Genomic DNA, 56,085 nt, shown 5'->3' with positions numbered 1-56,085 from the left:
GCTATCGTACCTTCGTGGAAGCCTCTGTAACACTCGACGAGTTGTCGTCAAGCAAGCCTGCCGTGCCTGAAGGGTGGAAGCTTGTGCCGATGGAGCCGACTAACGCGATGACTTTTGTCGGCCAGAAACACCGATACGAACCCGTCTGGAGTATCGGCGCAATCTATCGCGAGATGCTCGCCGCATCCCCTGTCTCGCCAGCGCAGTCGGGGAAGCCGGTGGCTATGCGTCGAATCTGCTGCAACATCCGTCGCACGAATCCGGATGAAGCCTGCGCAGATTGCCCGGCCGAAGCACCAGGAATGCCGCCGTGCATAGGAGGTCATCCATGAGCCGCATGCCGATTGATTCGGGGCGATACGTTCCTGTGATCGTCAACGGGCACCGTCAGTGGGCGCGTGACCAAGTTGCTTTGCAGGCAGAGATTCTGTCGCTGCTTGAGCGGGACGGCAGCCTGCCGAAGAAGCGAATCATTATGGCCCTGTCGACGGCACAGGCCGCGATTGAGACAGCGCTTAGCGCACTGCTCGATACCGGCAAGATCGAGCGCTATCGCGCAATGAGCGTGCGTCGACGGATGGATGAACACTGGTGCGTCGCGGGGCAGGCGTCGGCAACGAGCCGGGCCAACTTTCGAGCAATGGAAATTTTGGCAGCGTTTCAACAAGCTGCCGCGCGTCGAGCTGGGAGCATGAGCGCATGAAAACTTTTGATCTGATTGAGTGTGCCGAGTTTTTGAAGGTCGACCGCAACACGGCAATGAAACTCGCCGGCACAGGCGAGCTGCCCGGCGCCAAAATCGGCCGAGCTTGGGTGTTCCTCGAAGATGACGTCGTCGCCTTCCTCAGGAGGAAAGCGCAGGAGCAGTCGCTGCTGCGCTTGCAGGGGGCTCATGAGCCGGAGGCTGACGCTCAAGTAGCCCGAGCTATCGCAAAGCAGATCGGAACGCCAGATCGGCGTAGGCCCGGCCGGCGGGCGCGCACTTTGCCAACCCTGCCCGACCTACCACAGACGCACGGCCAGATCGCTGCCGCGTAGATTGGAGTAGCGCATGAGCACCTTCGTGTCCGAGTGTCCAGTGATCTTCGCGATCTGGACGTCGGACAGCGAAGTGCGCTCATAGAGCCGCGACGTGGCCTCATGCCGCAGATCGTGAAACTTCAGATCCCCACATCCCGCCGCATCAAAGATGCGCCCAAACTGGCCCGATAGCCGCACCGACACGCCCGCCAGCACCTTCTTATCGCGCGACCCGTCCCACCAGGGGAAAAGCAGGCCGCCGTCGAAGTTGAATCCGTCCATCTCCGCATCGCCACCCTTCACGAGCTCGACGTAGTCCTCGAACGCCCGCAATGCGACGGTCGTCAACGGCACCTGTCGCTTGCTGCCGTTCTTCGTCTTGTCGAGAAACACGGTCCTGCGGCCGACGTCGACCTGCGTGACATCGAGCGTGTACATTTCGCGCATCCGCATGGCCGACTCGATACCGAGCTCGAACAGGAACACCATCGCCGGCCGATATTTCAGCTCTGCGCGCCGTTGCCGGTTCTCAGCCTTCTCGCCGTCGAGGATCCGCCTGATCGCCTTTTCCTCATTTGCGGACGGCCGCCGATCGCGGTGCTCATCTTCTTTCGGCGTCTTGTCCTGCGCACGCACCGCCGCCGAATCTTCCTCGGTGTACGTCGCATAGCGCTTCGGCAACAGGCGCAATGGATTGGTCGCCAGTGACGGGGTGCCGGATCGCACGACCCAATCGAAGCAGCGTGCGAGCGCACCGACATAATGGCGTATGGTCGACGGCGCCATCACGTCTTTGCGCTTCATGCTTTTGACCCACCCTTCAGCCCATTGATAGTCGACGCCCGTCAACGCCTGCCCCGTCCATCGCCCAATCAACGCGTTGAGCAACGAGACATCTGAATCAGGCAACGACACCTTGGTCATGTAAGAGCGAATGCCATCGTCGACGGTCACCAGCTCGCTGCGGCGAGCAACGAGATCTTCGGGAAGTATGCCGGCGTCGAGCATCTGCTCCAGACGCCTGACGTATGCGTCGCCCTCCTCCTCTGTATCGAAGGTCAGGGAAAGTGGCTTTGGCAGAATGCCTTTGCGCCGAATGATGAATTCCCACGTCCCGGACGGACGCATTCTTTTAGTGGCCATAGCCCCGCTGCAAAACTCACGCAAACGGCCAATGAGCCGGTATGCGAGTGGTTTCGCGTTTTTTTCGAGTGGTTAGAGAGGGCTTTGTACCACTTTAGACAGCACATTTCCATACATGGAAAGATGCAAAATCATGAGCTGAAAAAGCGAAAAGCCCCGACTGGCGGGGCTTTTCAGTGCATCAACTACTGGAGGCGCGAGCCGGAGTCGAACCGGCCTAAACGGCTTTGCAGGCCGCTGCATAACCGCTTTGCTATCGCGCCGCAAGCGGACTGGAATCTAGCTGCAGATTCTCAGATTTGTCTGGCGGGCGACCGTAAGGACCGACCCACCAAACAAAAAGGGAAGCGTTGCTTCCCCTTATGTATGGAGCGGGAGACGAGGCTCGAACTCGCGACCTCAACCTTGGCAAGGTTGCGCTCTACCAACTGAGCTACTCCCGCATTGCCCTACTTCACAACGCCTTGCACTTTTACTTCGCCAAACAAAGCGTTGCTTCAAAATTTGGAGCGGGAGACGAGGCTCGAACTCGCGACCTCAACCTTGGCAAGGTTGCGCTCTACCAACTGAGCTACTCCCGCAATGTGCTGCTAACTGCTGCCTTATTACTGCAACTACTCTCTTACTGCTCCGCGCTTCAAACTGCGTGCATCGGAGAAACGAGATTATGGAGAAACGACTGAAACGTGTCAACCCCTTTTGCGAATGTCTTTAACTGAAAAGATTTCACTCACACCTGCCCGACGTTCGGACACGCTTCGCCCGCTCGGGCATCGTGCCCCGAACGTTTCCGATCAGGCGACGCCACCACGCTCGCGGATCTGGGGCCACGCGAGTTTCATGTAATAGAGCATCGACCAGATCGTCAGGAACGCGGCCAGATAGATCAGCCACAGGCCCCACACTCGCGTATCGACAGACACCCCGCCGCCGAACGGCAACGGCCCGTAGAACAGCAGCATCGGGATCGCGACCATCTGGCACACCGTCTTGAATTTGCCGAGCGAATTCACCGCGACACTCTTCGATGCGCCGATCTGCGCCATCCACTCACGCAGCGCCGAGATGGCGATCTCGCGCCCGACGATCACCAGCGCGATCGCCGAATCGATCCGTGCCAGTTGCACGAGCACCAGCAACGCTGCGGTCACCATCAGCTTGTCGGCGACGGGATCGAGAAACGCGCCGAACGCCGAGGTCTGATTCCATTTGCGGGCCAGAAAGCCGTCGAACCAGTCGGTGAGCGCCGCCAGAATGAAAATCGTCGCGGCGGCCAGATTGCGGTGCGCCGGGCTCATCATCATGTCAGGCAAATAGAACACGCCGACGACGAGCGGAATCAGGACGATCCGCAGCCAAGTCAGGAAAATCGGGAAATTAAACGGCATGGGCAGGCGCAGCGTCTGACAAGGGAGATGCAATTGTGCCGTGTCACAGGGCCTGCCACAAGCAAAGCGGCGCGCGGGGCCTGGCAGGCGCCGCGCCGGAGCACCGTTTGTCTGGCACGTATCACCCGCTTGCTAAGCGCTTCTGCGCCACCCATTGGCCGCACGTTGCCCTCCTCGGGCAGCGTGGCGTACCGCGATCAGTGCAACTGCCGGTAGATCTGCTCGGCAAGCGCCTGCGAAATTCCTTCGACGCTCGCCAGATCCTCGACGCTGGCCGCAACCACCCCGCGCAGACCGCCGAAGCGCGCCAACAGCCGCTGACGCCGCTTCGCGCCCACCCCTTCGAGTTCTTCGAGCCGCGAAGTCTGGCGAGTCTTGCCGCGTTTCGCGCGCATACCGGTAATGGCAAAGCGGTGCGCCTCGTCACGAATCTGCGCGACCAGCATCAGCGCCGCGCTTTCCTTGCCGAGTTCGAGCGCCGCGCGGCCGTCCGCGAAAATCAAGGTTTCGAGACCGACCTTGCGTCCCTCGCCCTTCGCGACACCGACCAGCATGCCGGTATCGAGACCCAGTTCGGTGAACACCTGGCGCGCGATTTCAACCTGACCCTTGCCGCCGTCGATCAACACGATGGTCGGCAGAATGCCGCCGGCCGCAGCCGGTTCCGCGGCATCCGCTGCGAGCGACGGGTCCGCGGCCGCGTCGCTTTGCAATTCGGCGGCTTCGTCCGCAGCGTTCGCGGCCGCCTGCGCGACCATCTTCTCGTAGCGGCGCGTCAACACCTGGCGCATCGCCGCGTAGTCGTCGCCGGGCGTAATGCCAGTGATGTTGTAGCGCCGGTATTCGGACGACTGCATCTTGTGATGGTGATACACCACGCACGACGCCTGCGTCGCCTCGCCCATCGTGTGGCTGATGTCGAAGCACTCGATACGCAGATGCGCGAGGTCATCGCACTCCATGCCGAGCGTGTCGGTGAGCGCGCGCGTGCGGGCCTGCTGCGAGCCTTGTTCCGAGAGCAGGCGTGCGAGCGCGAGCCGCGCGTTCTGCTCGGCCATCGCGAGCCATGCGCGCCGTTGACCTTGCGGCTGGCGCAGCACCGTCACCTTGTGGCCGGCCTGCTCGATCAGCACGTCGACCAGTTCGCGCGTGGACGGCGCGTGGCTGACCACGAGCACCGGCGGAACGCGATTGCCGATGTAGTGCTGCGCGATAAACGCCTCCAGCACCTCAGATTCGATGCCACCGACAGTCGCACGGCCTTTGCGCGGCGCCGAAGGCTCGACTTCGGACTCAACCGCATCACCCTCTTCGTCTTCGGCCTCGACAGCAGCATCTGCCTCGTCGTCATCCTCTTCGGCCGGCATCTCCCCGGCGATTGCGAGCGCGTCAGCTGCATCAGACGATTCGTTCACGCTGTCTGCAGCCTCATCAGGCACCAGGCCCGCATCGCTCGCGACATCGGCCAGTAGTTCATCGTCCTCGCCTTGTTCAAGCCCGCCCTCGCCGACCGTCAACGCGCTTTCCACGTGCGACGGAAAATAAGCCTTGTCGCCCAGATGCCGCCCGCCGCGCACCATCGCGAGATTCACGCACACGCGCCCACCGAGCGCGACCACCGCGAGAATATCGACGTCACTATCGCCGCCGACTTCGATCGCCTGCTGATGCAGCACAGTCGACAGCGAGCTCATCTGATTGCGCACCGCCGCGGCCTGCTCGAACTTCAGCTCGCTCGCGAACGCGTGCATCTTCTGCTCGAGCTCCTTCATCACCTCGCCCTGCCGGCCGAGCAGAAAGCGCGACGCATTGGCGACATCGCGCGCGTAATCTTCTTCGCTAATCGCCGCGACGCACGGCGCCGTGCAACGGCCGATCTGATGCAGCAGACACGGCCGCGTGCGGTTGTTGAACACGGAATCCTCGCACGTGCGCAACTGGAAGACGCGCTGCAGGATCTGGATGCTTTCGCGCACCGCCCATGCGCTTGGGAACGGCCCGAAGTACTGGTTCTTGCGATCCACCGAGCCGCGGTAATACGCCATGCGCGGAAACTTGTGGCCGGTCAGCTTGAGATAGGGATACGACTTGTCGTCGCGAAACAGAATGTTGTAACGCGGCGCCAGCGCCTTGATCAGGTTGTTTTCGAGCAGCAGCGCTTCGGCCTCGGAGCGCGTGACAGTCGTCTCGATGCGCGCAATGCGCGTCACCATCATCGCGATGCGCGGCGACAGTTGCGTCTTCGTGAAGTAGCTCGAGACGCGCTTCTTGAGATCGCGCGCCTTGCCCACGTAAAGCACCGTGCCCTGCGTATCGTAATAGCGATAGACGCCGGGCAGATGCGGCAATTGGGCGAGCACTTTTTTCGGCTCGAAAACGTCGGTTGCTTCGGGTTCGGTCATGCAGAATCGGTTGGCTGGGACAGTGTCGCGAAGCCTCTGCTCACGCGCTGCGCGCCGAGTGGTCACTGAGGCGCGGAACCGCGGGCGAGTGCTTTAGAATCGCCAGTTTAGAGCATTCCGCGTGCGTTCGAACCCTGCTGCATCGAATGGTGTGATGCTCCGGTAAAAGCCGGCAGCTGAAGCCGATTGCTTCACCCGTCTGCAAGACCCTGCCGAACCCGACCGCGCCACCTGTTCCACTCTGCGATCACGCCACCATGTCCTCCGCTTCCTCCGTTAGGCCCGTCTCCGAACAACCCGCGGCCGCACCCACAGGGATCGCCTGCGATATCTTCTGCGCGGTGATCGACAATTTCGGCGACATCGGCGTGTGCTGGCGTCTCGCGCGCCAGTTGGCAAGCGAGCACGGCTGGCAGGTGCGTGTGTTCGTCGACGATCTGCATGCCTTCCAGAAGCTGTGCCCGTCGCTGGCGCTGGATCGCGCGCGCCAGGCAGTCGGCGGCATCGTCGTCGAGCATTGGCACGAGCCGGCCCACGCGGGCGATACGCTCGAAGTGGCTGACGTCGTGATCGAGGCATTCGGCTGCGAGTTGCCGCCGATCTACGTCGCCGCAATGGCGCGGCGCGAGCGAGCGCCGGTCTGGTTCAACCTCGAATATCTGAGCGGCGAAGACTGGGTCGCGGATTTCCATCTGCGGCCGTCTCCGCATCCACGCTACCCACTGACCAAGACCTTCTTTTTCCCAGGACTCGGCCCCGGCACTGGCGGCGTACTGAAGGAACGATCTCTCGATGCCGCACGCGCAGCCTTCGAAGCCTCGCAACCGGAGCGCGAAGCGTGGTGGCTGAAGACCACCGGCCGTGCGCCGCCACCGCTCACGGCCACGGTCGTCTCGCTGTTCGCCTACGAAAACCCCGCCATCGACAGCCTGCTTGAACAATGGCGCGACAGCGCCGAACCGGTCGTACTGCTGGTGCCGGAAGGCCGCATTTCGGGCGCGGTCGCGCGCTTTTTCGGGTTGCCGGCATTCGCTGCCGGTTCGCACGCCGAGCGCGGCAGCCTCAGCGTTCACGCACTCGCCTTCATCGAGCAACCGGGTTACGACACGCTGCTGTGGGCGAGCGACGTCAATTTCGTGCGCGGCGAAGATTCGTTCGTGCGCGCCCAATGGGCCGCCAAACCCTTTGTCTGGCACATCTACCCCCAGGCCGACGACGCCCATCTGCCGAAGCTCGACGCTGCACTCGCCCACTACGCCCGCACCCTGCCCGCCGACGCGCGTGACGCCCTCGCACGCTTCTGGCACGCATGGAACGGCACGGGCCGGCCTGACTGGGCGGAATTCCAGCGCCACCGCCCGGCGCTGAAGCAGCGCGCGGCCGAATGGGCCGTCGAACTGGCTCAGGTAGGCGACCTCGCCGGAAATCTGGCCTTGTTCGCAAAAAGTCAGTTAAAATAAGCGGTTATCCAACGGCCGACGACGCAAGCGCGGCCTGATCGTGGCGAATGGTTTAGGTTTAGCAAGGTTTGGCCAACTCGTTTGACCAATTCACCTGGCAGACTCGTCTTGCAAATTCGTCTGGCAAATTCGCCCGGATAACGGGACCAGATTCAGGGACCAAACTCAGGGGCTAGCCCCACGGGCCAGACCAATTCGCAAGGCAAACCCGGCAGGCCAATCCGCTTGCGCCGTAGCCGTTGAGCAAAAGTTGAAGCTACTAATTTCGTACAGGACAGTTTTATGAAGACCGCACAGGAACTCCGCACCGGCAACGTAGTAATGATCGGCGCAGACGCGATGGTCGTGCAAAAGGCCGAATACAACAAGTCGGGCCGTAACTCCGCCGTCGTGAAGATGAAGTTCAAGAACCTGCTGACCGGCGCAGGCATGGAAAACGTGTACAAGGCAGACGACAAGTTCGACGTCGTCGTGCTGGAGCGCAAGGAAGTCACGTACTCGTACTTCGCTGACCCGATGTACGTGTTCATGGACGCCGACTACAACCAGTTCGAAGTCGAAGGCGAAATGATGGGCGACGCCCTTCACTACCTCGAAGACGGCATGGCTTGCGAAGTCGTGTTCTACAACGAGAAAGCCATCTCGGTCGAACTGCCGACCACGCTGGTCCGTGAAATCATCTACACGGAACCGGCAGTCAAGGGCGATACGTCGTCGGGCAAGGTGTTGAAGAACGCCAAGCTGACCACCGGTTTCGAACTGCAAGTGCCGCTCTTCTGCAACATCGGCGACAAGATCGAAATCGACACGCGTACCCACGAGTACCGCAGCCGCGCCTAAGCGCCTGCAGCCTGATTCCCGCGCTGGGGCCAAGTCCCGCGCGGCGAAAAATAAATGGCAATAAAAAGCGCCCGCTTTGGGCGCTTTTTCTTTTTTGCGCCGCCGTGTATGGTTGTGGAAATCTTTACCGGCCTTTTCTCAAAAATGCCTGTCCGTTGCGCTTTCCGTCCTGCCTTGCGTTGAACAAACCATTGATAAGCTTAAGTAATTGGCTGTGGCACAGTCCATGCTTCTCTCCAATTCAGGCCAGTAAGGCTTGATTCCCTCAACTCCGGAGATGCGACATGAATCACGACATCGCTGAAGGCAAGTGGAAGCAAATGCTCGGCAGGGCCAAGACAGCATGGGGTGAATTGACGGACGACGAACTTACCAGGGCAGAAGGCCGGGTCGACAAACTGGCCGGGCTGATCCAGGAACGCTACGGTAAGACCCGCCAGCAGGCGGAGCTTGAAGTACGGCGTTTCTTCGATAGCAATCGGGATTTCTGACCGGTCGAATGAAGAAAATACAGGTGCCCGTGCACGTGTCGCATCGCGTCAGGGCGGGCATCCACCGAAAAGCAAAGGACCAGAACTACGTGAGTCGAATCGCCCCAGATCCGCTTGCAGGCCGTATTCCACGACCTGCGCCGCGCCCATGCCAATTGGGCTGCGGCTATCCCGCCGCCGCGGCAGAGGCTGCCCATGCGGCCCGGCATTCGACCGGCAGTACCGGCCAGCCATTGCGCCCGTGTCGCGCGCCAGAGAACCGGCGCGGCGTATCGGGTATTCCGTCCATCCAAAAAAAGCGCTCGCCATGCCACACGCCCTGATTGTTGAAGACGATCCCAATAGCTTGTCAGGCCTGTCCGCCATCCTCGCCGCCGACGGCTTCTCCGTCGACACCGCGACTACCATCGCCGAGGCCCGGGCAGCATTGACGCGCTTCATCCCCGATGTCGTGCTGGTCGACCTGAATCTGCCGGACGGCAGCGGGCTCGACGTGCTGCAGCACCTGCCCGCGCATCCGCCGGGCGGCGCCCTGCCCGTGATCGTGATGACCGGCAACGCCACGGTCGAGAGCGCGATCGAGGGTCTGCGGCACGGGATCTGGGACTATCTGCTCAAACCGGTCAATATCCCGCGTCTGCGCAGCCTGCTCGCCCGGATTCCACGTCCGTACGAGCTGACCGAAGAAGTCCAGACGTTACGCGCGTCGCTGCGCCGGCTTGGTCGCTTCGGCTCGCTACTCGGCCGCAGCGGTGCGATCCAGCACGTCTACGACACGATCGAACATATCGCGCCGACCGAAGCTGCCGTGCTGATTTCCGGCGAAGCCGGCACCGGCAAGCAGCTTGCCGCGCGCACGCTGCACGACATGAGCCGGCGCCGCAAAGGCCCGTTCATCACATTCGACTGCCGGACCGCGGCCGGCGTCGCGGCGCACCGCTCGCTCGACAGCGTGCTGTTCGGCCACGAGCGCGGCGCGTTCAGCGGTGCCGAACAGCGCGAGCCAGGGCTGTTCGAGCAGGCCAGTGGCGGCACGCTGTTCATCGACGAAATCGCGGAACTGCCACGCGGCCAGCAGGAAGCGCTGCTGCGCGCACTCGATTCGCAGACCTTCATGCGAGTCGGCGGCACGAATCAGGTGGCGACCGACTTCCGGCTGATCGCCTCCACGCGCAAAAACCCGCGCGCGGCAGTCGCCGACGGCAGCTTGCTCGAAGATCTCGCGCTGCGTCTCGAAGCGGCCGCGATATCACTGCCGCCGTTGCGTGAGCGCGGCGACGATCCGACGCTGATCGCGCAAGCCGTCGTCGACGAGTTGAATCACGAAGCGATCACGCGCGGCACCTCGGAAACGGCCAAGCAGGTCGGACCGAACTTCCTGCGCGAGTGTCTTTCGTACGAGTGGCCGGGCAATGTGCGCGAGTTGCAGGATCGCGTGCGCCGCGCGTATCACGCATCGGGCGACGTCCTGGAATCGTTACGCGCTGATGAAGCCGGCTCGGCGAATGGGCGCGATCTGAACGGCAGCCGCGTGCAGGTCACCGTCGGCACGCCTCTCGCGGATGTCGAGGAAATGCTGATTCGCGCAACACTCGATGCGGTCGGCGGCACGCGCCATCGCGCGGCGTCGCTACTGGGGATCAGTCCGAAGACGCTGTACAACAAGCTGCAACGGATGCGCTTGAATTGACGGGATGAGGCCGGCTTTACGGCGGGCTTGGCTTGAATGGAAAACGGCGCCTGAAAGAGGCGCCGTTTTTTTGTTCGATGCAAACGCTTGAGTTGTCGATTCGCTCTCTACCGGTTGCTATTGGTTGCAAGCGGTTGCTACCGGGGGCTCAAGCAAACGCACTGCGCAACAAAGTTTGCGCTTGCAGATACTGCGGCTCGGCGACCAGTTTGCTCCACTTGAGCGCCTTGCCGCGCGGCCGCATGCGCTTGAGCCGCTGCTGCGATTCCTTCGACGGCGTGAAACGCAGCGCGTCCAGCACCTTCTCAGCTTCGTCCGGCTGATTGCAGATCAGCACCATGTCGCAGCCGGCCTGCAGCGCGGCGCTCGCGCCTTCGGTCAGCGTGCCGCCCTGGCGCGCGGCTTCCATCGAAAGATCGTCGCTGAAGACCGCGCCTTCGAAACGCAATTTCTTGCGCAGGATGTCCTGCAGCCAGACACGCGAAAAGCCTGCCGGCTTCGAATCGACCTGCGGATAAACCACATGGGCGGGCAGCACGGCCCCGAGTGACACGTCGAGCCAGTCGTACGGCGCCGCGTCCTCGCGCAGGATCTCGTCGAGCGAACGGTCGTCGATCGGCATCGCCACGTGGGAGTCCGCGTGCGCGAAGCCGTGTCCTGGAAAATGTTTGCCGCAATTGCTCATGCCGGCCAACGCAAGGCCGTGATTGAGGCTCTTCGCCAGCAAGGTCACGACGCGCGGATCGCGATGGAACGCGCGATCGCCGATCACTTGCGACTGTCCGTAATTCAGATCGAGTACGGGAGTAAAACTCATATCGATGCCGCACGCGCGCAACTCGGACGCGAGAATGTAGCCGACCGCAGTGGTCACCTTCGTGGCGTGCAGCACGTCGCTGTCCCACAGCGTGCCGAGCTTGCCCATGGCCGGCAGCACCGTGAAGCCGTCGGTACGAAAGCGCTGCACGCGGCCGCCTTCGTGGTCGACGGCAATCAGCAGATCGTCTCGAATCGCGCGGATCGAATCGGTCAGCGCGATCAATTGTGTGCGGCTCTCGTAATGCCGTGTGAACAGGATCACGCCGCCAGTCATCGGATGGGTAAGGCGGCGTTTGTCGTCGTCGTTCAGCGTTGTGCCGACCACGTCGAGCATTACCGGTCCGGGAGTGAGTTTCATCGAATTCCGCTAGAAAAAAGCTTGAGACAAAGAGAGACACGGCCGACGTGCGCCGCGTTCAGAATATTTTTATTCGTCGCTGGCGGGTGCGTGAGGAGCGTCCGGCACTCGCGCCACTTCCCAGGTTTCAGCAATCACAAACGACACCGCGTAATCGTGTTCGTCGCTGATCGTCACGCGCGCCGTGATGCCGCGCGCCGTGAGCCATTCAGCCAGTTCGCCCGACGCAACCACCATCGGCTCGCCACTCGGCTTGTTGAGCGTTTGCAGCGCACGCCAGGTCATCGGCCAACGCATGCCGAGGCCGATCGCTTTCGAGAAGGCTTCTTTGGCCGAGAACCGCGTAGCGAGAAACGCGAGTCCACGCACAGCCGAACGCGCATTGCGCGCGTGATAAATGCGCAGTTCGTCCGGACCGAGCACCTTCTCGGCGAAGCGGCCGTTGGTGCGTGTCATCACCGCGGCCACGCGGCTGACCTGAACGATATCCGTGCCGATGCCGTAGATCGTCATGTTCGGCGCCGCGGCGTTACGCGCTTGCGCCAAGACGAGCAGCGACCATGATCGCCTTCATCTCGCGCACCGCGTTTTCCCAGCCGGCGAAGATCGCATGCGCGACGATCGCGTGACCGATATTCAACTCGACGATGCCTTCGATCGCGGCAATCTGCTGAACGTTGGTGTAGTGCAGGCCATGACCCGCATTGACCTTGATGCCGAGCGTCGCGCCGAATTCGACGGCACGCACCACGCGTTCATATTCGCGCTGCTGTTCGGCGGGATCGTGCGCTTCGGCATAACGGCCCGTATGCAGCTCGATCACCGGCGCGCCGGCTTCATGCGCGGCGCGGATTTGCGTTTCGTCCGGATCGATAAAGAGCGATACGCGCGAGTTCGCTTCGGCGAGTTGCTTGCATGCGGCGCGCACGGCTTCGAACTGGCCGGCGACGTCGAGGCCGCCTTCAGTCGTCAGTTCCTGGCGCTTTTCCGGCACGAGGCAGACATCGTCCGGCTGCACTTCACAGGCGATGTCGAGCATCTCCTGCGTGACCGCGCATTCCAGATTCATGCGCGTTTTCAACAACGGCCGCAGCTTGCGCACGTCGGCGTCGACGATATGGCGGCGGTCTTCACGCAGATGCAGCGTGATCACATCGGCGCCTGCCTCTTCGGCCATCAACGCGGCGCGGATCGGATCGGGGTAAGACGTGCCGCGCGCGTTGCGCAGCGTGGCGACGTGATCGATGTTCACGCCCAGGTCAATCACATTCGGCGACGTAAGAAAGAAGCTCATAAGTTCTGCAAGTCGATCAGTATCTGGCGCGTCGCGAGCGGCGTGCCGCCAAGGTAAGTGTTGAGCAGAAAGCGCATCAGCGTTTTGCTTTGCGCCACCGTCTGCGCTCGATGGTAATCGTCCTTTTCCATATCGAGCAAGGTCTGTCCGGCGATCACCGGCCATTGCGCGGGCAGATCGTCCGATGCTTCGCGCACGCCGCGCTCCGGGTCGAACACGTAGCGGCCGTCGGCCTGCACCGCTTTGCGCGCGACGGTGCGATCGAGCGCCATCGCATAACCGGTTTCCCGCAGCAGCACGCGTTCGAACGACCGCAGCACCTGCACGGGCGGCTCGTCATGCGCGAGGCGCGTCATCGTGACGACGTAATGATGAAATAGTTGCGGATGCGGATCTTCGCGCGCGCAGAATTTGACCAGCAGTTCGTTGACATAGAAACCGCAGAGCAGCGCGTCGCCCGCCAAAGGCAACATGCCGCCGACCCATTCGGCGCCGGTCAGTGTGCGCACTTCGGATTTGCCGGTCCACGACAAAGCGAGCGGCTGGAACGTCTGCAGCACGCCGCGCAAAGCGGAGTGTGGACGTTTCGCGCCTTTTGCGACAAGCGCGAGACGGCCGTGATCGCGCGACAGCACGTCGATGATCAGGCTGGTCTCACGATACGGATAGCTGTGCAGGACAAAAGCAGGTTGCTCCGCGATCCGGTAATCGGACGCGGAGGTGCGAGGCGCTCGGCGCGCCGGCGTTTTACGCGGCTCACCTTCGGCGCCTTGAGCACCGCTTTGTGCGGCCTGAGCGCCTTTGGCGCTCGATGATGATTTTTTGGTACTGCGAGCCGGTTTGGACGGCTCGCGTGCCGGCGCTGCCGGCGCCGAGTTGTCCGGGTCAGCGTCGGAATTCAGCGTCATCCACGCGTCATTCGTACCCATACGCGCGGAGTCCGGCTTCGTTGTCAGCCCAGCCGCTCTTCACCTTGATGAAGGTTTCCAGATACACCGGACCGTCGAACAGTTTTTCCATGTCGAGGCGCGCTTCGGTGCTGATCTGCTTCAGCTTGGCGCCCTTCTGGCCGATGATCATCGCTTTTTGCGTGTCGCGCTCCACCAGAATGGTCGCGAAAATGCGGCGCAGTCGCCCTTCGGTTTCAAACTTGTCGATTAGCACAGTGCTCGTGTACGGCAGTTCGTCGCCGGTCCAGCGGAACACTTTTTCGCGCAGGATTTCGGCGGCCAGAAAACGCTCGCTACGATCGGTCAGGTCGTCTTCGCCGTAGATCGGCGCGCCTTCCGGCAGGAACGGCTTGATGGTCGCCAGCAAACGCTTGATGTCGTCCTCATTTTTCGCCGACAGCGGCACGATCTCGTTGAACTGGCGCAGTGCACTCACCTGCTGCATGAACGGATACAGCGAGTCCTTATCCGACACGCGATCGAGCTTGTTCGCGATCAGCAGCGTGGGCACCGACGGCGGAATGAGGTCGAGCACCTTCTGGTCGTCCGGGCCGAAGCGGCCGGCTTCGATCACAAACAGAATCGCGTCGACCGAACTCAGCGTGGACGTGACCGCGCGGTTGAGCGAACGGTTCAGCGCGCCGCTGTGTTTGGTCTGGAAACCCGGCGTGTCGACGAAGATGTACTGCGCGTCTTCAAACGTGTGAATGCCTGTGATGCGGTGGCGCGTGGTCTGCGCCTTGCGCGACGTGATACTGACTTTCTGGCCGACCAGCGCATTCATCAGCGTGGACTTGCCGACGTTCGGGCGGCCGACGATCGCGACCATGCCGCAGCGAAAACCAGTGGGAGTGGGAGCGTTCATATTCGGGCTACGGCAGGTTCAGATCGACGCGCGGGGAATGGCGCGCCGATGGCAATCAATGGCCCGCATCGGCGACGCGGGTTTGCACCGCGTCGGCTACGCCGGGTTCGTGTTCGATAGGTGCCGGCACGCCAGGCGTGGGCACGGCTGCGCCGGGTGTGGCTTCACGGCTGCGGTGTTTGTCGGCGCTGCGGACGACGGCTTCTGGCTTTGCATCTGCGGGCTTTACTTCGGCAGCCTTTGCGTCCGCGGGCTTCGCGGCTTCGGATCTGATTTCAGCGGATTTGGCGTCCGGCTTGTCGGCTGGCTTGTCCGTCGCTGCCTTGTCAGCAGACCTGTCAGCTCTCTCGACACGCTCCGACTTGTCCTGCCCGCTGTATTCCACGTGCGCGGCGCGAATCACAGCTAGCGGCGCGGACGTTGCGGTGAGGGTCGGCCGTTCAGGTGCGGACTCCGCCGCTGGCGCCGTGCGTGTTTCACCCCGCCCGGCTCCGCGTTCGCTCTTGCGATCCGGGCTGCGCAAATCGAGCGCGGCCTGTACGCCGGTCACGCCGGGCACGACTTCCTGCTCGGCATTTTTCGCGGCACGGGCGCCCTTTGAACGCTTTGGCTTGGCAACCACGGCGGGCGCGGCGGCCATGACTTCGTCGAGCGCCTTCTTGGCCGCAGCCTGCTCGGCCGCACGACGACTCGCGCCGGAGCCGGATACCTTGACGTCCAGCTTCGGCACCGTGCACTCGACTTCAAATTGCTGATTGTGCGCCGCACCATGTGTCGCGACGACCGTGTAGGTGGGCAGCGCGATCTTGTGACCCTGCAGATACTCCTGCAGCAGCGTCTTGGCGTCCTTGCCGAGCGTGCGCGGGTCGATGTGATCGAGAATCGGCACGTAAAGGCGCTTGATGACCGTCTGCGCGGCATCGAACCCACCGTCGAGGAACACCGCGCCCAGCACGGCTTCGAGCGTGTCAGCCAGGATCGACGGACGGCGGAAGCCACCGCTGCGCAGTTCGCCCTCACCGAGACGCAGCCCTTCGGAAATATTCAGGGCCTGAGCAATTTCATAAAGCGACTGCTGTTTGACCAGATTGGCACGGACGCGCGACAGGTCGCCTTCGTCCAATTTGCCGAAACGTTGGAACAAAAGCGCAGCCACCGCGCAATTTAGAACGGAGTCGCCGAGAAACTCGAGCCGTTCGTTGTGCGTGGAGCTATGACTGCGGTGCGTTAAAGCCTGGCGCAACAATTCCGCATTGCGAAATTCGTAGCGCAGACGGCTTTCCAACGGAGATAGGGGCATGGGCAGAGTATAACGCGGGCGCCTGCCCCGGCGAAAACGCGGGACGGCCAGCGGAAAAAGCGTGGTGAAGCGACGTTACCGCGGATTCTTAAAGTAGCGTGATAACACGCCGCGACTGATGTGACCTACGTGTGGGCCACCCGCGCGGCGTGTTGTGCGATCAAGCCATGCGTGCTCAGTGGAATGAGCCGATGCGTTTCAGATCGCTGAAGTTCATCCAGATGAAAAACGCGCGGCCGACAATATTTTTATCCGGCGCGAAACCCCAATAACGGCTGTCCGCGCTGTTATCGCGGTTGTCGCCCATCATGAAGTAATTGCCAGGCGGCACCTTGCAGATCACGCCGCGTGCGTTGTACGTGCAGTTATCGCGATACGGATAATCTTCCGCGCCAACGATGAACGGCGGCACAGCCGGGTTGTTCAGAATCGCGTTCTTGCGGCCGTCGAGATTTTCTTCGAATTGCTTCGCGTAGCCGAGACGCTCTTCGTCGAGGTAGTCAGGCAACGGCGTTTCCGGCACGGGCTTGCCGTTGATCGTCAGTTGCTTGTCCTGATACGCAACGGTGTCGCCCGGCAGGCCAATCACGCGCTTGATGTAGTCGACCGACTCGTCTTTCGGGTAGCGGAACACCACCACGTCACCGCGCTCGAGCGGACGGCCTTCGGTGATCTTCGTGTTGGTGATCGGCAGACGGATACCGTAGTCGAATTTATTGACGAGGATGAAGTCGCCCACCAGCAGCGTCGGCACCATCGAACCTGACGGAATCTTGAACGGCTCGACGACGAACGAGCGCACCACGAACACCACCAGAATCACCGGAAAAAAGCTCGCCGAATACTCGAGCCACCACGGTTGACGCAGCTTGTCGTCACGCAGACGCGCACGCGTTTGCGCCGCGTTTTCGTCGGCGAAACGCTCGCCGACGCGCGCCTGCTGGCGGTCGAACTCAGCGACCACGGCTTCCGCCGCGCGCCGCCGTTGCGGCATGAAAACCAGTTTGTCTGCGACCCATGCGACGCCCGTCAAAATGACGAGCACAAAAAGAATCAGCGCAAAATTCATAGGGTTCCGTTGTTCGTCTTATTTGTCTTCGACACGCAGAATCGCGAGGAAAGCCTCTTGCGGAATCTCGACGGACCCGACCTGCTTCATTCGCTTCTTGCCTGCCTTCTGTTTCTCGAGCAGTTTCTTTTTACGGGAAATATCGCCGCCGTAGCATTTTGCCAGCACGTTCTTACGCAAGGCTTTAATGTTTTCGCGCGCAATAATATTCGCGCCGATGGTGGCCTGAATCGCGACGTCATACATCTGGCGCGGAATCAGCTCACGCATTTTCGACGCCACTTCGCGGCCGCGATACTGGCTTTGCGAACGGTGCACGATCACCGACAACGCATCCACCTTGTCGCCGTTGATCAGCATGTCGACCTTCACGACGTCTGCCGCGCGATATTCCTTGAACTCGTAATCCATCGACGCGTAGCCGCGCGAGATCGACTTCAGACGATCGAAGAAATCGAGCACGACTTCGCCCATCGGAATTTCGTACGTCAGCTGGACCTGGCGGCCGTGATACTGCATGTTGATCTGGGTGCCGCGCTTTTGCGTACACAGCGTGATCACCGAGCCGACGTAGTCTTGCGGCATGTACAGATTCACGGTGACGATCGGCTCGCGCACTTCTTCGATCTTCGAAGGCTCCGGCATCTTGGCCGGGTTTTCGACCATGAGGATCGTGCCGTCGCGCTGCAGAACTTCGTACACCACGGTCGGCGCCGTGGTGATCAGGTCCATATCGAACTCGCGCTCAAGACGTTCCTGCACGATTTCCATGTGCAGCAGGCCGAGGAAGCCACAACGGAAACCGAAGCCGAGCGCCTGCGACACTTCTGGCTCATACATCAGCGAGGCGTCGTTCAGCTTCAGCTTTTCCAGCGAGTCGCGCAGTGCGTCGTACTGGTTTGCTTCGACCGGATAGAGACCGGCGAACACCTGCGGCTTCACTTCCTTGAAGCCCGGCAGCGGTTCGGCCGCAGGACGATTCACCAGCGTGACGGTGTCGCCCACCTTCGCGGCAGCCAGTTCCTTGATGCCGGCAATGATGAAGCCCACCTGCCCCGCGGACAGCGATTCGAGGTTCTTCGACTTCGGCGTGAACACGCCGATATGCTCGACCGGATACTGCGCGCCGGTCGCCATCATGCGGATCTTGTCTTTCGGGCGCAGCGTGCCGTTGACGATACGCACCAGCATCACGACGCCCACGTAGTTGTCGAACCACGAGTCGATGATCAGCGCCTGCAGCGGCGCTTCCGGATCACCCTTGGGCGGAGGCACTTTGGCGATCAGCGCTTCGAGCACGTCTTCCACGCCAAGACCGGTCTTCGCGCTGCAACGCGTCGCATCGGTTGCGTCGATACCGATCACGTCTTCGATTTCTTCGATCGCGTTCTCGGGATTCGCGGCCGGCAGGTCGATCTTGTTCAACACCGGAATCACGTCGACGCCGAGTTCGATCGCCGTATAGCAGTTGGCGACGGTTTGCGCTTCCACGCCCTGGCTTGCGTCGACAACCAGCAACGCGCCTTCGCATGCGGACAGCGAGCGGCTGACTTCGTACGAGAAGTCGACGTGGCCCGGCGTGTCGATCATGTTCAGGTTGTAGATCTGCCCGTCACGGGCCTTGTACGTCAATGCGGCGGTCTGTGCCTTGATGGTGATGCCGCGCTCGCGCTCGAGATCCATCGAGTCAAGCACTTGGGATTCCATCTCGCGGTCGGACAAGCCACCGCAGATCTGGATGATGCGATCCGCGAGCGTCGACTTGCCATGGTCGATGTGCGCAATGATCGAGAAGTTACGAATATGATCCATTCAGTACCGATCAAGCGAAAAAGGCGCGCCCGGACAATAGCGGAGCACGCCTTGTAAGTAGGTGAAAAACCTATCTATTTTAGCCGAAAAGGCTATCGCCCGGCGCATCTTACGAGGCTCGGGCGGAAAAGACGGTCCATGAAAGACGTGAAACGGGGTGTGAACAGCGCACGTTCGCGCCTGTTTTGGACCCTTAACTGGATCCCGGATGGGTCACCGCAACGTGTGCAGCGAGCGTGGCACGAACCCGCGCCACATCAAGGTGATAGTGACACAGTTCGACGCCGTCACAGACCAGAACCGGAACCAGCTCGTTATAACGGGCTTCCAGCAAAGGATCCGAGTCGACGTCGATCACGACGACTTGCGCAGCGAATTCGGCCAGCAACGGCTCGAGCGCGGCGCGCATGTCGTCGCATAAATGGCACCACGCGCGCCCGTAGAGCGTGAGCAGCGCCATCGGCTTCATTTCTGCGCGCTGCGCGGGCGAATTGGCACGAACTGCGTGTTCTCGCCGCGACGGACCAGCAACGCAACCATCTTCTGCGGGTCGAGGTGCGCGGTCAGCTCGTCGAACTGCTTTGCGCTCGTGATATCCGTATCGCCAACACGCAGGACGATGTCGCCCTTTTGCAGCCCAACGCGCACGGCCGGGCCGTCTACCGCGTCGATCTGCACACCGTTGTGCAGTTTCAGCGCCTTCATCTGGTCAGCAGGGATATCGCTAACGGCAAGACCCAACACGTTCGTGGCGCGCTGCTTCGGCACCGGCGGCTTTTTATCATCCGCCTTGGTGGTCTTGTCCGGCTGCATCTCCGCAATCGTGACCGGCAGATCGCGCGTCTGACCCTTGCGCCAGATCGTAATGGTCGACTTGGTGCCCGGCTTCGTATCGCCGACCATGCGCGGCAAATCCGTTGCCGTGTCGACCGAATGGCCATTGAACTTCAGGATGATGTCGCCCGGCTGCACGCCGGCTTTGTCTGCCGGGCCGCCCGGTTCGACGCTGCTGACCAGCGCGCCTTGCGCCTTCGGCAGACCGAGCGAATCGGCAACATCTTTCGTGACTTCACCGATAGCCACCGCGATCCGGCCGCGCACGACCTTGCCCGACGCCTTCAACTGATCGGCGACGCGCATCGCCTCGTCAATCGGAATCGCGAACGAAATGCCCATGAAACCGCCAGTACGGCTGTAAATCTGCGAATTGATGCCGATCACTTCGCCCTGCATATTGATCAGCGGACCACCCGAATTACCTGGATTGACCGCCACGTCGGTCTGGATGAATGGCAGATAATCGCCCGTATCGCGCCCCTTGGCGCTGACGATACCGGCTGTCACCGTGTTCTCGAGACCGAACGGCGAACCGATCGCGACCACCCACTCGCCCACCCGCACCTTGTTCGAGTCACCAATTGTGATGGTCGGCAAGTTGGCCGCGCTGATCTTCACGACGGCGACATCGGTCCGATCGTCCACGCCGATCAACTTGGCCTTGAACTCGCGTTTGTCGGTGAGGGTGACATAAATGGTGTCCGCGTCGTCCACGACGTGCGCGTTGGTCATCACGTAGCCGTCCGCCGACAGAATGAAGCCTGAGCCGACGCCGCTGTTCTGTTCGGGATCGCTGTTATCCGGCGTGTCCTGGTTGCCGCCACTGCCGCTGCCACCGTTATCGCCACCGCGTGGCGAACCAGGCGAACCCGGCGATTGTGGCGACTGCGGCAACGGGATGCCGAAGAAGCGCCGGAAAAACTCCGACATGTCTCCGTCGTCCATGCCTGGCGGCAACCCGCCGCGGGCACCGCTGTTCGACACGCGCGTGGTCGTGCGAATGTTGACGACTGCCGGGCCGACTTTGTCGACGAGGTCAGTAAAGTCGGGCAGATTGGCCGCGGGAGCCGCCGACGCCGTGTGCGGTACGAGCGGCAAACACGCCGCTACCACCGCGGCCGCGAGGAATTTGCGCACCGAGAAAGTCGTCATATCGTAGCAAGCCGAGGGATTCGTGTGATTCGGAGGATTACTTCGGAGCTTTATATTCTATGGCAGACGCAAATTGCTGCAATGTGGTCTGGGGCACTTCACCAAGCAGAGTAATCCAGAAGTCGCCGCGCCGCTTGACCAGCACGTGTGTCGCGCCGCTACTGCCCGCGCCTTCCTTGCGAGTATTGTTCTCGACCGGCTCGACGAATACCGAAATGGCTGCGAGGCCATCGGAGAATACAGCCTGATCAACCGGAATGGTGGGCTGGCCCGCGTCACGCGCGGCCATGGGACGGCGAAGCTCCCGAATCTTGCGGAAGCCCGGTACCGTCGGTGTGATCTGCCAGCCTTGCGCAGCCATATCGACCGGTTCGACGGGCGGGCGCACTACCGTCCAGCCCGTTGTATTACGAATACCGTTGACGATGGCGGTCTTGTCGACCGGCACGCCGATGCGAATCTGCGAAAACGACAACTGCTCGAGCACCTGGCCGTTCGGATCGAGCGTTTGCGCACGTAGCAGCAGGCCGGTCTTCTTGTCGGCCCACAGCTTGTAAGCAAAGCGATATGCGTCTTTCGGATCAAGCTCGATCACCTGGCTGTCGATACCCGCGACGCGGTCGTCGCCGAGCAGCTTCGGTTCGTATACGGACAACACCTGCTCGCCGCTTACAGCGAGCAACGCAGGAAACGAATCTTTGTTCTGGCGCTTCTCGACCACGCACAGATGCCGCTCAGGCACGAACGTGTAGAGATCTTCGTTGTGACGAAGCATTTTGCGCGGCTTGCCGTCGAGGCTTTCGAGCTGCTCGAATTCGCCGTCAGTACGGGTCGCGTAGTGCGCGATCCGCGACGTCTGAACGAAATTACCGCGCTGATAGACGAACGCGCCCTCGTAGTTCTGCTGCTGGGCGGCCTGATGGATTCGATCGAGCAGCTCCGCAGCCGTGCGACGGGCGACGATTGGATCGTCGGTTTGGGCAAACACCCGCGGTGTAGCGGACAACAATACGGCTGCGCAGAACAGAAATGCCGGCAGCCGCCCCCAGATAGTCGTTTTATTCAACCGCGGAGTCTGCATCAAACTATTGGCCTTGCGTAGAAACGGCGGCAGCGCGAATCAGCGGCATCGAGCCCGGCATAACCGGTTGTTGCGCGAATTGCTGGTGAGCTTCCAGATACTGATCGAGACTGGCGTCACGAATGATGTTGGCGTCTTGCACGGCCGGCTGGAGCGTAGCGGCCGGCACCGATGCCATGGCCACACGTTGCAGCGAATCGCCATGCAACTGGGTCGACGCAACTTGCGCCACACCCGGGCCGCCCGGCACGCCTTGCAGTTGCGGCACGACGATCCACGTCAGCGTGGCAGCGGCGGCGGCAACAGCAAACGCCGGCACAACGCGGCGGCGCAGCGCCAGCAAACGGCGCGCGACCGGCATTGCGGCAGGCGCGAGCACGTGCGGCTCATTGTCGAAACGTGCGGCAAAACCGCTCAGGAACGCGCTGCTCGCCGCCGGGCTGACCGCCAGATCGTCGGAACGCAGAGCGTCGCCGATCAGGTGGTAGCACGACCAGGCGGCACGATCTTCGCCGCCCAGTTCGGAAACAAACGCGTTCAGATGCTCTTCGCCGAACAGCTCACCGTCGACAAAAGCGGACAGACGCTCGCCGCGCGAGCTGGCTTGCGATTGCATCGAGACCGACCCCATGATGCTCCCCATCTTACAAATACCCCGTAGTGACACCACTAATCCAGATATTGCACCCGCGCCCCGTCCGGCGGGCTGGTGTTTACCAGCGCTTGCCTTCAGGTGTGTCAAGCAACGGACGCAATTTTGCCGCAATGGCTTCGCGAGCGCGGAAAATTCGTGATCTGACTGTGCCAATTGGGCAACCCATCATCTCAGCGATTTCCTCGTAACTCAAACCTTCAATTTCACGAAGAGTAATGGCGGTGCGCAACTCTTCCGGTAAAACCGCCATCGCAGCATTGACCGTCTCAGCGATCTGCTTGCTCATCAACATCGACTCAGGCGTGTTGATATCCCTTAGTTGGTCGGCGTCCGAGAAAGTTTCAGCTTCTTCAGCATCTGCTTCGGTCGAAGTCGGTGCGCGCCGCCCTTGGGTCGCAAGGTAGTTCTTTGCCGTATTGACCGCAATCCGGTACAACCACGTATAAAAAGCCGATTCGCCGCGAAATTGCGGCAACGCCCGGTACGCCTTGATAAAGGCGTCCTGAGCGACGTCTTCCACTTCGGCCGGGTCCCGCACGAGACGGGAGATCAGCCGGAGAATCTTGCGGTGGTATTTGGAGACCAGAAGCTCGAACGCGGCCTTGTCGCCCTTCTGGACGCGCTCGACCAGCACCTGATCAATTTCTTTTTCGCTCACCTGATAAATCCGTTAACTATAGGGCGCATGGCGGGGGACCATTGTAGCGTCCCCATCATCGCGGCACGTTACTCCGGTAACAGCGGTTACAGTCGTTACAGTCACGCACCCGCGCCACGCCGGCCCAGCACGGCCAGCTCCCGGAAGACGGGCGCTGGAAGCGCGTCGGCGGCAAGAAGCAGCGTGCGGGAGCGCCCATGATCCGGCGCCAGCGCCAGAACGAGCAGGCGACCGCTCCATTGCGAACAGCCGGCAATGCGGCCCAGCGCGAGCAAACCGCCGGTCCGGTTCCAGGCGGACAGTCCGTCCGGGCCGATCTTCAGCGCGACCGGTTGCGCATGCTCATGCTTTACCGCACAGAGTGTTAGCAATGCCCACACGGCAAGCGTCAACGGAACCGCCTGCCAGGCACCCAGATGCGACGCGAAGCAGGTATAGGCAGCGCCAGTCGCCATCAGGACGAACAGCCCCAGAGCGGCGCGCATGGCGACGGAGCGCCGCAACGTGATCCGCTGCGGCGCTCCGTCGGGCGTTGCCGATTCGAGGGAAACCGCCGGGCAAGCCGGCGTTTTCGACTGGCGTGTCAACAAGCGATCAGGCGCGCTTGAAGACCAGCGTGCCGTTCGTGCCGCCGAACCCGAACGAGTTCTTCAGCGCGACGTCGATCTTCATCTCCCGCGCGGTGTTGGCGCAGTAATCGAGATCGCAGGCCGGATCCTGATTGAAGATGTTGATCGTCGGCGGCGACACCTGATGATGCACGGCGAGCACGGTGAACACGGATTCCAGACCGCCGGCGCCGCCCAGCAGGTGACCTGTCATCGACTTGGTCGAATTCACGACCATGTCTTTGGCGTGGTCGCCGAAAGCGCGCTTGATGCCCGTGGTTTCAGCCAGGTCGCCCAACGGCGTGGACGTGCCGTGCGCGTTCAGGTAGTTCACCTGATCCGAATTGATACCCGCGTTCTTCAGCGCGGCCAGCATGCAGCGGCGCGCGCCGTCGCCATCTTCCAGCGGAGCGGTCATGTGATAGGCGTCGCCGCTCATCCCGTAGCCGCTGATTTCGGCGTAAATCTTCGCGCCGCGCGCCTTCGCGTGCTCGTACTCTTCGAGCACCATCACGCCGGCGCCCTCGCCCAGCACGAAACCGTCGCGATCCTTGTCCCACGGACGGCTCGCCGTTGCCGGATCGTCATTGCGTTGTGACAGCGCACGCGCCGCCGCAAAGCCTCCGACGCCGAGCGGCGACACGGTCGATTCGGCACCGCCTGCGATCATCACGTCGGCGTCGCCGTATTCGATCAGGCGCGAAGCCTCGCCAATACAGTGCAGACCCGTCGTACACGCGGTAACGATGGCGAGATTCGGACCCTTGATGCCGAACTTGATCGACAGGTGGCCGGAGATCATGTTGATGATCGATGCCGGCACGAAGAACGGCGAAATACGGCGCGGGCCGCGATTAAGCAGCTCGGTTTGCGTCGCTTCGATCATCGGCAGGCCGCCGATGCCCGAACCGACCACCACGCCGATGCGCTCCGAATTCTCGTCGGTGACTTCGAGGCCGCTGTCCTGCATCGCCTGGATGCCGGCCGCGACGCCGTAATGGATGAATGTATCCATGTGGCGCGCTTCCTTACCGGGGATGTAGTCCTCGATATTGAAGCCCTTCACCTCGCCGGCGAAACGAGTCGAAAAGTTCGACGCATCGAACTTCGTGATATTGGCAATACCCGACTTGCCGGCGACCAGATTGGCCCAGCCGTCGGCAACATTATTGCCAACAGGCGAAATCAGCCCCAGGCCTGTAACAACAACACGACGGCGGCTCACGGTAACCCCTTTTTCATAGATGACAAAAGCACAAAAGCCACAGCGGCCACAGGAACCTGCCCTGTGTGCCCTGTGGCTGTTAGCCGCCCCCTACCCCCGGCGCTTCGCACCAGGTCCCCCCGAGAGGGGCAAGAAAACTTGGGGCGGCCCGGCGTTTTCTTGAAAGTCGGCAATCGCGCGAAAAGTTGCGCTGTCAGCATCGCTGGCTCCTGCACGGCAAAAAGCGCCAGCCCTGCTGGCGTCGCAAACCGACACGGCAGGGCGTCATACGCCGCCAACGCAGAAACGCAGGCGTGAATGACTTTAGGCCTTGACGTTCGCGCGAGCGTAGTCGATCGCTTGCTGAACGGTAGTGATCTTCTCGGCTTCTTCATCCGGAATTTCCATGCCGAATTCGTCTTCGAGGGCCATCACGAGTTCAACGGTGTCGAGCGAGTCGGCGCCGAGGTCGTTCACGAACGAAGCTTCGTTCTTGATCTCAGCTTCTGCAACGCCCAGTTGTTCTGCGACGATCTTCTTGACGCGCTGTTCGATATTGTCCATTACCCCTCCAAGGGAAAAGAAGTTCAAAAATACAGGTGCGCGCATTTTATCAGGTTTGACCCGGCAAAAAAGCGGCGCATCGGGTTCCTGTCAAGGCATGCGCCTTACGCTTTTGCAAACGCGTCAAGGCGCGGATAGTAACCGAATTTGGTTACGACATGTACATTCCGCCGTTCACATGCAATGTCGTGCCGGTGATATAGCCCGCTTGCGGCGACGCGAGGAACGCCACGGCGTGCGCAATATCGTCCGGGCTGCCAAGGCGGCCGAGCGGAATCTGCGTCTTCAGCGCGGCTTGCTGCTCTTCCGGCAGGGTCTTGGTCATGTCGGTGTCGATGAAGCCCGGCGCCACGCAATTCACCGTGATGCCGCGGCTGCCGATCTCGCGTGCCAGTGCACGCGTCATGCCTGCTACGCCCGCTTTCGCTGCTGCATAGTTGACCTGCCCCGGGTTGCCGGCCGAGCCGACCACCGACGTGATGTTGATGATACGGCCGCCCTTGGCCTTCATCATCGGACGCAGCACTGCGCGCGACAGGCGAAAGACCGACTTGAGATTGGTGTCGATCACCGCGTCCCAGTCGTCGTCCTTCATGCGCATGGCGAGCTGGTCCTGCGTGATGCCGGCGTTGTTCACCAGCACGTGCAGCGCGCCGAATTCCTTCACCGTGCCGTCGATCAGCGCTTCGGCTGCTGCGGCGTCGTTCACGTTGAGCACCGCGCCGCGGCCGCTCACACCAGCCGCGTTAAAGGCTTCGCTGATCGCTGCCGCGCCGCTTTCGCTGGTTGCCGTGCCGATCACCGTTGCGCCCTGGCGCGCCAGCTCCAGCGCGATCGCACGGCCAATGCCGCGCGATGCGCCCGTCACGATTGCGATTTGCTTGTCGAGAGTCTTTTCCATCTGTCAGTCCGGATGCCCTTTCGGAGGGCTGATTGATTCTTGATGTCAGGCCTGGCGCCCTGCTGGCGCCCGAGGAGGCTGCGTTCAGCCCGCCGTCACCAGCTTGAGCGTTTCTTCGAGCGAAGCCGGGTCGAACACCGAGGCGCCGACCAGATTGCCGTCGATGCGCTTCGTCAAACCCGCGAGGACCTTGCCAGGGCCGCATTCGATCACATGCGTAACGCCTTGCGCCGCCATTGCCTGCACGCTTTCGACCCAGCGTACCGGACCGGCCGCCTGACGCACCAGCGCGTCCTTGATCTTTGCCGGCTCGTTGACCACGGCGACGTCAACGTTGTTGATCACCGGAATCGACGGCACCTGCACGTCGACGCTGGCGAGATACTCGCGCAATTGATCCGACGCGGGCTTCAACAGTGACGAGTGGAACGGCGCCGACACCGGCAGCGGCAACGCGCGCTTGGCACCCTTCGCCTTCGCAACTTCGCAGGCCTTCTCAACTGCGGCCTTGTGACCCGCGATCACGACTTGCGCCGGCGCGTTGAAATTCACCGCTTCGACGACACCCGCGACCGACGCTTCGGCGCAAACCGCGCGGACCGTATCGTCATCGAGGCCGAGAATCGCGGCCATGCCGCCGACGCCGACCGGCACGGCCGTTTGCATAGCTTGCGCGCGAAAACGCACGAGCGGCACGGCATCGCGAAACGCGATCGCGCCTGCTGCGACCAACGCGGTGTATTCGCCGAGGCTATGACCGGCGACGATAGCCGGCTTCGGGCCGCCCGCCTGCTGCCACGCGCGATAAATCGCGTACGCGGCGGTCAGCATGACCGGCTGGGTATTGGTGGTGAGGTTCAGATCTTCGGCGGGACCTTCGGCGATCAGCTTGCCGAGGTCCTGATTGAGCGCATCTGACGCTTCCTGAACCGTCTCACGCACGACCGCGTGATCGGCGAATGCGTTGAGCATGCCGACCGACTGCGAGCCTTGCCCAGGAAAAACGAATGCAAATTTCATATCGTCCCCAAAATCGATGTTGTCAGATGTGGGTGGCGCGCCCGGTTGATGGCGAGCGCGCTCAAGCGAAGCCGAGCGCCGCAAAGCGCGCTCGCCATGACGTCGCCGCTATCAGTAGCGGATAACCGACGCGCCCCATGTGAAGCCGCCGCCGACGCCTTCGATCAGCACGTTCTGGCCGCGCTTGATGCGGCCGTCGCGCACCGCGACGTCGAATGCGAGCGGAATGGATGCAGCCGACGTATTGCCGTGCTCACCCACCGTGACGACCATGCGTTCCTGCGGCAACCCGAGCTTACGGCAGGTGCTTTGCATGATGCGGATATTGGCCTGATGCGGAATCAGCCAGTCGATCTGCTCGGCCGACAGATTCGCTTTTGCGAGTGCCTCGACTGCGACCTTTTCGAGCACATTGACCGCGAGCTTGAACACAGCCTGCCCGTCCATGTGCAGGAACGCGCTGCCCTCGATCACGCCGCCGTTCACATTACCCGGCGTACAGAGAATGTTCGAATGGCTGCCATCGGCATGCAGGGCGCTCGCCAGCACGCCCGGTTCTTCGGACGCCTGCAGGATCACCGCGCCGGCGCCGTCACCGAACAGCACGCAGGTGGTGCGGTCCTTGAAATCGAGAATGCGCGAGAAGGTTTCCGCGCCGATCACAAGCGCCGTACGATGCTGGCCGCTGCGAATGAAGCTGTCCGCCGTTGCCACCGCGTAAGCGAAGCCCGAGCAGACGGCCTGCACGTCAAATGCCGCGCCGTGGTTCTTGATGCCGAGCTTGTTCTGCAACAGGCACGCCGTGCTCGGAAACACGAAGTCAGGCGTGGAGGTTGCAACGATGATCAGATCGATAGACTGCGGATCGATATCGGCCGCTTCGATCGCGCGCTGCGAGGCGATGAGCGCCAGATCGCTGGTGGTGACATCGGGTTCGGCGAAGTGGCGTGCATGGATGCCCGTGCGGGCAACGATCCATTCGTCGCTCGTCTCGACACCTTGCTTGGCGAGACGTTCGGCCAGATCCTGATTGGTGACGCGCCCGGGCGGCAGGTAGCTGCCGGTGCCCAGCACGCGGGAATAAATTGTCGATTGAGCCATTATGCCTTCGAGGATTGCGCAGCGTAGGGCTCGGCTGGCTGGCCTGCGATCGGGCTTGCGTGACCCGCACCGCTTGCATCGCGCGCTGCCTGTTCGAGAGAACCTGCATTCTCTTCCATTGCTCGCGCAAGGCGTTCCAGCACGCCGTTTTTGACGGCATCATACCCGCGTTTGATAGCCCACTCAAACGCGTAGGCATCCGCCGAACCGTGGCTTTTGATCACCAGCCCACGCAGGCCCAGCAACGCGGCGCCGTTATATTGCCGATGATCAACGCGCTTCTTGAAACGCATCAATACCGGCAAGGCGAGCACTGCCATCACCTTGGTGAGCCACGAGCGACCGAACTCTTCCTTGATGATGTTGGAGAGCATCTGCGCGAGGCCTTCCGACGTCTTCAGCGCGACATTGCCGACAAAACCGTCGCAGACGATCACGTCGACCGTGCCCTTGAAGATGTCGTTGCCTTCAACGTTACCGTGAAAGTTAAGTGTACTCGCGCGCAGCAATTCGCCGGCACGTTTGATGGTGTCGTTGCCCTTGATGACTTCTTCGCCGATGTTGAGCAGGCCGATGGTGGGCCGCTCCTTGCCTTCGAGCGCGGACACGAGCGCGTGCCCCATCTCCGCGAACTGCAGCAGATGCTGCGGCTCGCAATCGACGTTGGCGCCCAGATCGAGCATCATCGTGTAGCCATTGGGATTGGGCAGTGCGGACGCAATGGCCGGGCGTTCGATGCCCGACAGCGTTTTCAGCACATAGCGCGAGACCGCCATCAGCGCGCCGGTATTGCCGGCGGAAATGCAGGCTTGCGCCTCGCTTTCCTTGACGCGATTGAGCGCCACGCGCATGGATGAGTCTTTTTTCTTGCGCAGCGCGACTTCGACCGGATCGTCCATGGCGACGATCTCGGAAGCAGGTACGACGGTCAGCGCCGGCAGGTCTTGAGCCTTCAACTTCTTCAGCTGCGCACGAATCGCACTTTCAATGCCGACGAGCAGCAGCTCAGCATCGGGATGCGAACGAACGAAGTTGACGGCTGCGGGAACGGTCACGGACGGGCCGTGGTCGCCTCCCATGCAATCTATCGTGAGCTTTACTGTCATGGAGTGCGACGAATTTCAGGCGCCCTGCATGGGACCACAATAAGCGCTACAGCGCCAACTGCGATCGACACAAAAAAGCGGCAGATGAATGCCGCCTTTTTGCCGAGCCGGGAAAATGTCAAGCGAGCCGATCGCCACGCGAAACGCCAAGGGGCGCAACGCATTGAAACGATTAGTCGTTCTTCGTCTTGACGACTTTCTTGCCGCGATAGTAGCCGTTCGGGCTAACGTGGTGACGCAGATGCACTTCGCCCGTGCTCGGTTCCACGGCCAGCGGCGCTGCCGTCAGGAAATCGTGCGAACGGTGCATGCCGCGCTTCGACGGCGACTTCTTATTTTGTTGAACTGCCATGACTAACTCCTAAAAATTTTCCGAATTCTAACACAGCCCGACCCGGTGTCCGCCATTGACCGAATGGCCAATGCGCCCGCTTCGCGCCCCCATGCAACTGTTCAGTGCTTCTTGTCGCCCGGCTCACCGCGCTTGAGACTTTCGAGCGCCGCAAACGGATTAGGCCGTTCGGGCTCATCACCCTCACCAGCTTCGTCCGGTGCAGCCTCGTCGCCCTCGCCTTCTGTTCCAGCCACACCAGAGACGAGGCTCTCGTGCACTTCGGGACACACCTCGTGCTTGGGCACGAGCGGCAAGGAAAGCAGCAACTCTTCTTCGATCAAGTCGATGAGATCGAACTGGCGCGAGCCCACGATCACTTCGACTTCATCCTCGTCGAGCGGAAACTCTTCGGCTTCCGCCTCAGTGTTGACGATCCGGTAAGTTGCATCGACATTGAACGCCTGCAGATATGGTGTCATGCACCGCTGACATTCGAGCCATGCAGCACCATGAATCGCCAGCCTCAGATAAGGCTGCGGACCCTCAGTGCCGTCGTCCTGCAATTCCGGCTGCGTCGCCCCTTCGGCTTGCCAGGTGAACGCGGTATCGCGATCTGGCGCTTCAACCGGGACTTCGTTTAACATGCGCGGCAGTTGCGAGACGCGCACGACACCCGCGGCCTGACGCCCACTCCGCGCAAATTCGAACAGATCGATATCGTGCGGGTCGGACAGACCAGCAGGGTTGCCAGGATGTTGAGTCATGTGCGCTCCTGCGTCGGCAAGGATTTCGCCGGGGGTAAATCGGTTTGCACGGTTTGCAAATCAGGTCCGCGAACTTCAGAAAGAGGCCCGCTCGCTCAATAGCATACCGATGAAAAGCCCGAAATCATATCCGTTTTGTCTTTTCGAGTCAAACACTTAAGCCCGTACACGTGCGCCGCCCGCACAACCCCGTACGACCCGCCTCTCTAGCCGTTGGTTGCACATGCCAGATTCCCTCAACCGCCCGCCACGCCTGATCCTGGCGTCGAGTTCACCCTATCGTCGCGAGCTGCTCGAGCGCCTGCGCATTCCGTTCGAAGTCATCGTGCCGGCGATCGACGAAACACCGCTTGCCGGTGAAACGCCCGAAGTGACGGCCCTGCGCCTCGCCGAGGCAAAAGCCCGCGCGGTAGCAGCCAGGCTTGGCGCCGATGAAACCGCACTCGTGATCGGCTCGGATCAGGTTGCCACTTACGACGGCCTGCAGATCGGCAAGCCCGGCACGCATGACAAGGCGCTCGCCCAGTTGCAGGCAATGCGCGGCCGCGAAGTGCTGTTTCATAGTGCGCTGTGCTTGTTCGACAGCCGCTCGGGGGCGGCGCAAACCGCCGACATCATCACTCGCGTCCAATTCCGCAACCTGCCGGACGCCGCGCTGGAGGCCTATCTGCTTGCCGAGACGCCCTACGACGTCGCGGGCAGCGCAAAATCCGAAGGCCTCGGGATCGCGCTACTCGAAGCCATTCACTCGGACGACCCGACCGCGCTGGTCGGGTTGCCGCTGATTGCACTGTCGCGCATGCTGCTCGCAGCGGGCTATCCACTCCTGGGGGCGCAATGAGCGGCACTTTATTTCTGATCCCGAACACACTCGGCGAAGGCGATGCCGACGCGCTCGACGCCGTCCTGCCCGCGCCGGTGCGCGCCCGCGCGGCGTCGCTCACTTATTACATCGGCGAAAACGCGAAAACGACCCGCGCTTTCCTGAAGAAAGTCGGCACCGAAAAACCGATCCAGGAAATCGAGATTCGTGAACTGAACGTCAACACGCCGGCTGGCGAGATCGACAAACTGCTCGCGCCTTTGCTTGCGGGGACGGATGCCGGTCTCGTGTCCGAAGCCGGCTGTCCGGCGGTCGCCGATCCGGGTGCCCTGCTGGTGCGCCGCGCGCACGAGCGCGGCGTGAAGGTCGTGCCGTTTGTCGGACCGAGTTCGATTCTGCTGGCGCTGATGGCTTCCGGCCTGAATGGCCAGAGCTTTGCGTTCCACGGCTACCTGCCGGTCGACGCCACCGAACGGGCCAAGCGTCTGCGCGACCTGGAGCAGCAGTCGCGCAAAGCGAAACAAACGCAGATCTTTATCGAAACGCCCTATCGGAATAAGCCGCTGCTCGACACCTTGCTGGCGACGTGTGCGCCGTCCACGCTGGTCTGCGTCGCCGTCGATCTAACGCTGGAAACGGAAACCATCGCCAGCCGCACCGTGGCCGACTGGAAAAAGAAACCGGCTATCGATCTGCACAAACGGCCCGCAATTTTCCTGATCCTCGCCGTCTGATCGCTGCTGCGGCTCAAACCGATCAGCTTGCGGGATCGGTTGCGGTCGAACGAACGGCAAAAAAAAGCCCCGCGCGATCAACATACGATCGCGCGGGGCTTTTCCATATTGAATCACCGCAAACTCATCTTCCCGCCAAGCGCCATCGCATGAACGGCGCCACTGCCAACCGCAGCACCGAATTTGCGCGCCACGCGGTCCGTAATGCTCTCCTTGACCGTGTAGTCGACGATATCCGGCGCCTTGAAGAGGTCGCGCGCGACGTAATCCGCGTCGCCGAAACCGTCCGCAAGCCCCAGCTCGACGCTCTTCTGCCCCGTCCAGAAGAGGCCTGAGAACATGTCCGGCGTTTCGTGCAGGCGCTTACCGCGGCCTTCACGCACGGCGTCGATGAACTGGGTGTGAATCTGATCGAGCATCTCCTGCGCATGTTCGTCCATCCTCGGCGTTTCCGGCGAGAACGGATCGAAAAAGCCCTTGTTCTCACCCGAAGTGTGCAGGCGGCGCTGGATCCCCAACTTGTCCATCAAGCCAGTGAAGCCGAAGCTATCCATCAGCACGCCAATCGAACCGACGATGCTCGCCTTGTCGACGTAAATCTTGTCAGCCGCCGCGGCCGCGTAATAGCCGCCCGACGCGCACATATCGCCAACCACGACATACAACGGGATCGACGGATACTTGGCGCGCAGCCGGCGAATCTCGTTGTAGATAATGCCCGCCTGCACCGGGCTGCCGCCCGGGCTGTTACAGCGCAGAATCACGCCAGCCGTACCTGCATCGTCGAATGCACTTTCGAGTGCCGTGTTGATATCTTCCGCGTTCGCGTTCGTATCGGCTGAGATTTCGCCGTCAAGCGTGATCATCGCCGTATGCCGGCCCGTGGTCGACACCTTGTCGCCTGAGAAATCGAACGCGCCCCATACCGCCAGCAGCAGGACGATCAGGAACACAAAACGGAAGAAGATCTTCCAGCGGCGTGCCGCGCGCTGCTCGGTGATGGCCGCAAGCGCGATGCGCTCGAGCGCGGCGCGCTCCCAGCCCGGCTCATCGGCAGGCGTACGGGGGCGGCCTGTCAGGGACGGTTCTTTCGGTTCGGGAGTCAAATTGTCGGACATGCGGTGCAGTGGAAAGATCGAAGAGGAGAAAAATCAGGGCGTGGACGGGCGCAGTTCGCCGTCCGGCAGCCAGAACACGGCACGGCCTTCAGGTGTATCCCGCTCATCAACATCGACGGGACGCAACCGGCCGCCACGGCACGGGCCACCGACGCATTTGCCCGTATCTGGCGCGTAAATCGCGCCATGTGTAGCGCACATCAAGTATAAACCGGACGATTCGAAGAACTGCCCTTCAGCCCAGTCGAGCTCCATCGGCACGTGGGCGCAGCGATTCAAATAGCCATATGCACGGCCATCATAGCGAACAAAAAATACTACGACGTCGCCACCGCCGAGCTCAGCCGCGCGGCGCACGCCGGCGCCGCCATCGACCAGTTCTTCGGACGCACAAATGCGAACCGCTTCCGTCGCCGTCCCGGTCATACCCGTACTCACGCGTTCTCTCGCAGCCAGCCAGACAGGTCGTTCACGCTGGAGGCGACGAATTTCGGCGACAAAGCCGTCAACGAGCCGGCAGGATGCGCGCCGTATGTGACACCAATGCCCGCGACGCCCGCATTGATCGCCATCTGCAAATCGTGCGTCGTATCGCCCACCATCACCGTGCGCGCCGGATCCTGCCCCAGTTCGCGAGTAAGCTCGTGCAGCATCGCGGGATGCGGCTTCGAGAAGGTTTCGTCTGCACAGCGAGTGCCGTCGAAAAGACTCGTCAGACGCGACTGATCAAGCGCGCGATTCAGCCCGACACGGCTCTTGCCGGTCGCCACCGCCAGCAGATAACCCTGATCGCGCAATTCCTGCAACATCTCGCGCACGCCGACGAACAGCTCGGTGGTCTGATCTTTCACTAAATAGTGGAAGCGATAGCGCTCCGCCAGACGCGGGTAATCGGACGGATCGAGCGTAGGCGCGGCGATTTGCAGCGCGTCGCGCAGGCCGAGACCGATCACGTAGCTGGCGGCCTCGTCGGCGGGAACCGGCAGACCGAGATCGCGGCACGCCGACTGGATACTGCGCGTGATGTGCGCGGTCGAATCCATCAGCGTTCCGTCCCAGTCGAAGACGATCAGATCAAATTGCTCTCTAGCCATGCGGTGTCGTCTCCGGGTTTGACCCATTTTGTGATTCACGTAATTCATTGAGCTGCGCCACGAAACTGCGGCATTCGGCCGGCAGGGGCGCCTCGAACTGCACGGGTGCGCCGGTTGCCGGATGCGTCAGCTTAAGGCGGTATGCGTGCAGGAACATACGCTTCAGGCCAGGTTTGGCGTTGGCGCGCGCCAGCGCCTTGTTCAGCGCGAAGTCGCCGTATTTGGCATCGCCGACGATCGGCAGTTCCAGATGCTGCAGATGGACGCGGATCTGATGCGTACGGCCGGTCTTCAGTTCCGCCTCGAGCAGCGCGTACTCCGGCCAGCGGTCGATCAGATTGAAGACCGTGTGCGACGCGAGGCCGTCGGCCTGGACGCGCACACGCCGCTCGCCGTCTGCGGTCAAATACTTGTGCAGCGGCTCCTTGACCGCGCGGCGGCGGCCCCAGTCGCTCGCCCATTCGCCGTGGACGCACGCATAGTAGCGCTTATCCATCTTGTTCTCGCGAATCTGCTCGTGCAGATTGACCAGCGCGGAGCGCTTCTTGGCGAGCATCAGGATGCCGGAGGTCTCACGGTCCAGCCGATGCACCAATTCGAGGAATTTCGCCTGGGGCCGCGCTTCGCGCATCTGTTCAATCACGCCGAACGCCACGCCGCTGCCTCCGTGGACCGCCACACCGGCCGGCTTATCGATCACGAGCATGTGCTCGTCTTCAAAAATAATTTTGAAATCCGCGCTCGGCACCGGCGCCTGGGCGATCGCCTCGTTTGGTTGAGCGACGCGAATGGGCGGCACGCGCACGAGATCACCCAGCTCGAGACGGTACTGCGCGTCTATCCGCCCCTTATTTACACGCACCTCTCCGCTGCGCAGGATGCGGTAAATATGGCTTTTTGGCACGCCCTTACAGACGCGCAAAAGGAAGTTGTCAATGCGCTGTCCGGCCGCACTGTCATCGATCTCGATCATCGAGACCTGGTCGCTTGCGACCGATTTCTGGGATATTTTGCCTAACTCTTTCATTATGAATATAATTTGCCCAGCAGTCTGCGGCGGCCGGCGCAGTGTCCGGAATTCGGGCGGATTGCGCAGGCGCAAGCGATAAACCGTTATTTTACTTGCGCCGGGGTCTGGTTGCTCACCCTGAAAATGAGATGCAACATGTTGCACGCACGAAGTCAGTGCCCGGCAGGGACGGCGCCCACAGGCGCGTTCGGTCAAGGTCAGCTTCGACGGTAACGGAATTTTGGTAAAAAAGAATTTAACTTTCAGCTCCCGTATCACGCGGTCAGACACCCTGTTATACGAAGCTGCAAGTTGCGAAAATACGGCGTGCGCCCGAGGCGTCTTGTAGAAAATACAAGACATGGCGACGTCAAAATGAGGCGAGACACCCCCAGCGAGAAAAGACGCGCCGACTGCGCGAACTTCCCGCTGCGGCATGACCGCAGCCTCCGGCCCTCCGGTCACGCGCCCAGTTGGCGCACCGGCGCGAGTGGACGAAAGGCTTATGAAGGTCTGCTGGCAGAACCCGCGGCGTGTCGGGTCGTTATTTGAAGCCGTGTTCGCATGTGCCCTGCGGCACCGCGCCCATTTTTCAATGGGGCCGGGCCCTCTCAGGCAATTCTCCCGCCATTTTTCCCGCTCCAGCGTGCTTGTGAAAACACAATAAGGCGCGGCATGCCGCTGCCCTCATGGCTCTCGCGACTGACAACCGCGCAGCTGAGGGCTAGCTAAGCCGCCTGGAGCCGTTCAATGAAACGAATGTTGTTCAATGCGACGCAGCAGGAAGAACTGCGCGTCGCCATCGTCGATGGGCAAAAACTCATCGATATCGACATCGAAACCGCCGGGCGCGAACAGCGCAAAGGCAATATTTACAAGGGCATCATCACTCGCATCGAGCCGTCGCTCGAAGCCTGCTTCGTCAACTACGGCGAAGACCGCCACGGCTTTTTGCCGTTCAAGGAAGTCGCCCGCCAGTATTTCCGTGACGGCGTCGACATGCGCTCCGCGCGCATCCAGGACGCCCTCCGTGAAGGCCAGGAACTGATCGTTCAGGTCGAAAAGGAAGAACGCGGCAACAAGGGCGCGGCCCTCACCACCTTCATCTCGCTCGCCGGCCGGTATCTGGTTCTGATGCCGAACAACCCGCGCGGCGGTGGCGTATCGCGCCGTATCGAAGGCGACGACCGTCAGGAACTGCGCGAAACCATGGCGCAACTGCAATTGCCGGAAGGCATGAGCATCATCGCGCGTACGGCCGGTATTGGCCGCTCCGCCGAAGAGCTGCAGTGGGACCTGAACTACCTGATGCAACTGTGGCGCGCCATCGAGGCCGCGTCGCAAAGCGGTTCGAGCGGCCAGCCGATGCTGATTTATCTCGAATCGAGCCTCGTTATTCGCGCGATTCGTGACTATTTCCAGCCGGATATCGGCGAAATTCTGATCGACACCACCGAAATCCATGACCAGGCCCGCGCCTTCATGGATATCGTGATGCCGGATAATGTCAGCAAGGTGAAGCGGTATCACGACGACGTGCCGCTTTTCTCGCGTTTCCAGATCGAACACCAGATCGAAACCGCGTACTCGCGCACGGTGCCGCTGCCCTCGGGCGGCGCCATCGTGATCGACCACACGGAAGCGCTGGTCGCAATCGACGTGAACTCGGCACGCGCCACCAAGGGCGCGGACATCGAGGAAACGGCCGCCCGCACCAACCTCGAAGCCGCCGACGAAGTGGCCCGCCAGTTGCGCCTGCGCGACCTGGGCGGCCTGATCGTGATCGACTTCATCGACATGGAATCGGCCAAGAGCCAGCGTGAAGTCGAACAACGCCTGAAAGATGCGCTCAAGCACGACCGTGCGCGCGTCCAGATGGGCAAGATCTCGCGCTTCGGCCTGATGGAACTGTCGCGTCAACGTCTGCGTCCGGCTCTGTCGGAAGGCAGCCACGTGACGTGCCCGCGCTGTAACGGCACGGGCCACATTCGCGATACCGAATCGTCCGCGCTGCAAGTGCTGCGGATCATTCAGGAAGAAGCGATGAAGGAAAACACCGCGGCGATCCATTGCCAGGTGCCGGTCGAAGTGACCGCCTTCCTGTTGAACGAAAAGCGCGCTGAAATCAACAAGATCGAATCGCGTTTCAAGGTCAACGTCGTTCTGATCCCGAACAAGCACCTCGACACGCCGCATTACAAGCTCGAACGCCTGCGTCACGACGATGCGCGCCTCGACGAGCCGCGCGCTTCGTGGAAGATGGCCGAAGAAGCAGCCCGCGAACTGGAATCGGAAACCGGTTACAGCAAGCGCGCTGAGGAAGTGAAGCCGAAGCAGGAAGCCGCGGTCAAGGGCATCACGCCCGAGAAGCCGGCCCCGAGCGCGCCGGTCCGTCCGGCGGCAACCCCGGCTCCGGTGGCAGTCACACCGGCCGGCGGCGGCTTTATCGGCTGGTTGAAGAACCTGTTCGGCGTGCAGCCGGCCGCACCGGCGCCTGTCGCACCGGCTACGACCGACAAGCAGACGCGTCCGCAACGCGGCGAACGCACGGAGCGCGGTGAGCGCACCGGCGAACGCGGCGGCGATCGCAACCGCAATCGCCGTGGCGGTGCTGGCGGCCGTGATGCAGCGGGCCGTGGCGAAGGCACGACCGGCGGCCGTCAGGCTCAAGGTCAGCAACCGTCGCGTCGCGAGGAACGCGAACCGCGTGAGGGCCGTGAAGCACGCGAAGGTCGTGAGCCGCGTGAAGCACGTGAATCGCGCGAGCCGCGCGCCAACCGTGAGCAGCGCGAACCGCGTGAGGCCCGTGAAGGCCGCGAACCGCGCGAGGCTCGTGAGCCGCGTGAAGGTCGCGAGGGCCGCGAAAACCGTGACCGCGACAATCGCGGCAGCGATCGTGCGGAAACCGTCGAGGGCGCACCGCGCGTCGAACGTGGCGAGCGTCAGGAACGCGGCGAACGCCGTGAGCGTGGCGAGCGCGCTGAACGCGGCGAACGCCGCAAGCAACAGCCGGAAGCCGCAGATGCACTGACGCAGAACGACGCGCAAACGGCGGAAGAACTGGCGCAAAACCAGACCGCCCTGGGCGAAAACGGTATGCCGGTCGATCAGGAAGCGGTCGCGCGTGAAGGTGAAGAGCGTCGTCGTCGCCGTCGCGGCCGTCGTGGTGGTCGTCGTGAGCGTGAAGAAGACGTGAACGGCAACCTGGCTGCGGACGTTGCGGAAGGTGAAAGCGACAACACCAATGTGACCGACGACGCGCCGGTGCGCACCGCGCATCAAGCGGTCGAGCACAAGGCGGAAGTCAGCGAAGCGGCTGCTGTAAAGCCGGTGGAAGTGGTTGTCGCCGCTGTCGCGACGGAAACTGTCGTGGTCAGCGAACTGCACGCAGTAGCCGAAACGCCGGCTCTGGCCGCCGAGCAGGCTGCGAAGACGGAAACGGTTGTGCCGGTCGCGGAAGCACCGGTGGCGCCGGTAGCGGTCGAGCAGGCAGTGGAAGCGCCAGTGGCGCAGGCCGTTGCTGCGCCGGTCGAAGCCGCGCAAGCTGCGCCGGCCGCCAGCGAGACGGTTTCGCTTGCCGAACCGGTCGCTCGCTTTGAAGCCCCTGTCGAAGCGCGAGTCGAAACGCCGGCAGTTGCTCCGGTCGTTGAAGCAGAAGCCGCACCGGCTCCAGTGGAAACCGTGGCGCCGGCAGCAGTGGTCGAAGCACCGGCCGCCCAGCCGGCACGGCAAGCCGATATCTTCGAAGCGCAACCGGTCGTTGCAGCGGTCGCACCGGCAGTTGAAGCGGTCGTTGAACCGGCAGCAATTGAGCCGGCGCCCGTTGCAGCTGCTGCGCCGCAAGCGCCACGTTATGCCGGTGTGTCGGCTGAAGCCCTGAAGCCGGTGCTGGAACAAGCCGGTCTCGTCTGGGTGAACACCGACGCCGACAAGCTGCGGGCTGCGCAGGAAGCGGCTGCGCAAGCGGCCAAGCCGGTTCGCGTGGGTCGCGAACGTAAGGCGTTGCCGCCGGTCGAAACCGCGCCGATGCAAATGGTGGAAACCGGTAAGCATCCGCAGTAAGCGAACCGCCACTATGCAAAAAGCCCGCCCTCACCGGCGGGCTTTTTGTTTTATGGGCGCCGCGCCCCGTCCGATCGCGGGCTTTATGCCACTCCCCGTATACCCGGACGGCGTCCGGAGGCTGCCAGCCGCCGGATGCATTTCCGCTAGAATGAAGATCTAGGTTCCAATCACGGCGCCAACCGCAACAGCGATCGCCGCACCTAAGCAGCACCTAAGCAGCCCGAAACGAAGCATCAAGCGAAGCAATTCATGTCCCGACGCATCATCCCTGTTGCCGATCTCAGCGCGGTGCCGGTTATTACCGGACCCGTGCAGGCGCCCAGCGGCGCGCTGCACGACACGCTGGCGCGCCCGCTGCGCGATCTGCGCATCTCGGTGACGGATCGCTGCAATTTCCGCTGCGTCTACTGCATGCCGCGCGCGGTGTTCGACAAGGATTACGCATTCCTGCCGCATAGCGCACTGCTCAGCTTCGAAGAAATCGAACGGCTGGCACGGCTCTTCGTCGCACACGGCGTCGAGAAAATCCGCCTTACGGGCGGCGAGCCGCTCCTGCGCAAAAATCTGGAATTCCTGATCGAACGGCTCGCGCAACTCTCCACGCCGGAAGGCCGTCCACTCGACCTGACGCTGACCACCAACGGCTCGCTGCTGGAGCGCAAGGCGCGCAGCCTGAAAGACGCCGGCCTGACCCGCGTGACGGTGAGTCTCGACGCGCTCGACGACACCCTGTTCCGCCGCATGAACGACGCCGACTTCGCAGTCGCCGACGTGCTGGACGGGATCGCCGCGGCGCAAGCGGTGGGGCTCGCACCGGTGAAAGTCAACATGGTCGTCAAACGTGGCACCAACGACGGCGAAATCGTGCCCATGGCACGTCATTTCAAAGGCTCGGGCGCGGTGCTGCGCTTTATCGAATACATGGACGTGGGCACATCGAACGGCTGGAACATGACTGAAGTGCTGCCATCCGCCGACGTCGTGACGCGCATCGCCGAGCATTTCCCGCTTATGCCGCTCGAAGCGCACAGCGCAGCGGAAACCGCCCAGCGCTGGGGTTACGCGGACGGCAGTGGCGAAATCGGCGTGATTTCTAGCGTCACACGCGCGTTTTGCGGCAGTTGCACGCGAGCGCGTCTGTCGACCGAGGGCAAGCTGTACCTGTGCCTGTTCGCCTCGTCCGGTCACGATCTGCGTGGGTTGCTGCGCAGCGGCGCGAGCGACGCCGCCATCGCCACCGCCGTCGCCGAAATCTGGCAAGGCCGCAGCGACCGTTATTCGCAATTACGCGGTAGCAATGCAGCCGCACTCCGCACGCAGGACGCCCGCCGCGTGGAAATGTCGTACATCGGCGGCTAGGCGGCCGCGCTCATGAATCCGGATTGCGAGCACATCACCGGCCTGGTCCTCGCGGGCGGACGCGGCACGCGTATGGGCGGAGTCGACAAGGGTCTGCAAACGCTGCACGGCGAGCCGCTCGCCGCTCACGTGCTAAAGCGTCTCGCACCGCAAACCGGCGCCCTGCTCATCAGCGCCAATCGTCACCCTGAGGTCTACACAGCGCTCGGCGCGCCGTTCGGCGCCACGGTGCTTGCCGATACCCTGCCCGGCTTCCCCGGACCGTTGGCGGGCCTGCTCGCTGGTCTGCGCGCAGCCGGCACCGCGTACGTGCTAAGCGCGCCCTGCGACACGCCCGGACTGCCCGCCGATCTCGCCTTCCACCTCACGCAGGCACTCGGCTCGCATCAGGCCGATATCGCCACCGTCACGACCACCGACGCCGAAGGCCACGTCTCGCTCCATCCCGTGTTCGCGTTGCTGCGCACGAGTCTCGCCGACGACCTGGCGGCCTTTCTCGACGCCGGCGAGCGTAAGGTTCGCGCGTGGTACGCACGCCACAAGACGGTCGAAGTCGCCTTTGCCGACGAGCGCGCGTTTTACAATATCAATTCGTTACAAGAACTCGCCGACCTCGAGCGTTGTTGAGGCCCCGGTTGAAATCCCGCTCCGGCCGCACGGCAACAGCCGCTTCCGCCGCCGATCGCGACGTCCAGCCCTTCATGACCACGCTTAACGAATTTTCCCGCTGCGTCGCGCAGTACGATCCTCATGCGCTACCTGTTTCGGCCGCCCAGGCGATCGTCCGTCAATGGGCAACGCCCGTTACGGCAGTCGAACGCGTGCCCTTGCGCGACGCGCTCGGCCGTGTGCTGGCGGCCGATATCGTCTCGCCGATCGACGTCCCGTCGCACGACAATTCGGCCATGGACGGTTACGCGTTCAACGGGGCGGCGTTGGCAACGAGTGAATCCACGGTCAATTTGACGATCGCCGGCAAAGCGCTGGCCGGCCATCCGTTCCCGGGCCACGTAGACACGACGCAATGCGTACGCGTCATGACGGGCGCCTGCATGCCGGCTGACTGCGACACCGTCGTGCCGCAGGAGCTTGTCCAGCGCAGCGCCGATTCCACCTCGATCCGTTTTGCGGCCAACGCCTTGCGAGCCGGCGCCAACCGTCGCCTCGCCGGCGAAGACCTCGCCCGCGGCCATGCCGCGCTGCGCGCCGGCCGTATCATGCGCGCGTCGGACCTTGGTTTGCTGGCTTCGCTCGGCATCGGCGAAGTCAACGTGTGGCGGCGCTTGCGCGTCGCGTTTTTCTCAACTGGCGACGAATTGCGCTCGCTCGGCGAGCCGCTCGACCCGGGTTCGGTGTACGACAGCAACCGCTACACGCTGTTTGCGATGCTTCGGCGCCTGAACGTGGATACGCTCGATCTGGGCGTGGTGCGCGACGAACCCGCAGCGCTCGAGGCTGCTTTGCGCAGCGCCGCAGCCAGCGCCGACGTGGTGCTGACGTCGGGCGGCGTCTCGGTGGGCGAGGCGGATTTCACCAAGCAATTGCTCCAGACGTTCGGCGACGTCGCCTTCTGGAGTCTCGCGATGCGTCCGGGCCGGCCGCTCGCTTTTGGCCGCGTCTGGTCCGGCGCACATCCGGGTCTCGGGCTGCCCGCGTTATTCTTCGGCTTGCCGGGCAATCCCGTGGCCGTGATGGTGACGTTCTACCAGATCGTGCGTGAAGCGCTGCTGCTGATGTCCGGCGCGACGCCGCAGCCGCTGCCGGTCTTGCGCGCCGCCAGCCGCCAGGCCATCCGCAAGCGCGCCGGCCGCACCGAATACCAGCGCGGCGTTGCCGGACAGGACGCGCGCGGCCAATGGCATGTCACGCCGACCGGCTCGCAAAGCTCCGGCGTGCTGAGTTCGATGAGCGAAGCAAATTGTTTCATCGTTCTCGGGCACGATGAAGCCGATATTGGCGAGGGCGAGCCCGTCGATATCATGTTGTTCGACGGCCTGATCTGACGCCTGACTGAACGCTTTCGTGGCGGCGTTTTGCGGCCGCGCTTGCACGCTTTACCCATTACCACTACGACACACGGGTTTGACTTACATGAAAAAACAGATCTCGTTCATTGCACCGGGACAGACGGCCAAAGCGCTTATCCTCGTGTACCTGACATTCTCGGTGCCGATCGTGCTGCTCGGCGTGCTGGTGGCGTTCATCCGCTATGGCTCGGTCGAACTGAGCACCGTGTTCAGCGCGCTGCTGCTGAACGCGATTCTCGGCTTCATCCTGCTGTGGATTGCGTGCCACGCCTACAACTGGGTGGCGTCGCGTTTTGGCGGCATCGAAATCCAGCTGACCGACGCGCCGGAAGAAGCGTAATGCCCGCGACGATCCGCGCCGCGACACCTGCGGATACGGGCGCTATCTTCGCGCTGACGTACGAGCTGGCCGAGTTCGAGAGCCTCACGCACGTCTTCGTCGCGACCGAAGACGGATTGCGCGACGCCCTGTTCGGCGCGCGGCCCTCGATCGAAGCGCTGGTTGCGGAAAACGAAGGACGCATCGTCGGCTATGCGCTGTTCTTCCACAATTACTCGAGCTTCGCCGGCAAACGCGGGCTGTATCTCGAAGATGTCTACGTGCAACCGGGTCAGCGCGGCAGCGGTCTAGGCGCCGCGATGCTCGCGAGGCTGGCGGCACTGGCAGTCGAGCGGCAGTGCGGACGCTTTGAATGGACCGTGCTCGACTGGAACAAGCAGGCCATTAGCTTCTACGAAAAATTGGGCGCGACAGTAATGCCGGATTGGCGCGTCGTGCGACTGACGGGCGACGCGCTGGAACAGTTGGCCGCAGCAGCCGCTTCCTGAGTTTGAGTTCGAGCCAACGTCAGACTCTACTGCTCGTCGGGATCCACGCCCGTTAGCGCATCGCCGAGCAATCCGCTCGCCTCTTCACCCGGCAACGCCTCGACATCACGCAGCTTGCGGTTCATGACGCGGGTGCGCGTTTCCGCGGCTTCGATCGAACGCGTGACGGTTTCAAGCTGCGCCTTGGTCTTGGCCAGCACGTCACCGAATTTCCCGAACTCCGTTTTCACCGCGCCGAGCACTTGCCACACTTCGCTCGACCGCTTCTCGATCGCCAGCGTGCGGAAGCCCATTTGCAGGCTATTGAGCAAGGCGGTCAGCGTGGTCGGGCCGGCAATCGTCACGCGATAGTCGCGTTGCAGCAGGTCCGTCAGGCCCGGCCGACGCAGGACTTCCGCGTACAGACCCTCGGTCGGCAGAAATAGCAGCGCGAAATCCGTGGTGTGCGGCGGCGACACATACTTCTCTGCGATCGTGCGGGCTTCGGCGCGAATCCGCGCTTCGAGCGCGCGCGACGCCTCCTCCACCGCAACCGGATCGGCGCGCTCCTGAGCCTCGATCAACCGCTCGTAGTCTTCGCGCGGGAACTTGGCGTCGATCGGCAGCCAGACCGGCGTGGCTGGACCACCTGCCTCCGCGCGGCCCGGCAGTTTGATTGCGAATTCGACGCGATCGGCGCTCTTCGGTATCGTCGCAACGTTCTTTGCGTATTGATCCGCCGTGAGCAGTTGTTCGAGCAATGCTTCGAGCTGCACTTCGCCCCACGTGCCGCGCGTTTTGACGTTAGTGAGCACTTTCTTCAGGTCGCCTACACCCGCAGCCAGCGTCTGCATTTCCCCCAAACCGCGATGCACCTGCTCCAGCCGGTCGGACACCAGCTTGAACGATTCGCCCAGACGTTGTTCGAGCGTGGCGTGCAATTTTTCGTCGACGGTACGGCGCATCTCTTCGAGCTTGGTCGAGTTGTTCGCCTCGATGTCTTTCAGCCGCTGCTCGATCGTTGCCCGCACCTCGGCGAAGCGGCGATCGTTCGACTCGGTGAGCTGGCCCAGTTGCAGGGTCAGCGTTTCGCCGAACTGCTTGAGCGTGCGCCCTTGTTCATCGCGTGCCTGCTGCGCCTGTTGCTGCAGGCTGTGGCGCACGGCGTCGAGTTGCTGCGCGAAGCCATCGATCTTGCCGCCCTGCACCGTCGTCATACTGCTGAATTGCGATGCCAGCGTTTGCTGGAAGTGCGCGAACCCGCTGCTCTGCTCGGTACGCGAGACGCGTGCCGTTTCGGTGATGTCATTGCGCAGTTGCCGCTCGAGCCGCTCATAGGCATGCGACTGCGCATCCGCCGCTGTGTCGATACGTTCGCTGAGAATCTCGAATTGCTCGCTTCCATCAGCGCGACCGCCGCGCATCAGCAACGCCAACGCGATGACCAAGGCGACCGCCAGTACGGCAACGGCCGCCACCAGAATCATGATCATGAACGCGCCTTGCCGATGACCTCGGGGTTGATCGGATTCGGCGGCCGGCCGGCGCGCGGACCTTCACCCAGCGCCGCGATCAGGTTGTCTGCGGCGAGGTTCGCCATGGCGCGACGCGTTGCCTCGGTCGCGCTGGCGATGTGCGGTGTCAGTACGACATTCGGCACCGTCAGCAGATCCGGATTCAGACGCGGCTCGCCTTCGTAAACATCCAGACCGGCGGCGGCAATCTGTTTCGTACGCAGTGCTTCGACCAGCGCCGCATCGTCGACAATGCCGCCGCGTGCGATGTTGGTGAGCGTTGCAGTCGGCTTCATCTGCGCGAGTTCGGCAGCACCGATCGTATGGTGGTTTTCCTTGGTGTACGGCAAGACGAGCACCACGTGATCGGCGCGCCGCAGCAGGTCCTGTTTGGACGCGTATTCCGCGTTCAACTCCGCCTCGATCTCCGGCGCGACACGCGAACGGTTGTGATAGATCACCTGCATATTGAAACCCTTGGCGCGACGCGCCAGCGCCTGCCCGATCCGGCCCATGCCGATCACGCCGAGTGTCGAACCGTAAATGTCGCTGCCGAGAAAGCCGTCATAGGTCCACTTCTGCCATTTGCCCGCGCGCAACCAGTGTTCCGATTCGGCAATGCGGCGCGCCGCGGCCATCATCAGCGCCCAGCCGAAATCGGCGGTCGATTCGTTCAGCACGTCCGGCGTGTTGGTGCCGAGCACGTTGGCCGCGTTGAACGCAGCCATATCGAAGTTGTTGTAGCCCACGGCCATGTTCGACACCACGCGCAGACGCGGCGCCGCGGCGAGCGCCGCCGCGCCGACCGGATCGCCCGCGGTCAGCGCGCCGTCTTTATCCGCGAGACGGCGCGTCAACTCGTCAGCGGGCAAGACTTCACCCTGATGCCAGTCGACATCGAAATACTGTTTGAGCCGTTCGATCACATCGGGAAAGATCGGACGGGCGACGAGGATCTTCTGCATTGCAATTCTCCGGATAGCGCGTCGAGTCTAACTACCTCGGCGTCAGGATAAGCGTGAAATCAGGCGTCAAAAAAACAGCCAGCCGGTGACCAGAAACAGCGGCACCAGCACTACAACCGACCAGCCGAGATACGCGAAAAAGCTTGGCATGCGAACGCCGCGCGACTCCGCGATCGCTTTCACCATGAAGTTCGGCGCATTGCCGATATATGTGTTGGCGCCCATGAACACCGCGCCCGCCGAGATCGCCGCGAGCGTCGTGGCGCCGGTGGTCATCAATGTCTGCGCGTCGCCGCCGGCCAGGTTGAAGAACACCAGGTAGGTCGGCGCATTGTCGAGAAACGACGACAGCAGGCCGGTTGCCCAAAAGTACATCAGGTCGTGAGGCTGGCCGGACGGGTTGACCAGATGGACGATACCGGCAAACGCGCCCGCCTCGCCGGCGCGCAGGATCGTGATGACCGGCGCGATCGTCACGAAGATGCCCGCAAACAGTTTGGCGACCTCTTCGATCGGCGCCCAGTTGAAGTCATTGCCGGCGCGCGCCGCGCGCGGCGTCAACGCCAGCGACAGCAAGGTCACGCCGATCAGCGCGACATCGCGCACGGCATTTTGCAACGCGACGTGCGTACCGAAAACGTCGAACACGACGCCTGACTTCCAGAGTCCGCTCATCAGAACCAGCGCAATCACGGCAGCGAGGAGCACGAAGTTGATCTTGCCGTCGACGCCGAGCGGCGGCGAATCCGGCGTCGGATCGAGAAAGCGCGAACGCTCTTCTTCACGCCGATGGAAATAGTACGAATCCAATGCATAGAACGCGGCCAGCAGCACGACGCAGACAAACAGCATCGGCAACGCCAGATGCGTGGTGGTCCAGAAAAAACTGACACCTTGCAGGAAGCCGAGAAAGAGCGGCGGGTCACCGAGCGGCGACAACGAGCCGCCCGCGTTCGCGACCAGAAAGATGAAGAACACCACCACATGAACGACGTGCTTGCGATTGTCGTTAGCGCGCAGCAACGGACGGATCAGCAGCATCGCCGCGCCGGTCGTGCCCATGATGCTGGCCAATAGTGTGCCGAGCGCGAGAATCGCGGTATTCAGGCGCGGCGTGCCATGCAGATTGCCGCGCACACAGATACCGCCCGCGACGGTATAAAGCGCCGTCAGCAGGACGATGAACGGGATGTATTCTTCGAGCACCGCATGTACCAAGGTCCCGAAGGCGACGCCCGTGCCGAAGGTAAGCGCAAACGGCACCAGGAACAGCAGCGCCCAGGCTGCCGCGATCTTGCCGAAATGGTGATGCCAGAATGCCGGCGCGACCAACGGGAACACCGCGATCGACAACAGCACGCCCGCAAACGGCAAGCCCCACAACGCGGACAAGGTCGCGCCATCGAGCGTGGCTGCCGACGCCAGTTGAGGCCAGCCGGCCAGCGTCAGCGCAGCACCGAGCATCATGCTCGCCCACACGGCATGTCGTTTCATATTCTTGAAGTCCTTGTTAGCGCGAGTAACGGTGCGCGGCGATAAGCCCAGCCGCTCGCCACGCTCAGGCGCCACGTACGACGATCACATGCACCCGATACGGCCCATGTGCGCCAAGCACGATAGTCTGTTCGATATCACCGGTGCGCGACGGCCCGGAGACAAAATTGACTGCGCGCGGAAGTTCACCGCGTTCGCTGCGGATCAGCCCAAACGCCTCCTCGTGTCCTGAGACGATGCGCGAAGCCGGCACGATTGCGATATGCGTTTCCGGCAACAGGCCTGCCGATGCGTAGGTTTCCGGTCCGGACAACAGAACGAGCGTGCCCGTCTCCGCGGTCGCACAAAAGCAGCCGGTGAGACCGACCACGTCGCCGTCTTCAGGTTTGCGGAATTCGACGTTGAGGCCGGCTTCGGCCCATTGAAGATCTTGCAGGGTTTGCCACGCGATTGCTTGCAGCGGCAAAGCATGTTCGGTCAGGTAGCGATGCGCAGCGGAAGGCACGTCGCCGAGTGATTCGACCGTATCGACCGTGGTCGCCATTTTCTGCGCTTCTTCGATGAAACGCTTGGTCAGATCGGCCGGCATCTCTGGACGCGGACCTTGAGGATGGCGCGCCAGATAATCCGCAGCCGCCTCGCGCTCGGCAGCGGACGGCTCAGGCTCACGCCCCTGCGCTGCGCGGATGCGCGCCAGGATGTTACGGCGGGCAATCGATGTGTCCATATGCGAAATCCTCGTGTCGACAGCCGTGCGATATGGCGGGAATTATACCGGCCACCCTGCGCGCAAACACCCTGGCCGAACGGCCTAAGGCGGCATATCGGCCACGCGGCGAGCAGGATCTCAACGAGATCCCAGCACAATATCGACACAGGAAAGTGGCACAAGACATCCGCACGAGACATTGGCACATGAGTCGCACACGCGCCGCGCAGACGCCACGCTACTTCGCAGCGTCTTCCTCGGGCTGCGCAATGCCGAACACCTGACGCAGATACGCGAGATAGGCCTTGTCTTCGCACATGTTCTTGCCCGGCGAGTCCGACAGTTTCGCCACCGGCTGACCGTTGCAGCGAACCATCTTGATGACGATCTGCAAGGGGTTGTAGCCGAGATCGTTTGTCAGATTGGTTCCTACACCGAATGCCAGCTTGCAGCGGCCGCGGAAACGCTCGTACAGTTGCAGCACCTTCGGAATGTCGAGCGCGTCCGAGAACACAAGGATCTTGGTACGCGGGTCGCAGCGGTTCGCCTCGTAGTGCTTGAGCAGGCGCTCGCCCCAGTCGAATGGGTCGCCTGAATCGTGGCGCGCGCCGTCGAACAGCTTGCAGAAGTACATGTCGAAGTCGCGCAGGAAAGCCTCCATCCCGTACACGTCCGACAGTGCGATACCCAGGTCGCCGCGATATTCCTTCGCCCACATTTCGAAGCCGAAGATCTGCGAATCGCGCAGCCGCGGACCGAGCGCCTGACACGCCTGCAGGTATTCATGCGCCATCGTGCCGAGCGGCGTGAGGCTGTGCTTCATCGCGTAGAAGACGTTGCTGGTGCCTGCGAACTGTTCGCCGAGGCCGTCTTTCAGCGTGAGGATCACTTCTTCGTGCCATTGCTTCGAGAAGCGGCGGCGCGTGCCGTAGTCGGCAATCTTGCAATCGGCGAATTCCGGGCGCGCGCCCAGAAGCTTGATCTTCTCGACGAGACGGCCGCGCCCTTCGCTGTAGTCAGGCTTCTGCTGGGTGTTGCGGAAGTAGACTTCATTGACGATTGCGAGCATCGGAATCTCGAACAGGATCGTGTGCAGCCACGGCCCCTTGATCTCAATGTCGATTTCACCATTGCCCTTCGGCGAGGGCGAGATCGAAATGTATTTCTCGTTCAGATGGAACAGCGCGAGAAACTCGATGAAGTCGCCCTTGATGAAGCGCATGCGCCGCAGGTAGTCGAGCTCGCCGTCGGTGAAGCGCAGATCGCAGAGCTTGCGCACTTCGTCGCGAATCTCGCCGATATACGGCACGAGGTCGACATTTGGCGTACGGCAGCGAAACTTGTACTCGACATTCGCCGCGGGAAAGTGATGCAACACCACTTGCATCATCGTGAACTTGTACAGATCGGTGTCGAGCAGCGAAGTAATAATCATGATGGTGCGAACTGGACTGCAGAAAAAACGGAAGGCTTGGCTCGACCAACCGCGTCAACCCATGCGCGTGCGGCGCGCCCCGTGCGCGCCAACCTGACGCATGTTACCCGAATGCATCCGGATTCAGCGCGCCGGCAGGCGGCGTTAGCCGGACGCCATAAACTAATCACAAAAACGTATAAAAGCCGTTGCCCGATGCTGCATGCGGCTCTTGACGTTACGTTACAATAGCGCTTTTGGCGTTTCGCCTCCCCTGATTCCGCATGCAGGAGCTGCCTGAATGACTCACGTTGTGACCGAAAGCTGCATCAAGTGCCGCTATACCGACTGCGTCGATGTGTGCCCGGTGGACTGCTTTCGCGAAGGTCCCAACTTCCTCGCGATCGACCCCGATGAATGCATCGACTGCGCCGTGTGCGTGGCCGAATGCCCGGTGAACGCCATTTATGCCGAAGAAGACGTGCCGGGCGACCAGCAGCACTTCACCGAGCTGAATGCCGATCTCGCGAAGAACTGGCCGAGCATCACCAAGACCAAAGCGCCGCTGCCGGAAGCCGACGAATTCAAGGACGTGAAGGAAAAGCTGGCCCTGCTCGTGCGCTGAGCGGCGCGGCGAGCGCCCCCACCGTTGCATTCGGACCAAATCGAGATGAATGCAGGGTATTGACAGGCGCTTAGTCACCTCCTACAATTTCGCTTCTCTGCTGTTTGTTGTTCTGTTCCTCGATAGCTCAGTCGGTAGAGCGCCGGACTGTTAATCCGTAGGTCCCTGGTTCGAGCCCAGGTCGAGGAGCCAAGAATTGCAAAAGCCCGTTAACCAATACGGGCTTTTTTATGTAGATCAAGTTGTACTGCTGTTCCTCGATAGCTCAGTCGGTAGAGCGCCGGACTGTTAATCCGTAGGTCCCTGGTTCGAGCCCAGGTCGAGGAGCCAAAATTTTGAAAGGCCCGCATTCGTGCGGGCCTTTTTGTTTTGGTCTGGCCTTTTGATCTGCGCTATTTCAATGCTGGATCTGGTGACTTGAATCTGGGAGCGACGATCCGTTCCAGCCGGAAGATAGCCCATGATCTGGCGCATTTGCACTGACCCTCTGGCGGCCACGCCGTTATACGATGGTGCTTTATCGACGCGCACTTCTCGCGCCCAGCCCAAGCACTCATTTTCGGCCCTCCCATGAAACCCACCGTGTTGCGCATCGCGCTTGCCGTCACTACCGCCCTGCTGCTGCCCGCGGCTCACAGCGAAGAAGTCGCCAGCGTCAATACCAATTTCCGCATTACCGGTTCCGACCGCGTGGTCGTCGAAGCCTATGACGATCCCGTCGTTCAGGGCGTGACCTGCTACGTCTCGCGGGCGCGCACAGGCGGCGTCAAGGGCACGCTCGGCATCGCCGAAGATCCGACCGAAGCGTCGATCGCTTGCCGGCAAGTAGGCGCGATTCATTTCACCGGCCCCGTGAAGCAGCAATCCGATGTGTTCTCGGTCAGCATGTCGCTGATCTTCAAATCGCTGCATGTGGTGCGGGTGGTCGACGCAAAGCGCAACACGCTGGTGTACATGACCTACAGCGATCGCGTAGTCAGCGGCAGCGCGAAGAACAGCGTGAGCGCCGTGCCCGTGCCGGCCGGCACGACGATTCCGGTCAAGTAGTCGCCGCCCCGCGGCCACGCTCACTGCGCAAGAACCTACACGCATGTGTGCGCACGCGTGACCGCAACCGCCGCGGCGCGCTACACTGACCGGTCATGCCGGACCGCAGGATCGCCAGACTTTCACCATGACCGCCCATCGTTTCCAGGATTCCGCCCGCTACTGGCGCACGCCGCTTTTGCCCGGCGCGGATCTGCTCACGGCGGAATACCACGATCACGAGTTCTCGCCGCATTGGCACGACGCGTACACGATTCCGGTGATCGTCGCCGGCGCCGAATGCTATCGGTATCTCGGCTCGGACTATGTCGCCGAAGCGGGCAGCGTGCCGATCATCAATCCCGGCGAACTGCACACGGGCTCCAAGGCCGTCGAGGCAGGCTGGCGCTATCGCGTGATGTATGCGCCGGTGGATTTCATTCACGAGCTTGCCAACGACGTTGCCGACAAGCCGCAAGCGCTACCGTGGTTCGCGCCGGGCGTCATCCGCGATCCCGATCTGGCGCAGCGTCTGGCACGTGCGCACTGTCTGCTGGAGGCGGGCGACGATCCACTCGCCGCCGAAGCCGCGATGCTCGACGCGCTGTCCACGTTGCTGGTCCGCTACGCGCAAACGCAGCCGCAAGCGTGGCGCCTCGCCGCCGACGACGCCCGCGTCGCGACAATGCAGGAGCGCCTGACCGGCGATCTCGCCGAAGCCGTCACGCTGGCTGAGGTCGCACGGGCAGCGGGACTCTCGCCCTTCCACGCCGCACGCCTTTTCGCGCAGACCACCGGATTGCCGCCGCACGCGTGGCGCAACCAGGTGCGCTTGCAGCGCGCGCTCGCGCCCTTGCGAGCGGGCGTTTCCGTGACGGATGTCGCCGCGGCGAGCGGTTTCACGGATCAAAGCCATTTCACGCGCCATTTCCGGCGCATGTTCGGTGTGCCGCCGGGGCGCTGGCAAGGTAGCTGACGCAAGCTTCCCCCCACCCACCGCAAGAACGTACAAGCCCCCGCTCAGCCTTGCCCGCTATCCTTTGTGCATCAAGGAGGCAAGATTGACCCATTCCAACCCAGCCCAGCCCGCAAGCGCAGGCCACTTAAAAGAGTTCACCGCCGGCGCGCGCGACATCATCCCGATGATGGTCGGCGCGGCGCCCTTCGGCGTGATTTTCGGCACCCTGGTCGCGTCCGGCCCGCTGCATCTATGGCACGGGCAGTTGATGTCGCTCGTCGTATTCGCCGGCTCCGCGCAATTCATCGCGCTGGGCCTGATCGCCGGCCACGCGAGTTTCGCGGTGATCTGGGCGACCACGCTCGTCGTCAACCTGCGTCACGTGCTGTATAGCGCGACGCTCGCGCCGCACGTCGCGCATCTGCCCTCGCGCTGGCGCTGGGCGCTCGGCGCGCTGCTCACCGACGAAGTCTTCGCGGTCGCGTGGGAACATTACCGGCATCGGGAGCCCGGCACGGTCGGCCCGCACTACTTCTTTGGCGCGGGTCTGGCCATGTACCTGAACTGGCAGCTCTGGACCGTCGCCGGCCTGCTGTTCGGCGCGGCCTTTCCGGGTCTGCAGTCGCTCGGGCTCGATTTCGCGATGGTCGCCACGTTCATTGCGATCGTCGTGCCGCAGCTCATCGCTGTGCGCTATATCGCGGCGGCCGTGACCGCGGGCACACTGGCTTTCTTCTGGCAGGCGTGGCCGTACAAGCTCGGCCTGCTCGGCGCCGTGTTCGCGGGCGTGGCAATCGGTGTCCTGCTGTCGGCGCCGCGCTTTGGGCGAGGCGCGCGGGGAAATCCCGAACCCTCCTCACGAGCAACTTCGCGCGAAACCTCACAAGACCCCCGCCGGGACGCCCCGCGGAAAACCTCGAAGGAAACCATGGAGGCGTCGCGATGAACTATGTCGTTCTGATCCTCGGCATGGCCGCCATTACCTGGGTGATCCGTGCCGCCGTCTTCGTGCTCGGCGACCGGCTGGTGTTTCCGCCGCTCGTGCGCACCGCGCTCGGCTTTGTGCCCGTTACCGTACTGACGGCAATCATTGTCCCGATGGCGGTCTCGCCGCACGGCGCCAGCGCCGAACTGACCTGGCGCAATCCGCAACTGGTCGGGGCGCTGGCCGCCATCGTAGTCAGCGCGCTGACACGGCGACCGCTCCTGACCATCGCGGTCGGCCTGACGGTCTTTTTTGTCTGGCAAGGCGTTGTGCTTAAATAGGCGCAATTCGAGGCCTGCGTCTCGCGCAAACGGCGCCCAGCTCGCCCTGGGCGCCAGGCGCAGCGGGCTCGCCACGGGGCGGCGCGCGCCGCTCGCCGCCCTCACAAGCGACGCATCCGTCTAAAGCCGCCGCCAACATCCCCCACACCCTTAAGTTTTTCCTGAATCCGCCGATAAGAAGTCGAGGTCCGCTCATCGGGATACGTCCCGCTGGTTACGCGGCAACAGGCAGGAATCAACCGCGCCAGCACGGGCGTCGCGTCTCACGGGGTTAGTGCGCGAACCGCCGACATGACAATGCAGCGCGGCAGGACCAAACGGGATAACACATGGGTCAAATCACCCTCACGCTCAAAGACGAGACCATTGCGACGCTGCGCAAGGACTTCGACGCATTTCTGCGGGTTTCGCTGAAGCTCGATCCGCAGTTCGCGACGCCGTCGTTTGAGGATTTTTTGCGCGCCAAGCTGCTCGACAACATGGTGCCGCTAACCGAACACGCGGTTCAGCGGATGTTGCAAGGCGGCCAGTACGCATGGGCGAAACGCACGCTGGACAAGGAATTCCCGGACGTCGTCGCGATTCTGATGAGACAGGCGGGGGAATTCGGTTTCGGCTTTGCGGCCCGCTCGGAATGGACTCCGGAAGAGCTCACCAAGCAGTGCCGCGACTGGGCGGCGGCCATCGTCAAGGAAGCTGAGGGCGACGCCGCGTTGATCGATCCGCTCGCGGCTCAGATCAAGAGCGCCGCGCAGGACATCCAGGCGCTCGAGGAAGTCATGCAGACGCCGGCCTGGCGTCTGGTGGAATCGCTGCGCCAGCGTGTCTACGAGGCGAAAGTGGCGTGCGAAACGAGCGTGGGCAGCACGGCGCGCGAAAAGCTCGGCGAACTGCGCGGACTGCTGCGTCTCGGCATTTCGCACGGCTCGTTCCAGAAGCAGGAAGCGCAGCAGATCATGGAGTATCTGCGCCTGCTGAAGCCGGAGATTTTCGTCGAAGAACCGTATGACGTGTTCTCGCGCCTCGCCGCCTGGCTGCGCAATTTCTTTGTGCCGCCGCGCCCGGTGCCGCAACAGCAGCAGCAACGGCAGTCGCGGTAAAAGCCGGTTCAGTCCCACATCTTTCTGAGCTTCGCGCCGATCTCGATCTTCGCCTGCGCCGCCGCGGCCAGTCCCGCCGCTGTCGGCGCGCTCGGCACCGGCACGCGCGGCCAGGCGTAGGCGTCGAACAAAGGCATCAGATGCGCCGGGATGAAGCGCGTGCGCGACGCCCACACATGACGGTCGCCCATATGGGTCTGGTTGTGCACGTAAAAGCGCTGCGGCACGACGATATGCAGGTCTTCCTTCGCACGCGTCATCGCCACGTATAACAGGCGGCGTTCCTCGTCGATTTCATCGTCGCTGCCGGTGCCGAGATCGGACGGAATGCAACCGTCCACGCCATTCAGCACGAACACGTTGCGCCACTCCTGACCTTTCGCCGAATGAATCGTGGACAGGATCAGGTAGTCCTCATCGATCAGGGGCACACCCGATTCGTCGCTGGTAGCGTCGGGCGGATCAAGCGTCAACTCGGTCAGGAAGCGTTCGCGCGACGCATAGGTACCCGCGATACTTTCCATCTGCAGCACATCCGCGTGACGGATCGCCGCGTCCTCATGGTTGCGCTCGAGATGCGGCTCGTACCAGCGCCGCACCATTTCAAACTCGGCCGGCCACGGCGTCTGCCGCCCGTACACGCTCGACATCAGCTTGACGAACGGATGCCAGTCCTCCTGCGCGCGAGCGGGCGGCGCAAAGGCGGCCAGCGCGCCACCGGCGCTATGGGTGAAATCGGCCGGATTGCCGGCGCCAGCGCGGGCCACGACCTCATCCAGCACCTTCGCAGCGGTGGCCGGACCAACGCCCGGCAGCAATTGCACGACGCGAAAACCCGCGACACGGTCGCGCGGATTCTCCGCCCAGCGCAGCACGGCGAGCACATCCTTGACGTGCACCGAATCGAGAAACTTCAGGCCGCCGAATTTCACGAACGGAATGTTGCGCCGGGTCAGTTCGATCTCGAGCGCGGCGCTGTGATGCGCGGCGCGAAACAGCACCGCCTGTGACTTGAGCTTCATGCCTTGCTCACGCGCTTCGAGCACCTGTTCGACGATATAGCGCGCCTGATCCGCTTCGTCGGCGACCGTC

General features: G+C 62.3%; 55 protein-coding genes, 5 tRNA genes and 1 pseudogene (2 of these 61 only partly in view). 23 read left to right on the top strand and 38 right to left on the bottom strand.

Annotated features, from left to right (window positions below; genetic code table 11):
• The 3 genes in view from R8871_RS14685 to R8871_RS14675 are tightly spaced (each overlapping or abutting the next) and all read left to right on the top strand, a layout consistent with a single transcriptional unit that may run on beyond the window.
• On the top strand, positions 1–332 hold the 3' portion of the coding sequence (locus R8871_RS14685) for a hypothetical protein (protein ID WP_175051091.1). Its footprint begins 121 nt before the window's first position; the window shows 332 of its 453 coding nt (coding positions 122–453); its start codon lies beyond the left edge, outside the window; the stop codon is at positions 330–332.
• Positions 329–703 carry a hypothetical protein gene (locus R8871_RS14680; protein WP_175051090.1) on the top strand — a complete coding sequence of 125 codons (375 nt, stop codon included), beginning with the start codon at positions 329–331 and terminating at the stop codon, positions 701–703. Before R8871_RS14685 ends, R8871_RS14680 begins: the two co-directional genes overlap by 4 nt.
• Positions 700–1,038, top strand: coding sequence for a helix-turn-helix domain-containing protein (locus R8871_RS14675; protein WP_175051089.1), 339 nt, complete (start codon positions 700–702; stop codon positions 1,036–1,038). The genes R8871_RS14680 and R8871_RS14675 overlap by 4 nt, the downstream gene beginning before the upstream one ends.
• Here the strand turns inward: R8871_RS14675 and R8871_RS14670 are convergent.
• The 6 genes from R8871_RS14670 to uvrC all read right to left on the bottom strand — a co-directional run bounded on the left by R8871_RS14670 (position 1,003) and on the right by uvrC (position 5,953).
• Complete coding sequence (locus R8871_RS14670) at positions 1,003–2,163, bottom strand: site-specific integrase (RefSeq protein WP_175051088.1); 1,161 nt, start codon at positions 2,161–2,163, stop codon at positions 1,003–1,005. The genes R8871_RS14675 and R8871_RS14670 overlap by 36 nt on opposite strands.
• Before the next feature lie 189 nt (positions 2,164–2,352).
• Positions 2,353–2,426: transfer RNA gene (locus R8871_RS14665), tRNA-Cys, on the bottom strand.
• Positions 2,427–2,530: 104 nt separating this feature from the next.
• Positions 2,531–2,606 (bottom strand) — tRNA-Gly (locus tag R8871_RS14660).
• Positions 2,607–2,668: 62 nt separating this feature from the next.
• A tRNA-Gly gene (locus R8871_RS14655) sits at positions 2,669–2,744 on the bottom strand.
• Between the two features lie 213 nt (positions 2,745–2,957).
• Positions 2,958–3,551: a CDP-diacylglycerol--glycerol-3-phosphate 3-phosphatidyltransferase gene (gene pgsA / locus R8871_RS14650; RefSeq protein WP_028199185.1), complete on the bottom strand. Its 594-nt coding sequence runs from the start codon at positions 3,549–3,551 to the stop codon at positions 2,958–2,960.
• Between the two features lie 197 nt (positions 3,552–3,748).
• Complete coding sequence (gene uvrC, locus R8871_RS14645; protein ID WP_175051087.1) at positions 3,749–5,953, bottom strand: excinuclease ABC subunit UvrC; 2,205 nt, start codon at positions 5,951–5,953, stop codon at positions 3,749–3,751.
• Positions 5,954–6,210: 257 nt separating this feature from the next.
• Here uvrC and earP point away from each other — a divergent pair, with 257 nt between their 5' ends.
• The 4 genes from earP (at position 6,211) to R8871_RS14625 (ending at position 10,434) form a co-directional block, all read left to right on the top strand.
• Positions 6,211–7,413, top strand: a complete 1,203-nt coding sequence (gene earP, locus R8871_RS14640; protein WP_175051086.1) for an elongation factor P maturation arginine rhamnosyltransferase EarP — start codon at positions 6,211–6,213, stop codon at positions 7,411–7,413.
• A gap of 282 nt (positions 7,414–7,695) precedes the next feature.
• Complete coding sequence (gene efp / locus R8871_RS14635; RefSeq protein WP_175051085.1) at positions 7,696–8,253, top strand: elongation factor P; 558 nt, start codon at positions 7,696–7,698, stop codon at positions 8,251–8,253.
• 284 nt (positions 8,254–8,537) lie between these two features.
• Complete coding sequence (locus R8871_RS14630; RefSeq protein WP_175051084.1) at positions 8,538–8,744, top strand: CsbD family protein; 207 nt, start codon at positions 8,538–8,540, stop codon at positions 8,742–8,744.
• Positions 8,745–9,051: 307 nt separating this feature from the next.
• A complete protein-coding gene (locus R8871_RS14625; protein WP_175051083.1) occupies positions 9,052–10,434 on the top strand; it encodes a sigma-54-dependent transcriptional regulator in 1,383 nt (460 codons plus the stop codon).
• Between the two features lie 148 nt (positions 10,435–10,582).
• On the opposite strand, the gene nagZ is transcribed toward R8871_RS14625, so the two are convergent.
• From nagZ to R8871_RS14515, 22 genes are all read right to left on the bottom strand, one after another.
• Positions 10,583–11,611: a beta-N-acetylhexosaminidase gene (gene nagZ, locus R8871_RS14620; RefSeq protein ID WP_175051082.1), complete on the bottom strand. Its 1,029-nt coding sequence runs from the start codon at positions 11,609–11,611 to the stop codon at positions 10,583–10,585.
• 69 nt (positions 11,612–11,680) lie between these two features.
• Positions 11,681–12,124, bottom strand: coding sequence for a holo-ACP synthase (gene acpS, locus R8871_RS14615; RefSeq protein ID WP_175051081.1), 444 nt, complete (start codon positions 12,122–12,124; stop codon positions 11,681–11,683).
• Positions 12,125–12,140: 16 nt separating this feature from the next.
• Positions 12,141–12,905 (bottom strand): pyridoxine 5'-phosphate synthase, encoded by a 765-nt coding sequence (gene pdxJ, locus R8871_RS14610; RefSeq protein WP_175051080.1) that lies wholly within the window; start codon positions 12,903–12,905, stop codon positions 12,141–12,143.
• Complete coding sequence (recO, locus tag R8871_RS14605) at positions 12,902–13,834, bottom strand: DNA repair protein RecO (RefSeq protein ID WP_175051079.1); 933 nt, start codon at positions 13,832–13,834, stop codon at positions 12,902–12,904. Before recO ends, pdxJ begins: the two co-directional genes overlap by 4 nt.
• Positions 13,821–14,720, bottom strand: coding sequence for a GTPase Era (gene era, locus R8871_RS14600; protein ID WP_175051078.1), 900 nt, complete (start codon positions 14,718–14,720; stop codon positions 13,821–13,823). The genes recO and era overlap by 14 nt, the downstream gene beginning before the upstream one ends.
• A 55-nt stretch (positions 14,721–14,775) precedes the next feature.
• Positions 14,776–16,020, bottom strand: a complete 1,245-nt coding sequence (gene rnc, locus R8871_RS14595) for a ribonuclease III (protein WP_175051077.1) — start codon at positions 16,018–16,020, stop codon at positions 14,776–14,778.
• Positions 16,021–16,195: 175 nt separating this feature from the next.
• Positions 16,196–17,089 carry a signal peptidase I gene (gene lepB, locus R8871_RS14590; protein ID WP_054036224.1) on the bottom strand — a complete coding sequence of 298 codons (894 nt, stop codon included), beginning with the start codon at positions 17,087–17,089 and terminating at the stop codon, positions 16,196–16,198.
• 18 nt (positions 17,090–17,107) lie between these two features.
• Entirely contained in the window at positions 17,108–18,901 is a 1,794-nt protein-coding gene (gene lepA, locus R8871_RS14585; protein ID WP_175051076.1) for a translation elongation factor 4, read from the bottom strand.
• Between the two features lie 193 nt (positions 18,902–19,094).
• The gene (locus tag R8871_RS14580) at positions 19,095–19,370 is read right to left on the bottom strand and encodes a glutaredoxin family protein (protein ID WP_175051075.1); all 276 of its coding nucleotides are present in this window, start codon (positions 19,368–19,370) and stop codon (positions 19,095–19,097) included.
• Positions 19,367–20,890 (bottom strand): DegQ family serine endoprotease, encoded by a 1,524-nt coding sequence (locus R8871_RS14575; protein WP_175051074.1) that lies wholly within the window; start codon positions 20,888–20,890, stop codon positions 19,367–19,369. The genes R8871_RS14580 and R8871_RS14575 overlap by 4 nt, the downstream gene beginning before the upstream one ends.
• Positions 20,891–20,927: 37 nt before the next feature.
• Positions 20,928–21,971 (bottom strand): MucB/RseB C-terminal domain-containing protein, encoded by a 1,044-nt coding sequence (locus tag R8871_RS14570; protein WP_175051073.1) that lies wholly within the window; start codon positions 21,969–21,971, stop codon positions 20,928–20,930.
• Between the two features lie 4 nt (positions 21,972–21,975).
• A complete protein-coding gene (locus R8871_RS14565; protein WP_175051072.1) occupies positions 21,976–22,602 on the bottom strand; it encodes a sigma-E factor negative regulatory protein in 627 nt (208 codons plus the stop codon).
• Between the two features lie 82 nt (positions 22,603–22,684).
• Entirely contained in the window at positions 22,685–23,284 is a 600-nt protein-coding gene (rpoE, locus tag R8871_RS14560; RefSeq protein WP_006051939.1) for an RNA polymerase sigma factor RpoE, read from the bottom strand.
• Between the two features lie 101 nt (positions 23,285–23,385).
• Positions 23,386–23,871: a protein YgfX gene (locus R8871_RS14555; RefSeq protein ID WP_322789514.1), complete on the bottom strand. Its 486-nt coding sequence runs from the start codon at positions 23,869–23,871 to the stop codon at positions 23,386–23,388.
• Between the two features lie 7 nt (positions 23,872–23,878).
• Entirely contained in the window at positions 23,879–25,117 is a 1,239-nt protein-coding gene (fabF, locus tag R8871_RS14550; protein WP_093640472.1) for a beta-ketoacyl-ACP synthase II, read from the bottom strand.
• Between the two features lie 303 nt (positions 25,118–25,420).
• Positions 25,421–25,660 carry an acyl carrier protein gene (gene acpP / locus R8871_RS14545; protein WP_004197638.1) on the bottom strand — a complete coding sequence of 80 codons (240 nt, stop codon included), beginning with the start codon at positions 25,658–25,660 and terminating at the stop codon, positions 25,421–25,423.
• Positions 25,661–25,811: 151 nt separating this feature from the next.
• Positions 25,812–26,561, bottom strand: coding sequence for a 3-oxoacyl-ACP reductase FabG (gene fabG / locus R8871_RS14540; RefSeq protein ID WP_093640475.1), 750 nt, complete (start codon positions 26,559–26,561; stop codon positions 25,812–25,814).
• A gap of 84 nt (positions 26,562–26,645) precedes the next feature.
• Positions 26,646–27,581, bottom strand: coding sequence for an ACP S-malonyltransferase (gene fabD / locus R8871_RS14535; RefSeq protein ID WP_093640479.1), 936 nt, complete (start codon positions 27,579–27,581; stop codon positions 26,646–26,648).
• 111 nt (positions 27,582–27,692) lie between these two features.
• A complete protein-coding gene (locus tag R8871_RS14530; protein ID WP_093640482.1) occupies positions 27,693–28,682 on the bottom strand; it encodes a beta-ketoacyl-ACP synthase III in 990 nt (329 codons plus the stop codon).
• Complete coding sequence (gene plsX / locus R8871_RS14525) at positions 28,682–29,788, bottom strand: phosphate acyltransferase PlsX (RefSeq protein WP_175051071.1); 1,107 nt, start codon at positions 29,786–29,788, stop codon at positions 28,682–28,684. Before plsX ends, R8871_RS14530 begins: the two co-directional genes overlap by 1 nt.
• 172 nt (positions 29,789–29,960) lie before the next feature.
• Positions 29,961–30,140, bottom strand: coding sequence for a 50S ribosomal protein L32 (gene rpmF / locus R8871_RS14520; RefSeq protein ID WP_006051932.1), 180 nt, complete (start codon positions 30,138–30,140; stop codon positions 29,961–29,963).
• Between the two features lie 101 nt (positions 30,141–30,241).
• Positions 30,242–30,886, bottom strand: a complete 645-nt coding sequence (locus R8871_RS14515) for a DUF177 domain-containing protein (protein WP_175051070.1) — start codon at positions 30,884–30,886, stop codon at positions 30,242–30,244.
• A gap of 223 nt (positions 30,887–31,109) precedes the next feature.
• Here R8871_RS14515 and R8871_RS14510 point away from each other — a divergent pair, with 223 nt between their 5' ends.
• Both R8871_RS14510 and R8871_RS14505 read left to right on the top strand, forming a co-directional pair.
• The gene (locus tag R8871_RS14510; RefSeq protein WP_175051069.1) at positions 31,110–31,727 is read left to right on the top strand and encodes a Maf-like protein; all 618 of its coding nucleotides are present in this window, start codon (positions 31,110–31,112) and stop codon (positions 31,725–31,727) included.
• Positions 31,724–32,443 (top strand): SAM-dependent methyltransferase, encoded by a 720-nt coding sequence (locus R8871_RS14505; protein ID WP_175051068.1) that lies wholly within the window; start codon positions 31,724–31,726, stop codon positions 32,441–32,443. The genes R8871_RS14510 and R8871_RS14505 overlap by 4 nt, the downstream gene beginning before the upstream one ends.
• Before the next feature lie 113 nt (positions 32,444–32,556).
• Here R8871_RS14505 and R8871_RS14500 read toward each other — a convergent pair whose 3' ends face one another.
• The 4 genes from R8871_RS14500 to R8871_RS14485 are packed head-to-tail and all read right to left on the bottom strand — an operon-like array spanning position 32,557 to position 35,682.
• Entirely contained in the window at positions 32,557–33,561 is a 1,005-nt protein-coding gene (locus R8871_RS14500; RefSeq protein WP_175051067.1) for a S49 family peptidase, read from the bottom strand.
• A gap of 33 nt (positions 33,562–33,594) precedes the next feature.
• Complete coding sequence (locus R8871_RS14495) at positions 33,595–33,987, bottom strand: Rieske (2Fe-2S) protein (protein ID WP_175051314.1); 393 nt, start codon at positions 33,985–33,987, stop codon at positions 33,595–33,597.
• Between the two features lie 8 nt (positions 33,988–33,995).
• Positions 33,996–34,655, bottom strand: coding sequence for an HAD-IIIA family hydrolase (locus R8871_RS14490; RefSeq protein ID WP_175051066.1), 660 nt, complete (start codon positions 34,653–34,655; stop codon positions 33,996–33,998).
• On the bottom strand, positions 34,648–35,682 hold the full coding sequence (locus R8871_RS14485; protein WP_175051313.1) for an RluA family pseudouridine synthase: 1,035 nt from the start codon (positions 35,680–35,682) through the stop codon (positions 34,648–34,650). Before R8871_RS14485 ends, R8871_RS14490 begins: the two co-directional genes overlap by 8 nt.
• A gap of 732 nt (positions 35,683–36,414) precedes the next feature.
• On the opposite strand from R8871_RS14485, the gene R8871_RS14480 reads away from it, so the two are divergent.
• The 6 genes from R8871_RS14480 (at position 36,415) to R8871_RS14455 (ending at position 43,943) form a co-directional block, all read left to right on the top strand.
• Positions 36,415–39,726: an Rne/Rng family ribonuclease gene (locus R8871_RS14480; RefSeq protein WP_175051065.1), complete on the top strand. Its 3,312-nt coding sequence runs from the start codon at positions 36,415–36,417 to the stop codon at positions 39,724–39,726.
• A 252-nt stretch (positions 39,727–39,978) separates the two neighbouring features.
• Positions 39,979–41,088, top strand: a complete 1,110-nt coding sequence (gene moaA, locus R8871_RS14475; RefSeq protein ID WP_175051064.1) for a GTP 3',8-cyclase MoaA — start codon at positions 39,979–39,981, stop codon at positions 41,086–41,088.
• 12 nt (positions 41,089–41,100) lie between these two features.
• A complete protein-coding gene (gene mobA, locus R8871_RS14470) occupies positions 41,101–41,715 on the top strand; it encodes a molybdenum cofactor guanylyltransferase MobA (RefSeq protein ID WP_175051063.1) in 615 nt (204 codons plus the stop codon).
• A gap of 74 nt (positions 41,716–41,789) precedes the next feature.
• The gene (moeA, locus tag R8871_RS14465) at positions 41,790–43,091 is read left to right on the top strand and encodes a molybdopterin molybdotransferase MoeA (RefSeq protein WP_175051312.1); all 1,302 of its coding nucleotides are present in this window, start codon (positions 41,790–41,792) and stop codon (positions 43,089–43,091) included.
• 88 nt (positions 43,092–43,179) lie between these two features.
• Positions 43,180–43,455: a hypothetical protein gene (locus R8871_RS14460; protein WP_054036190.1), complete on the top strand. Its 276-nt coding sequence runs from the start codon at positions 43,180–43,182 to the stop codon at positions 43,453–43,455.
• The gene (locus tag R8871_RS14455; RefSeq protein WP_175051062.1) at positions 43,455–43,943 is read left to right on the top strand and encodes a GNAT family N-acetyltransferase; all 489 of its coding nucleotides are present in this window, start codon (positions 43,455–43,457) and stop codon (positions 43,941–43,943) included. Before R8871_RS14460 ends, R8871_RS14455 begins: the two co-directional genes overlap by 1 nt.
• 26 nt (positions 43,944–43,969) lie before the next feature.
• On the opposite strand, the gene R8871_RS14450 is transcribed toward R8871_RS14455, so the two are convergent.
• The 5 genes from R8871_RS14450 to pncB all read right to left on the bottom strand — a co-directional run bounded on the left by R8871_RS14450 (position 43,970) and on the right by pncB (position 50,039).
• Positions 43,970–45,415, bottom strand: coding sequence for a DNA recombination protein RmuC (locus R8871_RS14450; RefSeq protein ID WP_175051061.1), 1,446 nt, complete (start codon positions 45,413–45,415; stop codon positions 43,970–43,972).
• The gene (locus tag R8871_RS14445) at positions 45,412–46,401 is read right to left on the bottom strand and encodes a 2-hydroxyacid dehydrogenase (RefSeq protein ID WP_175051060.1); all 990 of its coding nucleotides are present in this window, start codon (positions 46,399–46,401) and stop codon (positions 45,412–45,414) included. The genes R8871_RS14450 and R8871_RS14445 overlap by 4 nt, the downstream gene beginning before the upstream one ends.
• A 66-nt stretch (positions 46,402–46,467) precedes the next feature.
• Positions 46,468–47,895 (bottom strand): sodium:proton antiporter, encoded by a 1,428-nt coding sequence (locus R8871_RS14440; RefSeq protein ID WP_175051059.1) that lies wholly within the window; start codon positions 47,893–47,895, stop codon positions 46,468–46,470.
• 64 nt (positions 47,896–47,959) lie between these two features.
• Entirely contained in the window at positions 47,960–48,622 is a 663-nt protein-coding gene (locus R8871_RS14435) for a LutC/YkgG family protein (protein WP_175051058.1), read from the bottom strand.
• Positions 48,623–48,842: 220 nt separating this feature from the next.
• Positions 48,843–50,039: a nicotinate phosphoribosyltransferase gene (gene pncB, locus R8871_RS14430; RefSeq protein ID WP_175051057.1), complete on the bottom strand. Its 1,197-nt coding sequence runs from the start codon at positions 50,037–50,039 to the stop codon at positions 48,843–48,845.
• A 280-nt stretch (positions 50,040–50,319) separates the two neighbouring features.
• On the opposite strand from pncB, the gene fdxA reads away from it, so the two are divergent.
• The 8 genes and pseudogenes from fdxA (at position 50,320) to R8871_RS14390 (ending at position 54,993) form a co-directional block, all read left to right on the top strand.
• Entirely contained in the window at positions 50,320–50,643 is a 324-nt protein-coding gene (gene fdxA, locus R8871_RS14425) for a ferredoxin FdxA (protein WP_054036179.1), read from the top strand.
• Between the two features lie 116 nt (positions 50,644–50,759).
• Positions 50,760–50,835: transfer RNA gene (locus tag R8871_RS14420), tRNA-Asn, on the top strand.
• Between the two features lie 62 nt (positions 50,836–50,897).
• Positions 50,898–50,973 (top strand) — tRNA-Asn (locus tag R8871_RS14415).
• Between the two features lie 240 nt (positions 50,974–51,213).
• Positions 51,214–51,690: a CreA family protein gene (locus R8871_RS14410; RefSeq protein ID WP_175051056.1), complete on the top strand. Its 477-nt coding sequence runs from the start codon at positions 51,214–51,216 to the stop codon at positions 51,688–51,690.
• A gap of 127 nt (positions 51,691–51,817) precedes the next feature.
• Positions 51,818–52,645, top strand: a complete 828-nt coding sequence (locus R8871_RS14405; RefSeq protein ID WP_175051055.1) for an AraC family transcriptional regulator — start codon at positions 51,818–51,820, stop codon at positions 52,643–52,645.
• A gap of 85 nt (positions 52,646–52,730) precedes the next feature.
• Positions 52,731–53,477, top strand: a pseudogene (locus R8871_RS14400) (AzlC family ABC transporter permease); the annotation flags it as partial.
• Positions 53,478–53,569: 92 nt separating this feature from the next.
• A complete protein-coding gene (locus R8871_RS14395; protein ID WP_175051054.1) occupies positions 53,570–53,893 on the top strand; it encodes an AzlD domain-containing protein in 324 nt (107 codons plus the stop codon).
• Positions 53,894–54,222: 329 nt separating this feature from the next.
• Positions 54,223–54,993 (top strand): DUF4088 family protein, encoded by a 771-nt coding sequence (locus tag R8871_RS14390; RefSeq protein ID WP_175051053.1) that lies wholly within the window; start codon positions 54,223–54,225, stop codon positions 54,991–54,993.
• Between the two features lie 8 nt (positions 54,994–55,001).
• Here the strand turns inward: R8871_RS14390 and R8871_RS14385 are convergent, their stop codons facing one another.
• A protein-coding gene (locus R8871_RS14385) for an ATP-dependent helicase (RefSeq protein ID WP_175051052.1) crosses the window boundary here: on the bottom strand, positions 55,002–56,085 show its 3' end. 1,121 nt of this gene lie beyond the right edge of the window; only the last 1,084 of its 2,205 coding nucleotides appear in the window; its start codon lies beyond the right edge, outside the window — the gene reads right to left on this strand; it ends in the stop codon at positions 55,002–55,004.

Source organism: Paraburkholderia sediminicola (assembly GCF_902859805.1).
Classification (GTDB): Bacteria; Pseudomonadota; Gammaproteobacteria; order Burkholderiales; family Burkholderiaceae; genus Paraburkholderia; species Paraburkholderia sediminicola.
The sequence above is the reverse complement of the archived record's forward strand: the minus strand, read 5'-3'. Positions and strand labels throughout refer to the sequence as shown.

Coding starts and splice junctions, on each gene's coding strand:
- R8871_RS14680 (WP_175051090.1), top strand. CDS start 329: ATGAGCCGCATGCCGATTGATTCGGGGCGATACGTTCCTGTGATCGTC.
- R8871_RS14675 (WP_175051089.1), top strand. CDS start 700: ATGAAAACTTTTGATCTGATTGAGTGTGCCGAGTTTTTGAAGGTCGAC.
- R8871_RS14670 (WP_175051088.1), bottom strand. CDS start 2,163: ATGGCCACTAAAAGAATGCGTCCGTCCGGGACGTGGGAATTCATCATT.
- pgsA (WP_028199185.1), bottom strand. CDS start 3,551: ATGCCGTTTAATTTCCCGATTTTCCTGACTTGGCTGCGGATCGTCCTG.
- uvrC (WP_175051087.1), bottom strand. CDS start 5,953: ATGACCGAACCCGAAGCAACCGACGTTTTCGAGCCGAAAAAAGTGCTC.
- earP (WP_175051086.1), top strand. CDS start 6,211: ATGTCCTCCGCTTCCTCCGTTAGGCCCGTCTCCGAACAACCCGCGGCC.
- efp (WP_175051085.1), top strand. CDS start 7,696: ATGAAGACCGCACAGGAACTCCGCACCGGCAACGTAGTAATGATCGGC.
- R8871_RS14630 (WP_175051084.1), top strand. CDS start 8,538: ATGAATCACGACATCGCTGAAGGCAAGTGGAAGCAAATGCTCGGCAGG.
- R8871_RS14625 (WP_175051083.1), top strand. CDS start 9,052: ATGCCACACGCCCTGATTGTTGAAGACGATCCCAATAGCTTGTCAGGC.
- nagZ (WP_175051082.1), bottom strand. CDS start 11,611: ATGAAACTCACTCCCGGACCGGTAATGCTCGACGTGGTCGGCACAACG.
- acpS (WP_175051081.1), bottom strand. CDS start 12,124: ATGACGATCTACGGCATCGGCACGGATATCGTTCAGGTCAGCCGCGTG.
- pdxJ (WP_175051080.1), bottom strand. CDS start 12,905: ATGAGCTTCTTTCTTACGTCGCCGAATGTGATTGACCTGGGCGTGAAC.
- recO (WP_175051079.1), bottom strand. CDS start 13,834: ATGGGTACGAATGACGCGTGGATGACGCTGAATTCCGACGCTGACCCG.
- era (WP_175051078.1), bottom strand. CDS start 14,720: ATGAACGCTCCCACTCCCACTGGTTTTCGCTGCGGCATGGTCGCGATC.
- rnc (WP_175051077.1), bottom strand. CDS start 16,020: ATGCCCCTATCTCCGTTGGAAAGCCGTCTGCGCTACGAATTTCGCAAT.
- lepB (WP_054036224.1), bottom strand. CDS start 17,089: ATGAATTTTGCGCTGATTCTTTTTGTGCTCGTCATTTTGACGGGCGTC.
- lepA (WP_175051076.1), bottom strand. CDS start 18,901: ATGGATCATATTCGTAACTTCTCGATCATTGCGCACATCGACCATGGC.
- R8871_RS14580 (WP_175051075.1), bottom strand. CDS start 19,370: ATGAAGCCGATGGCGCTGCTCACGCTCTACGGGCGCGCGTGGTGCCAT.
- R8871_RS14575 (WP_175051074.1), bottom strand. CDS start 20,890: ATGACGACTTTCTCGGTGCGCAAATTCCTCGCGGCCGCGGTGGTAGCG.
- R8871_RS14570 (WP_175051073.1), bottom strand. CDS start 21,971: ATGCAGACTCCGCGGTTGAATAAAACGACTATCTGGGGGCGGCTGCCG.
- R8871_RS14565 (WP_175051072.1), bottom strand. CDS start 22,602: ATGGGGTCGGTCTCGATGCAATCGCAAGCCAGCTCGCGCGGCGAGCGT.
- acpP (WP_004197638.1), bottom strand. CDS start 25,660: ATGGACAATATCGAACAGCGCGTCAAGAAGATCGTCGCAGAACAACTG.
- fabG (WP_093640475.1), bottom strand. CDS start 26,561: ATGGAAAAGACTCTCGACAAGCAAATCGCAATCGTGACGGGCGCATCG.
- fabD (WP_093640479.1), bottom strand. CDS start 27,581: ATGAAATTTGCATTCGTTTTTCCTGGGCAAGGCTCGCAGTCGGTCGGC.
- R8871_RS14530 (WP_093640482.1), bottom strand. CDS start 28,682: ATGGCTCAATCGACAATTTATTCCCGCGTGCTGGGCACCGGCAGCTAC.
- plsX (WP_175051071.1), bottom strand. CDS start 29,788: ATGACAGTAAAGCTCACGATAGATTGCATGGGAGGCGACCACGGCCCG.
- rpmF (WP_006051932.1), bottom strand. CDS start 30,140: ATGGCAGTTCAACAAAATAAGAAGTCGCCGTCGAAGCGCGGCATGCAC.
- R8871_RS14515 (WP_175051070.1), bottom strand. CDS start 30,886: ATGACTCAACATCCTGGCAACCCTGCTGGTCTGTCCGACCCGCACGAT.
- R8871_RS14510 (WP_175051069.1), top strand. CDS start 31,110: ATGCCAGATTCCCTCAACCGCCCGCCACGCCTGATCCTGGCGTCGAGT.
- R8871_RS14505 (WP_175051068.1), top strand. CDS start 31,724: ATGAGCGGCACTTTATTTCTGATCCCGAACACACTCGGCGAAGGCGAT.
- R8871_RS14500 (WP_175051067.1), bottom strand. CDS start 33,561: ATGTCCGACAATTTGACTCCCGAACCGAAAGAACCGTCCCTGACAGGC.
- R8871_RS14495 (WP_175051314.1), bottom strand. CDS start 33,987: ATGACCGGGACGGCGACGGAAGCGGTTCGCATTTGTGCGTCCGAAGAA.
- R8871_RS14490 (WP_175051066.1), bottom strand. CDS start 34,655: ATGGCTAGAGAGCAATTTGATCTGATCGTCTTCGACTGGGACGGAACG.
- R8871_RS14485 (WP_175051313.1), bottom strand. CDS start 35,682: ATGAAAGAGTTAGGCAAAATATCCCAGAAATCGGTCGCAAGCGACCAG.
- R8871_RS14480 (WP_175051065.1), top strand. CDS start 36,415: ATGAAACGAATGTTGTTCAATGCGACGCAGCAGGAAGAACTGCGCGTC.
- moaA (WP_175051064.1), top strand. CDS start 39,979: ATGTCCCGACGCATCATCCCTGTTGCCGATCTCAGCGCGGTGCCGGTT.
- mobA (WP_175051063.1), top strand. CDS start 41,101: ATGAATCCGGATTGCGAGCACATCACCGGCCTGGTCCTCGCGGGCGGA.
- moeA (WP_175051312.1), top strand. CDS start 41,790: ATGACCACGCTTAACGAATTTTCCCGCTGCGTCGCGCAGTACGATCCT.
- R8871_RS14460 (WP_054036190.1), top strand. CDS start 43,180: ATGAAAAAACAGATCTCGTTCATTGCACCGGGACAGACGGCCAAAGCG.
- R8871_RS14455 (WP_175051062.1), top strand. CDS start 43,455: ATGCCCGCGACGATCCGCGCCGCGACACCTGCGGATACGGGCGCTATC.
- R8871_RS14450 (WP_175051061.1), bottom strand. CDS start 45,415: ATGATCATGATTCTGGTGGCGGCCGTTGCCGTACTGGCGGTCGCCTTG.
- R8871_RS14445 (WP_175051060.1), bottom strand. CDS start 46,401: ATGCAGAAGATCCTCGTCGCCCGTCCGATCTTTCCCGATGTGATCGAA.
- R8871_RS14440 (WP_175051059.1), bottom strand. CDS start 47,895: ATGAAACGACATGCCGTGTGGGCGAGCATGATGCTCGGTGCTGCGCTG.
- R8871_RS14435 (WP_175051058.1), bottom strand. CDS start 48,622: ATGGACACATCGATTGCCCGCCGTAACATCCTGGCGCGCATCCGCGCA.
- pncB (WP_175051057.1), bottom strand. CDS start 50,039: ATGATTATTACTTCGCTGCTCGACACCGATCTGTACAAGTTCACGATG.
- fdxA (WP_054036179.1), top strand. CDS start 50,320: ATGACTCACGTTGTGACCGAAAGCTGCATCAAGTGCCGCTATACCGAC.
- R8871_RS14410 (WP_175051056.1), top strand. CDS start 51,214: ATGAAACCCACCGTGTTGCGCATCGCGCTTGCCGTCACTACCGCCCTG.
- R8871_RS14405 (WP_175051055.1), top strand. CDS start 51,818: ATGACCGCCCATCGTTTCCAGGATTCCGCCCGCTACTGGCGCACGCCG.
- R8871_RS14395 (WP_175051054.1), top strand. CDS start 53,570: ATGAACTATGTCGTTCTGATCCTCGGCATGGCCGCCATTACCTGGGTG.
- R8871_RS14390 (WP_175051053.1), top strand. CDS start 54,223: ATGGGTCAAATCACCCTCACGCTCAAAGACGAGACCATTGCGACGCTG.